The sequence below is a fragment of the Bradyrhizobium sp. genome, assembly GCF_047605465.1.
Lineage (GTDB): Bacteria > Pseudomonadota > Alphaproteobacteria > Rhizobiales > Xanthobacteraceae > Bradyrhizobium.
Genome location: NZ_JASGFS010000007.1, coordinates 1 through 57671, shown reverse-complemented (window position 1 = coordinate 57671; position 57671 = coordinate 1). Strand labels below are relative to the sequence as shown.

General features: G+C 64.1%; 50 protein-coding genes (1 of these 50 running past the window's edge). 25 read left to right on the top strand and 25 right to left on the bottom strand.

Features of this window, described 5'->3' with window-relative positions; genetic code table 11:
• Positions 1-1137 carry the 3' portion of a long-chain fatty acid--CoA ligase gene (locus tag QM712_RS09335; protein ID WP_415022794.1) on the top strand. Its footprint begins 795 nt before the window's first position, so 1137 of the gene's 1932 nt are visible here — the last part of the coding sequence; its start codon lies beyond the left edge, outside the window; its stop codon occupies positions 1135-1137.
• 71 nt (positions 1138-1208) lie between these two features.
• On the opposite strand, the gene QM712_RS09330 is transcribed toward QM712_RS09335, so the two are convergent.
• Positions 1209-1574: an endonuclease domain-containing protein gene (locus QM712_RS09330; protein ID WP_415022793.1), complete on the bottom strand. Its 366-nt coding sequence runs from the start codon at positions 1572-1574 to the stop codon at positions 1209-1211.
• Positions 1575-1657: 83 nt separating this feature from the next.
• Between QM712_RS09330 and QM712_RS09325 the strand changes: the two genes are divergently transcribed.
• The 4 genes from QM712_RS09325 (at position 1658) to QM712_RS09310 (ending at position 5957) form a co-directional block, all read left to right on the top strand.
• Positions 1658-2551, top strand: coding sequence for a branched-chain amino acid ABC transporter permease (locus QM712_RS09325; RefSeq protein ID WP_200473113.1), 894 nt, complete (start codon positions 1658-1660; stop codon positions 2549-2551).
• A gap of 3 nt (positions 2552-2554) precedes the next feature.
• Positions 2555-3628: a branched-chain amino acid ABC transporter permease gene (locus QM712_RS09320; RefSeq protein WP_415022792.1), complete on the top strand. Its 1074-nt coding sequence runs from the start codon at positions 2555-2557 to the stop codon at positions 3626-3628.
• A 43-nt stretch (positions 3629-3671) separates the two neighbouring features.
• On the top strand, positions 3672-4955 hold the full coding sequence (locus QM712_RS09315; protein ID WP_415022791.1) for an ABC transporter substrate-binding protein: 1284 nt from the start codon (positions 3672-3674) through the stop codon (positions 4953-4955).
• A gap of 162 nt (positions 4956-5117) precedes the next feature.
• A complete protein-coding gene (locus QM712_RS09310) occupies positions 5118-5957 on the top strand; it encodes an ABC transporter ATP-binding protein (protein WP_415022790.1) in 840 nt (279 codons plus the stop codon).
• Positions 5958-6021: 64 nt separating this feature from the next.
• Here the strand turns inward: QM712_RS09310 and QM712_RS09305 are convergent, their stop codons facing one another.
• The gene (locus tag QM712_RS09305; protein ID WP_415022789.1) at positions 6022-7173 is read right to left on the bottom strand and encodes an AGE family epimerase/isomerase; all 1152 of its coding nucleotides are present in this window, start codon (positions 7171-7173) and stop codon (positions 6022-6024) included.
• An 86-nt stretch (positions 7174-7259) separates the two neighbouring features.
• Here QM712_RS09305 and QM712_RS09300 point away from each other — a divergent pair, with 86 nt between their 5' ends.
• A complete protein-coding gene (locus QM712_RS09300) occupies positions 7260-8483 on the top strand; it encodes a phenylacetate--CoA ligase family protein (RefSeq protein ID WP_415022788.1) in 1224 nt (407 codons plus the stop codon).
• Between the two features lie 196 nt (positions 8484-8679).
• A complete protein-coding gene (locus QM712_RS09295; RefSeq protein ID WP_415022787.1) occupies positions 8680-10098 on the top strand; it encodes a DUF6056 family protein in 1419 nt (472 codons plus the stop codon).
• Between the two features lie 66 nt (positions 10099-10164).
• Here the strand turns inward: QM712_RS09295 and QM712_RS09290 are convergent, their stop codons facing one another.
• A complete protein-coding gene (locus QM712_RS09290; protein ID WP_415022786.1) occupies positions 10165-11799 on the bottom strand; it encodes a carbamoyltransferase in 1635 nt (544 codons plus the stop codon).
• Between the two features lie 145 nt (positions 11800-11944).
• Between QM712_RS09290 and QM712_RS09285 the strand changes: the two genes are divergently transcribed.
• Positions 11945-12466 carry a D-glycero-alpha-D-manno-heptose-1,7-bisphosphate 7-phosphatase gene (locus tag QM712_RS09285; RefSeq protein WP_415022785.1) on the top strand — a complete coding sequence of 174 codons (522 nt, stop codon included), beginning with the start codon at positions 11945-11947 and terminating at the stop codon, positions 12464-12466.
• Positions 12467-12510: 44 nt separating this feature from the next.
• Positions 12511-13761: a hypothetical protein gene (locus QM712_RS09280; RefSeq protein ID WP_415022784.1), complete on the top strand. Its 1251-nt coding sequence runs from the start codon at positions 12511-12513 to the stop codon at positions 13759-13761.
• Between the two features lie 56 nt (positions 13762-13817).
• On the opposite strand, the gene rfbA is transcribed toward QM712_RS09280, so the two are convergent.
• The 11 genes from rfbA to QM712_RS09225 all read right to left on the bottom strand — a co-directional run bounded on the left by rfbA (position 13818) and on the right by QM712_RS09225 (position 23469).
• The gene (gene rfbA, locus QM712_RS09275) at positions 13818-14684 is read right to left on the bottom strand and encodes a glucose-1-phosphate thymidylyltransferase RfbA (RefSeq protein WP_415022783.1); all 867 of its coding nucleotides are present in this window, start codon (positions 14682-14684) and stop codon (positions 13818-13820) included.
• A gap of 11 nt (positions 14685-14695) precedes the next feature.
• Positions 14696-15583 carry a dTDP-4-dehydrorhamnose reductase gene (gene rfbD / locus QM712_RS09270; protein ID WP_415022782.1) on the bottom strand — a complete coding sequence of 296 codons (888 nt, stop codon included), beginning with the start codon at positions 15581-15583 and terminating at the stop codon, positions 14696-14698.
• Positions 15580-16641 (bottom strand): dTDP-glucose 4,6-dehydratase, encoded by a 1062-nt coding sequence (gene rfbB / locus QM712_RS09265; RefSeq protein WP_415022781.1) that lies wholly within the window; start codon positions 16639-16641, stop codon positions 15580-15582. Before rfbB ends, rfbD begins: the two co-directional genes overlap by 4 nt.
• A gap of 15 nt (positions 16642-16656) precedes the next feature.
• On the bottom strand, positions 16657-17211 hold the full coding sequence (gene rfbC, locus QM712_RS09260; protein ID WP_415022780.1) for a dTDP-4-dehydrorhamnose 3,5-epimerase: 555 nt from the start codon (positions 17209-17211) through the stop codon (positions 16657-16659).
• A 58-nt stretch (positions 17212-17269) separates the two neighbouring features.
• Positions 17270-18211, bottom strand: a complete 942-nt coding sequence (locus tag QM712_RS09255; protein WP_415022779.1) for a glycosyltransferase — start codon at positions 18209-18211, stop codon at positions 17270-17272.
• 123 nt (positions 18212-18334) lie between these two features.
• Positions 18335-19216, bottom strand: a complete 882-nt coding sequence (locus QM712_RS09250) for a hypothetical protein (RefSeq protein ID WP_415022778.1) — start codon at positions 19214-19216, stop codon at positions 18335-18337.
• Entirely contained in the window at positions 19213-20346 is a 1134-nt protein-coding gene (locus QM712_RS09245; RefSeq protein ID WP_415022777.1) for a hypothetical protein, read from the bottom strand. Before QM712_RS09245 ends, QM712_RS09250 begins: the two co-directional genes overlap by 4 nt.
• 13 nt (positions 20347-20359) lie before the next feature.
• Positions 20360-21250 carry a glycosyltransferase family 2 protein gene (locus QM712_RS09240; protein ID WP_415022776.1) on the bottom strand — a complete coding sequence of 297 codons (891 nt, stop codon included), beginning with the start codon at positions 21248-21250 and terminating at the stop codon, positions 20360-20362.
• A 211-nt stretch (positions 21251-21461) separates the two neighbouring features.
• Entirely contained in the window at positions 21462-21872 is a 411-nt protein-coding gene (locus QM712_RS09235) for a sugar 3,4-ketoisomerase (RefSeq protein WP_415022775.1), read from the bottom strand.
• Entirely contained in the window at positions 21869-22351 is a 483-nt protein-coding gene (locus tag QM712_RS09230) for an acyltransferase (RefSeq protein WP_415022774.1), read from the bottom strand. Before QM712_RS09230 ends, QM712_RS09235 begins: the two co-directional genes overlap by 4 nt.
• Positions 22348-23469: a DegT/DnrJ/EryC1/StrS family aminotransferase gene (locus QM712_RS09225; RefSeq protein ID WP_415022773.1), complete on the bottom strand. Its 1122-nt coding sequence runs from the start codon at positions 23467-23469 to the stop codon at positions 22348-22350. Before QM712_RS09225 ends, QM712_RS09230 begins: the two co-directional genes overlap by 4 nt.
• A 627-nt stretch (positions 23470-24096) precedes the next feature.
• Between QM712_RS09225 and QM712_RS09220 the strand changes: the two genes are divergently transcribed.
• From QM712_RS09220 to QM712_RS09200, 5 genes are all read left to right on the top strand, one after another.
• The gene (locus QM712_RS09220) at positions 24097-25275 is read left to right on the top strand and encodes a CgeB family protein (RefSeq protein WP_415022772.1); all 1179 of its coding nucleotides are present in this window, start codon (positions 24097-24099) and stop codon (positions 25273-25275) included.
• Between the two features lie 126 nt (positions 25276-25401).
• Positions 25402-25848 carry a hypothetical protein gene (locus QM712_RS09215; protein ID WP_415022771.1) on the top strand — a complete coding sequence of 149 codons (447 nt, stop codon included), beginning with the start codon at positions 25402-25404 and terminating at the stop codon, positions 25846-25848.
• Positions 25845-26966: a DegT/DnrJ/EryC1/StrS family aminotransferase gene (locus QM712_RS09210; protein ID WP_415022770.1), complete on the top strand. Its 1122-nt coding sequence runs from the start codon at positions 25845-25847 to the stop codon at positions 26964-26966. Before QM712_RS09215 ends, QM712_RS09210 begins: the two co-directional genes overlap by 4 nt.
• Positions 26963-27730 carry a class I SAM-dependent DNA methyltransferase gene (locus QM712_RS09205; protein WP_415022769.1) on the top strand — a complete coding sequence of 256 codons (768 nt, stop codon included), beginning with the start codon at positions 26963-26965 and terminating at the stop codon, positions 27728-27730. Before QM712_RS09210 ends, QM712_RS09205 begins: the two co-directional genes overlap by 4 nt.
• A complete protein-coding gene (locus QM712_RS09200) occupies positions 27727-28935 on the top strand; it encodes a glycosyltransferase (protein ID WP_415022768.1) in 1209 nt (402 codons plus the stop codon). The genes QM712_RS09205 and QM712_RS09200 overlap by 4 nt, the downstream gene beginning before the upstream one ends.
• A 10-nt stretch (positions 28936-28945) precedes the next feature.
• Here the strand turns inward: QM712_RS09200 and QM712_RS09195 are convergent, their stop codons facing one another.
• Positions 28946-30526 (bottom strand): lipopolysaccharide biosynthesis protein, encoded by a 1581-nt coding sequence (locus QM712_RS09195; RefSeq protein ID WP_415022767.1) that lies wholly within the window; start codon positions 30524-30526, stop codon positions 28946-28948.
• Between the two features lie 281 nt (positions 30527-30807).
• On the opposite strand from QM712_RS09195, the gene QM712_RS09190 reads away from it, so the two are divergent.
• The 6 genes from QM712_RS09190 to QM712_RS09165 all read left to right on the top strand — a co-directional run bounded on the left by QM712_RS09190 (position 30808) and on the right by QM712_RS09165 (position 38203).
• Positions 30808-32001 carry a CaiB/BaiF CoA transferase family protein gene (locus QM712_RS09190; protein ID WP_415022766.1) on the top strand — a complete coding sequence of 398 codons (1194 nt, stop codon included), beginning with the start codon at positions 30808-30810 and terminating at the stop codon, positions 31999-32001.
• Between the two features lie 203 nt (positions 32002-32204).
• A complete protein-coding gene (rfbF, locus tag QM712_RS09185) occupies positions 32205-32975 on the top strand; it encodes a glucose-1-phosphate cytidylyltransferase (protein ID WP_415022765.1) in 771 nt (256 codons plus the stop codon).
• Positions 32972-34108, top strand: coding sequence for a CDP-glucose 4,6-dehydratase (gene rfbG / locus QM712_RS09180; RefSeq protein ID WP_415022764.1), 1137 nt, complete (start codon positions 32972-32974; stop codon positions 34106-34108). Before rfbF ends, rfbG begins: the two co-directional genes overlap by 4 nt.
• Entirely contained in the window at positions 34105-35463 is a 1359-nt protein-coding gene (gene rfbH, locus QM712_RS09175) for a lipopolysaccharide biosynthesis protein RfbH (protein ID WP_415022763.1), read from the top strand. The genes rfbG and rfbH overlap by 4 nt, the downstream gene beginning before the upstream one ends.
• Positions 35464-35479: 16 nt before the next feature.
• Positions 35480-37237, top strand: a complete 1758-nt coding sequence (locus QM712_RS09170) for a thiamine pyrophosphate-binding protein (RefSeq protein WP_415022762.1) — start codon at positions 35480-35482, stop codon at positions 37235-37237.
• A gap of 45 nt (positions 37238-37282) precedes the next feature.
• Positions 37283-38203: an NAD-dependent epimerase/dehydratase family protein gene (locus QM712_RS09165; RefSeq protein WP_415022761.1), complete on the top strand. Its 921-nt coding sequence runs from the start codon at positions 37283-37285 to the stop codon at positions 38201-38203.
• 3 nt (positions 38204-38206) lie between these two features.
• Here QM712_RS09165 and QM712_RS09160 read toward each other — a convergent pair whose 3' ends face one another.
• The 5 genes from QM712_RS09160 to QM712_RS09140 form a co-directional block, all read right to left on the bottom strand.
• Positions 38207-39160 (bottom strand): glycosyltransferase family 2 protein, encoded by a 954-nt coding sequence (locus QM712_RS09160; protein WP_415022760.1) that lies wholly within the window; start codon positions 39158-39160, stop codon positions 38207-38209.
• A 157-nt stretch (positions 39161-39317) separates the two neighbouring features.
• Positions 39318-40127: an LOG family protein gene (locus tag QM712_RS09155; protein WP_415022759.1), complete on the bottom strand. Its 810-nt coding sequence runs from the start codon at positions 40125-40127 to the stop codon at positions 39318-39320.
• 127 nt (positions 40128-40254) lie between these two features.
• A complete protein-coding gene (locus tag QM712_RS09150; protein ID WP_415022758.1) occupies positions 40255-41772 on the bottom strand; it encodes a tripartite tricarboxylate transporter permease in 1518 nt (505 codons plus the stop codon).
• Between the two features lie 10 nt (positions 41773-41782).
• Positions 41783-42325, bottom strand: coding sequence for a tripartite tricarboxylate transporter TctB family protein (locus tag QM712_RS09145; RefSeq protein WP_415022757.1), 543 nt, complete (start codon positions 42323-42325; stop codon positions 41783-41785).
• Positions 42326-42496: 171 nt separating this feature from the next.
• The gene (locus tag QM712_RS09140) at positions 42497-43471 is read right to left on the bottom strand and encodes a tripartite tricarboxylate transporter substrate binding protein (RefSeq protein WP_415022756.1); all 975 of its coding nucleotides are present in this window, start codon (positions 43469-43471) and stop codon (positions 42497-42499) included.
• 438 nt (positions 43472-43909) lie between these two features.
• On the opposite strand from QM712_RS09140, the gene QM712_RS09135 reads away from it, so the two are divergent.
• On the top strand, positions 43910-45385 hold the full coding sequence (locus QM712_RS09135; RefSeq protein WP_415022755.1) for a hypothetical protein: 1476 nt from the start codon (positions 43910-43912) through the stop codon (positions 45383-45385).
• A 37-nt stretch (positions 45386-45422) separates the two neighbouring features.
• Positions 45423-45779, top strand: a complete 357-nt coding sequence (locus QM712_RS09130; protein ID WP_415022754.1) for a hypothetical protein — start codon at positions 45423-45425, stop codon at positions 45777-45779.
• Between the two features lie 57 nt (positions 45780-45836).
• Here the strand turns inward: QM712_RS09130 and QM712_RS09125 are convergent, their stop codons facing one another.
• Positions 45837-46634 carry an enoyl-CoA hydratase/isomerase family protein gene (locus tag QM712_RS09125; RefSeq protein WP_415022753.1) on the bottom strand — a complete coding sequence of 266 codons (798 nt, stop codon included), beginning with the start codon at positions 46632-46634 and terminating at the stop codon, positions 45837-45839.
• A gap of 96 nt (positions 46635-46730) precedes the next feature.
• Complete coding sequence (locus QM712_RS09120) at positions 46731-47930, bottom strand: pyridoxal-phosphate-dependent aminotransferase family protein (RefSeq protein WP_415022752.1); 1200 nt, start codon at positions 47928-47930, stop codon at positions 46731-46733.
• A 216-nt stretch (positions 47931-48146) separates the two neighbouring features.
• On the opposite strand from QM712_RS09120, the gene QM712_RS09115 reads away from it, so the two are divergent.
• Positions 48147-51158: an FAD-binding and (Fe-S)-binding domain-containing protein gene (locus QM712_RS09115; RefSeq protein ID WP_415022751.1), complete on the top strand. Its 3012-nt coding sequence runs from the start codon at positions 48147-48149 to the stop codon at positions 51156-51158.
• Positions 51151-51579, top strand: a complete 429-nt coding sequence (locus QM712_RS09110; protein ID WP_415022750.1) for a GlcG/HbpS family heme-binding protein — start codon at positions 51151-51153, stop codon at positions 51577-51579. Before QM712_RS09115 ends, QM712_RS09110 begins: the two co-directional genes overlap by 8 nt.
• Before the next feature lie 884 nt (positions 51580-52463).
• Here QM712_RS09110 and QM712_RS09105 read toward each other — a convergent pair.
• A complete protein-coding gene (locus QM712_RS09105; RefSeq protein WP_415022749.1) occupies positions 52464-53246 on the bottom strand; it encodes an enoyl-CoA hydratase/isomerase family protein in 783 nt (260 codons plus the stop codon).
• 163 nt (positions 53247-53409) lie between these two features.
• Between QM712_RS09105 and QM712_RS09100 the strand changes: the two genes are divergently transcribed.
• Positions 53410-54804 carry a caspase family protein gene (locus QM712_RS09100; RefSeq protein ID WP_415022748.1) on the top strand — a complete coding sequence of 465 codons (1395 nt, stop codon included), beginning with the start codon at positions 53410-53412 and terminating at the stop codon, positions 54802-54804.
• Here the strand turns inward: QM712_RS09100 and QM712_RS09095 are convergent.
• Positions 54801-56891: a molybdopterin-containing oxidoreductase family protein gene (locus tag QM712_RS09095; RefSeq protein ID WP_415022747.1), complete on the bottom strand. Its 2091-nt coding sequence runs from the start codon at positions 56889-56891 to the stop codon at positions 54801-54803. The two genes, QM712_RS09100 and QM712_RS09095, sit on opposite strands and share 4 nt — an antisense overlap.
• A gap of 150 nt (positions 56892-57041) precedes the next feature.
• Positions 57042-57671: SDR family NAD(P)-dependent oxidoreductase (locus tag QM712_RS09090; protein WP_415022746.1), on the bottom strand; the 630-nt coding region annotated here is incomplete at its 5' end.

Below are 57671 nucleotides of genomic sequence, written 5' to 3'. Positions count from 1 at the left end.
ACGATGATGAACGATCTGCGCGAGATCGCGCCGACCTTCGTGCTGTTCGCGCCACGCGTCTGGGAATCGATCGCCGCCGACGTCCGCGCCAAGGTGATGGATGCCACGCCTTTCAAACAGCACCTGTTCGAGACCGGCATGAAGAGCGGCCTCGCCGCGCTCGCGCAGGGCCGCCGTTCGGGCTTTGCCGATGCGATCCTGTTCCGCGCGCTGCGTGACCGTCTCGGCTTCACCCGCCTGCGCTCGGCCGCGACCGGCGGAGCGGCGCTCGGCCCGGACACGTTCAAGTTCTTTCAGGCCATGGGCGTGCCGCTGCGCACGCTCTACGGCCAGACCGAACTGCTGGGGGCCTACACGCTGCATCCCGAGGGCAAGGTCGATCCCGATACCACCGGCGTGCCGATGGCCGAGAGCGTCGAGATCCGCATCGACAATGCCGACGTCCACGGCGTCGGCGAGATCGTGGTGCGGCATCCCAACATGTTTCTCGGCTATTACAAAAATCCCGAGGCCAGCGTCGCCGACATCAAGGACGGCTGGATGCTGTCGGGCGACGCCGGCTATTTCAACGCGAACCGCCAGCTCGTCGTCATCGACCGCATCAAGGACTTGGCCGAGACCTCGCGCGGCGAGCGCTTCTCGCCGCAATTCATCGAGAACAAGCTGAAGTTCTCGCCCTATATCGCCGAGGCCGTGGTGCTGGGAGCCGGCCGCGACGCGCTCGCGGCGATGATTTGCATCCGCTACTCCATCATCTCGAAATGGGCGGAGAAGAACCGTCTCTCATTCACCACCTACAGCGACCTCGCCTCGCGCCCCGAGGTTTACGCGCTGCTCCGGAAAGAGGTCGAGACGGTCAACGCCACGCTGCCCTCGGCCCAGCGCATCTCGCGCTTCCTGCTGCTCTACAAGGAACTGGACGCCGACGACGGCGAACTGACGCGGACCCGGAAGGTGCGGCGCAGCGTCATCAACGAGAAATACGAAGGCATCATCGACGCGATCTACCGCGGCGACGCCGACATCCCCGTCGACACCGTGATCCGCTTCCAGGACGGCACCACCCAGCGCGTCCGCACGACGCTGCGCGTGGTGGACCTCGGCGGACATGGTCCCATGGCGGAGGCGGCGGAGTGACACAGGTGCCCGTCATGGCGCAGGCTGTCACCCTTCGCCTCTCCCCGCGTGCGGGGAGAGGCCGGAGCGCGTCAGCGATCCGGGTGAGGGGGAGTCTCCGCGAGTGCGGCGACAATTGCTTCCAGGACGCCGGCCAGATTGCTCGACACTTCGTTGTTCCAGAAGCGCAGGATTCGATAGTTGCGATCGGCAAGCCATTTGTCGCGCGCGGCGTCCCGCGGATTGTCGGCATGCTGTCCACCGTCCACCTCAATGATGAGGCGGGATTCGCGGCAGACGAAGTCAACGATGTACGGCCCGATTGGATCCTGCCGGACAAATTTGTGGCCGTTCAGCCTGCGCGCACGCAGGCGATACCAGAGCGTCCCTTCCGCATCGGTCAGTGCGGTGCGCAATCGTCTGGCGCGTTCGGTCTTGGATTCATCGGCACCTCGCATGCGGAAACTCCCCCTCACCCGCCGCGCTCCAGCGCGCGTCGGCCTCTCCCCGCAAGCGGGGAGAGGCGAAAGGCCCATGATAGATGAACACCGCCTTCCTCATCCAGCTTCTGGTCAACGGTCTCGTGGTCGGCACGCTCTATGGCGTGGTCGCGATGTCGTTCGTGCTGATCTACAAGGCGACGCAGGTCGTCAATTTCGCGCAAGGTGAATTGCTGCTGGTCGGCGCCTGGGTGTGCTGGGCACTGCTGGCGAAATACCAGGTGCCGTTCTGGATCGGCATGCCGATGACGCTGGTGTTCATGTTCGTGTTCGGTATCGCGATCCAGGTCCTGATCCTGCGGCCGATGATCGGCGAACCCATCATCTCGGTGATCATGGTGACCATCGGCCTCTCCACCGTGCTGCAGGCCACGCTGAAATGGATGTTCGGTGTCAATCCGCAGCCGTTCCCGCGCGTGTTCGAGAGCCAGTCGGTGGGACTTTTCGGCCTGCAGATCCAGACCGTCTACGTCATGAGCCTCGTCGTCTCGGTCGCGATGATGATCGGCATGGCCTGGTTCTTCCGCGCCTCGAAATACGGCCTCGCGATGCGTGCGACCGCGTTCAACCAGCAGGTGGCGCAGTCGCTCGGCATCTCCGTCAAGAGCGTGTTCGCGATGGCCTGGGCGATCTCCGCGACGGTATCCGCCGTCGCGGGCGTGGTGGTCGCGGTCGTGAACGGCGTGTCCTCGGGGCTCGCCGCCTACGGCATCAAGGTGTTTCCGGCGGCGATCCTCGGCGGACTCGATTCCGTCGGTGGCGCCGTCCTCGGCGGCATCATCATCGGGCTGCTGGAAAACATCGCCCAATATGTCGACAGCCAGTACCTGCACTGGGGCAATCTCTACGAGATCGCGCCGTTCTACGTCCTCATCATCGTGCTCATGATCAAGCCTTACGGCCTGTTCGGCACACACGACATCGAGCGGATCTGACCCATGGCTGGCCCTGCCCTCATCCCCGCTGGTGATTTCCGGACCTCGTACGCGGCTGACACCACGATCTTCCCGACCACGACCAGCCGCAACTTCGCGATCGCGGGGATATTGCTGCTCTGCCTGGCGCCACAATTCCTGGGCGGATACTGGCTCAGCATCCTGATCCAGATCGGCATCTTCTCGATCGCCGCGCTCGGGCTGAACATCCTGGTCGGCTTCACCGGACAGATCTCGATCGGGCACGCCGCCTTCTTCCTGCTCGGCGCCTTCACCTCGGCCTACATCTCCAACAACGCGCCGATCCCGGTGTTCTTCGCCATCCCGCTGGCCGGCATTGTCACCGCGCTGGTCGGACTGATCTTCGGCATCCCGGCCGCGCGGCTGAAGGGTCTCTACCTCGTCATCGCGACGCTCGCCGCGCAATACATCCTGCTCGACTTCTTTTCCCGAGCCGAATGGTTCTCCGGCGGCTCGGTACCGGCAAGCGCCGAGCCGTTCTCGATCTTCGGTTACACGCTGCGCGGCGACAAACAATATTTCTACGTCGTGCTGGCTTATGTGCTGTTCAGCTACATCCTCGTCACCAACCTGATGCGCACGCGCGACGGCCGCGCGCTGGTCGCGATCCGCGACCATTATCTCTCCGCGGAGATCATGGGCATCAACCTCACCAAGTATCGCACGCTGTCTTTCGGCCTTGCCGCCTTCTTCGCCGGCATCGCGGGCGCGCTCTACGCGCACTACCAGCTCGTGGTGTCCCAGGAGGGTTTCGGCATCGAGCGGTCGATCCTGTTCCTCGCCATGATCATCATCGGCGGCACCGGATCGATCATGGGCACGCTGATGGGCACCGCCTTCGTGGTCCTGCTGCCGGAATCGATGGAGTTCATCAGCATCTATCTGAAGGGGGGCGCGATCGACAAGGCGCTGGCGCTCAACAACAACATCACCTTCCTGCGCGAGATCGCGATCGGGGTGATCATCATCGCATTCCTGATGTTCGAGCCGGACGGGCTCGCGCATCGCTGGCGGCAGATCAAGGCCTACTGGAAACTCTACCCGTTCTCGCACTGAATACGGCCGACTTCACTTTAACGATAACAGGAGGAAACAACCGATGAAGACAACGTCCCTTTTGAGCACCGCCTCGCTCGCGCTGGCGCTCGCCGCTTTCTCGGCCGGCGCGCAGGCGCAGATCGCGATCGGGCATCTCGCCGATTATTCCGGCGGCACCTCGGACGTCGGCACCCCATACGGCCAGGCCGTTGCCGACACCTTTGCCTGGATCAACAAGAACGGCGGCGTCGGCGGCAAGCAGCTCAATGTCGAAACCAACGACTACGGCTACCAGGTCCCGCGCGCGATCGCGCTGTACAAGAAGTGGTCGGCGCCGGACTCCAAGGTCGCTGCGATCATGGGCTGGGGCACCGCCGATACCGAAGCGCTGACCGGCTTCCTCGCCCAGGACAAGATTCCCGATCTCTCCGGCTCCTACGCCGCCGCCCTCACCGACCCCGAAGGCGTCAGCGGCAAGGCCAAGCCCGCACCCTACAATTTCTTCTATGGCCCGAGCTATTCGGACTCTCTCCGCGCCATGCTGATCTGGGCCGCCGAGGACTGGAAGGCCAAGGGCAAGCCCGGCAAGCCGAAGTTCGTCCACATGGGCGCCAACCATCCCTATCCGAACGCGCCGAAGGCCGCGGGCGAAGCCATGGCGCAGGAGCTCGGCTTCGAGGTGTTGCCGCCTCTGGTATTCGCGCTCGCGCCGGGTGACTACAGCGCGCAGTGCCTGAGCCTGAAATCGTCGGGCGCCAACTACGCCTATCTCGGCAACACCGCCGCCTCCAACATCTCGGTGATGAAGGCCTGCAAGACCGCCGGCGTCGAGGTCCAGTTCCTCGGCAACGTCTGGGGCATGGACGAGAACGCCGCCAAGACCGCGGGCGATGCCGCCGACGGCGTGATCTTCCCGCTCCGCACCGCGGTGAGCTGGGGCGGCGATGCGCCCGGCATGAAGACCGTGATCGAGATCTCCAAGATTTCCGATCCCACCGGCAAGGTCTACCGCCCCGTGCATTACGTCGCCGGCGTCTGCTCGGCGCTCTACATGAAGGAAGCGCTCGACTGGGCCGTCAAGAACGGCGGCGCCACCGGCGACAACGTCGTGAAGGGCTTCTACCAGAAGAAGGACTGGGTGCCGGCCGGAATGGAAGGCGTCTGCGCGCCCTCGACCTGGACCGACAAGGATCACCGCGGCACGCTGAAGGTCGAGCTCTATCGCACCAAGATCTCGGGCGCGACCGACGGCGATCTCAACGACCTCATGGCCAAGGGCACGATCAAGCTCGAGAAGGTCAAGACGGTCGAGCTGCCGCGCAAGCCTGAACTGCTGGGCTGGTGAGCCTTCACCTTCCCCACGCGCAACGGTCATCCCCCGCCTTGTGCGCAATTGCGCACTGGAGCGGGGGATCCAGTACGCCGCGATCTCTCGGGGACCGTCAGGCGCCTTTGGAATACTGGGTCACCCACCCGCGCGGGTGACGACAGCGGAGAATGAAGACGCATGTCCCAAACCATTGAAGCAACCCGCCCGACTCCCACCGCTGTCCCGGCGGCCGCCCTCCTCACCGTGCGCAACATCGAGGTCGTCTATGACGACGTCATCCTGGTGCTGCGCGGCCTCAGCCTCGACGTGCCCAAGGGCGCGATCGTCGCGCTGCTGGGGGCCAACGGCGCCGGCAAATCGACGACGCTGAAGGCGATCTCGGGGCTGCTCAAGACCGAGGACGGCGAAGTCACCCGCGGCGAGATTTTGTTCGAGGGCGAGCGCATCAACGGCATCGATCCAGACAAGATCGTGCGCCGGGGCATCTTCCAGGTGATGGAAGGCAGGCGCATCGTCGCCGACATGACCTCGCTCGAGAACCTCAAGCTCGGCGCGTTCACACGAAGGGATCGCGAGGTCGATGCCGATCTCGACATGGTCTTCAACTATTTCCCGCGCCTGAAGGAACGCACCGGCCTTGCCGGCTACCTCTCGGGCGGCGAGCAGCAGATGCTCGCGATCGGCCGCGCGCTGATGGCGCGCCCGAAGATGATCCTGATGGACGAGCCGTCGATGGGGCTGTCGCCGCTGCTGGTAAAGGAAGTGTTCTCGATCATCCAGAAGATCAACCGCGATCTCGGCGTCACCATCCTGCTGGTCGAGCAGAATGCGCGCGCCGCGCTGTCGGTCGCGAGCCACGGCTACATCATGGAACAGGGCAAGGTCGTTCTCGACGGCACCGCGGACGAATTGCGCGACAACGAGGACGTCAAGGAATTCTACCTCGGCGGTGCCGGCGACCAGCGCAAGAGCTTCAAGAACCTTAAGAGCTTCAAGCGGCGCAAGCGCTGGCTCTAGAGACGGCGTTTTCGAGCGAAGGGAGACCGGTTCGCGTGACGAAAACGCGTCAGACAAATGAGCCTTATTCCAGCACCTGCTCCGCTTCCGTGACTGCGCAGAGAACATGATAGAACGACGACGCAGGAATGGTATCGACCAGCGACTTGCCGTCGCGATCGAACTGGTCGTACCAGCCGCCCCGCACGGGATGGCTGAGGTAATGGCGTTCGAGTCGCGCCAGCGCCGCGCGCGCCTCATCCGCCGCCCCCGCTTCGCCGGACTCGGCCTGTGCGATCCACGCTTTCGCCATCTCGGTCTGCGGCCACAGCCGCCGCGTGCCGCGCCGGACGTTGCCCTCCGCATCGCCCTCGTCAACGAGACAACCGGTGGCTTCGTCGCGATAGCGCAGAGCGGTGGCCAGAAGCTCGGCACGGCGTTGCCCGGTCGGGCATCCCGTGATGCGTTCGAATCCCTTCAAGAGCCAGACCCATTCCGCCTGATGGCCGGGTTCGACGCTGACGGGCTCGATCTTGGACCAGTCTTCCTCGAAATACTCCGTCAGGATCCGCTTCTGCTTGTCGTAGAGATTGGCGAGGAACAACGCGAAGAACTCGCCGGCGCGGTTCTGGAACGACAGATCGCGGGTCGCGTCGAAACACGCGATCATCGCCTCGAACAGATGCATGTGCGGATTCTGCCGGCGCGGCAGCGAGACCGGCAGACATTCGTGCACGCCGCCGTGCGGCGAGCGCAGGGAGCCGTCCAGGAACGCCAGCAGCGCGTCGATTTCCGCGCGCACCTGCGCGTCCTGATCAAGCGAGTAGACGGCGGCAAGCGCAAACAGGATGAAAGCGTGATCATAGGCATCGCGCCGGGCATCCAGCACGGCGCCCTCCGGCGTCAGCCGGTGCACATAGCCTGGCCGGCCGTCCGGAGCCTTGGCTCTGGCGAGCAGGTGCTCCAGCCCCTTCAGCGCGACGGCGCGGCCGTCGGGGTACCAGCCCATCTGCGCGGCCTTCGCATAGCACCAAATCTGGCGCGCCTGCACGAAGACACGGCGCGGCGCGGTCGTGTCCGCCGTGCCGTCCAGGCCCAGCCGGTCGACAAAGCCGCCCGCGGCCGAATCCCATCCGGGGCCCGACCACAGCGGCAGCGCCTCCTCGATCATGCGGAGCTTCAGGCGCGCGACCACATCGGCCGTCTCGCCCGCCGCAATGATCCGTTTCTCTGCCACACCAAGCTCTCCAGGCCGCCGCAACTGCCGTCTGATAACCATGCAAGCGGCGGCGCGCAACGGATGCCAACCCGGAAAGACCCGCCATGACCGCCCATTACGACGCGCGCGAGACGCGCGAACCGGCCGCGCGCGAGGCCGAGCTGTTCTCCCGCCTGCCGGACGTGCTGCGCGCCGCGATGGCCGCACCATCCTATGCCGAGCGTTTCAAGGGCCTGGATCCCGCCTCGGTGACCTCCAGAGCCGCGCTGGCGCGCCTGCCGGTGCTGCGCAAAGCGGAACTGCCGGCCCTGCACAAGGCTTCCATGCCCTTCGGCGGCTTCGTCGCGGCGGCGCCGGGATCGTTTGCCCGGCTGTTCACCTCCCCCGGGCCGATCTTCGAGCCCGAAGGCCGTCAGGCGGACCCCTGGCGCGGCGCGCGGGCGCTGTTCGCGGCCGGGTTCCGCCCGAACGACATCGTACTCAACACCTTCAGCTACCACCTCACCCCCGGCGGTTTCATCTTTGATGCCTCGGCGCGCGCGCTCGGCTGTGCGGTGATCCCGGCAGGCCCCGGCAATATCGAGCAACAATTCGAACTGATCGAGGCCTACCGGCCGGTCGGCTACAGCGGCACGCCCGACTTCCTAAAGATCCTGCTCGATGCTTCGGCAAGCGCGGGCCGCGACGTCTCCTCGATCAAGCGCGCGCTGGTCTCAGGCGCGGCATTCCCGCCCTCCCTCCAGGCCGAGATCAAGGCACGCGGCATCGAGGCCTATCAGGCGTTCGGCACCGCCGATCTCGGCCTGATCGCCTTCGAGACGACTGCGCGAGAGGGCATGGTCGTGAACGAGGACCTGATCCTGGAGATCGTCAAGCCCGGCACCGGCGATCCCGTCGCGCCCGGCGACGTCGGCGAGATCGTGGTGACTTCACTCGACGCGCATCATCCCTGGATCCGGCTGGCGCTCGGCGATCTCACCGCTGCGTTGCCGGATTCGAGCCCCTGCGGGCGCACCAACATGCGCATCAAGGGCTGGATGGGCCGTGCCGACCAGACCACCAAGGTCAAGGGCATGTTCGTCCGTCCCGAGCAGATCGCCGAGATCGGCAATCGCCACCCCGCGCTCGGCCGCCTTCGTCTGGTCGTCACGCGCCAGGGCGAGACCGACGCGATGACCCTGAAGGCGGAGACCGCGACCGCGAGCGAGGCCTTGCGCGACGAGATCGCGGCGAGCCTGCGCGCCGTGACCAAGCTCGGCGGCACGGTGGAGCTGGTCGGCCCCGGCGCCCTGGCGAACGACGGCAAGGTGATCGCGGACGAGAGGTGACCGACAGCCGTCCGGTCGGCCACAGGTCGGATGCCCGGCCACTGGAAGCATGCCGCTATCGACGCTAGAAGCTCAGCAGGCGGATCCGGCAGGAGGTCCGCCATGCAAGGCTGTCGCAATGAAATCGCTGGACGACACTTCGAAGATCGGGATTTCGCGACAAGAGCAGGCGCCTCATTCGATCAAGAGACCTCACATGGTCCCTGCGGTCCGAGCGGCCTGGCTGCTCGCCTGTCTGCCCGCAATCGTCTTCCTGCTCGTCCTGCTCGCGCTGACGTCCTATGCGGCTCCCGAACATGACGATTTCTGCTTCGCGTCCCTGAACGCAAGCAGCGGGTTCGTAGCCACCATCATCCAATTCTACAATGGTTTGACCGGCCGGATCGTCCCGCTTTTCCTGCTTCAATTGCCCGGCGCGATTTCGACGGCCGGTGGCATGAGCCTATTGTCGGCCTACTCCATCACGCTGGCCATCATTGCGGCCGTCTCCTTTGCCGCGATGTATTTGACCGTATCCGCGGCCTTTCCTCGGGTCGGCGGATTGCCCCTGGCTTTTCTCGGCCTGACCTTCGTCGCCAGTATCCTCGGCGCCTCGCCCAGCGTACGCGATCAGCTCTACTGGCTTCCCGCGGTCGTCTGCTACGTTCCCCCGGCACTCGCGACCATTTTCATCCTCGGAAGATGTGTCTACGCGGTCCGGGACGGAACCAGCTTTTCAGGCGCCGCCGCGTGTCTCATGGCGGCAGCCGGCTTCGCGGCATCCCTATGTAACGAGTTCACGGGTGTCTGGCTGCTCCTGATCATCGCGTGCTCGCTTCTTCTCCGTCGCGTCCGCGGCCAACCGCTTCAGTTCGGACATCATTTGCTGATCGCCATCGCCATTCTGGCGGGATGGGTGATCATCGTGCTGGCTCCCGGCAACAGCCTGCGCATGGCGGCGCAACCGAACGGTGCCGGCCATATCGGCCGGGCCTTCTATGAAGCGTTTCGCTTCTCGCTCGTCGGCCTCGGCCGCTTCCTGCGGGAACCCGCGATCCTTGGGTGGCTCATCGCGACGGGCTTGATCACCTTGGCCGCGTCGCCGCGCCCGGATCCGGCCCGCGCCGACGACAGGAAATTCGCCCTCGGAATCACGGCGCTTGCCCTGTTCTGCTGCTACTTCGAATACTTCGCGCACGAATATTCCACGGGGATGCGGATCATCGAACGGGCGCAGAACCAGGCCTTGATCCTTCTCCTGTTCAGCACGACGTTGACCGTTGCGTTCCTGACCGAGACATTTCGCGCGAACCTGCGATCGCGCTACGATGCGCTTGCGGCTCTGGAATTCAACTCTCTCGCACTCCCGTCCCTGCTTGGCCTGATGACGGTGGTATCGCTCGCGTTCAGCTCGACGGGATCTTTGCTACGCCGGGAGAGGAGCGAGCTCTACGATTATCATCAGGAAAGCGTCCAACGGCACATCCTCCTGGCGACGAGCAAGGAGCAGACAGTCGCGGTTCCCAAGCACCGCGTGTTGCCGTCGCTCCTGATGAGCGCCGACGTCACGGCCAACACGGAATGCATTGCCCGATACTACGGAAAGTCCACGATCATCCCGGTTGAACCGAGATGAGGCACGCTACGCGGCCGCCAGGAAAAACACAGGGCCAGTGACGAATGGGTTCCGCGCCGTCTCGCGTTACGACTTCGATAGCCTGTAGTTTCCGAGATAGAGCACGTCGAGCCCCGAACAGAAGTACGTATGCAGCGCCTCGAGCGGTGCATTCACGGTCGGCTGCTCGTTGATGTTCAGGCTGGTGTTGATGAGCACCGGGAGCGTGGTCGCCTCGGCGAACTCCGCGATCAGGCGGCTGTAGAGGGGATTACTTTCCTCACGCACGCTCTGGATGCGCGCGGTGTTGTCGACATGAACGACCGCGGGCATCGTCTCCGCGACCTTCTCGTTGACCGGAAATGTCACCACCATGAAAGGCGCTTCGAAAGTGTTTTCGAAGTACTCGGACTGGCGCTCGTACAGGACCGACGGACAGAACGGGCGAAACTCTTCGCGATACTTGATCGAGAGATTGATACGATCTTTCATGCTCGCCTGGCGCGGATCGGCCAGGATCGACCGGTTGCCGAGGGCGCGTGGACCGTACTCCATCCGCCCCTGGAACCAGCCCACGGTCTTCTGATCCACGAGATCGGTGACGCAGCGGGCGACGGGGTCATCCAGCACCTCGAACCGCGCACCGATCTTGTCCAGCGTCTCCCGGATGGTGTCGTTCGAATATTCCGGGCCCCAATAGGCGTGGGTCAGCGGCGAGATCGCGTGCCCCGCCTCCGCGCATTTGAGCATCGCAGCCCCGAGCGCCACACCCGCGTCGTGGGGCACAGGCGGAACGTAGAGCCGTTTCACCGACGGCTCCGCCGCGATCTCCATGTTCATCTTGCAATTCAATCCGACGCCGCCGGCAATGCAAACGTCACCGCAACCGCTCTGGGCGATCGCGGAGCGGATCACCTCGGTGGCCACGATCTCGAGCTGCTTCTGCCCGCTCGCCGCGATGTTGGTGAACCGCTCGCTGAGCGGCTCACCGCGCAGCCGCCGCGGCCCCAGGATCTCTTCCATCTTCTCGGTGAAGATGCGCTCCTGTCGCGTCGAGAAATCGCTGGTGAATATCTCCGCGTCGCGCCTGCGCTTGTCGAGTTCGGGATCGAGCTCGTAGCTGATGCCGTTCGGACGCAACAGCTTGGCGAATTTGTCGAGATATTCGGGACTGCCGTAGGAGGACAGTCCCATGACCTTGTACTCGTCATTGGTCATCTGGTAGCCGAGATACTGCGTGAGCATCCCGTAATAGAGACCGAGGCTGTTGTGACGGCCGAACCGCGTCAACACACGGAAGTCGTTGCCGCGGGCGTGCGCGACGAGGCCTGAGCTGGAGTCGCCGGAGAAATCGAAACAAGCGACCGTCGCTTCCGAGAAGCCGGACCCGTAGAACGAACTCGCAGCATGGCAAATATGATGATCGTACAGCTCGATCTTCGGGCTATGGCCGAACTGGTACTTGAAATACTCGGTGAGGCGCTGCCCGTAATTCGTGTAGGTCTTCAGCGGCGAGCAGATCCAGTCGACATCACGCATCGTGATGCCTGCCTGCTTCAGGCAGAAGCCGATCGCGCCGCGCGGCAACTCACCGCGGGCATGCTTCGCCAGCGTGAAACGCTCCTCCTCGGCTGCGGCGATCAATTCGCCATCGCGCAGCAGCACGGCCGCACCGTCATGGTGCCCATGCTTGATACCAGAGCTGATCCCGATCACATACATCTATGCCACCCTCTCGGCGGCATCTATAGAAACTAACATCAATGCAATCAAGGGAGTAGCGCGGCCCGGCGCGGCTTGGTAACGGTGCTCTCGCACGGCGAGGGAACACGGCGCCGTCGTTCCGACCGGAAGCATGGAGACTGCGTTGAACAGGCCAGCCGTTTTCTTCGATCGCGACGGCGTGCTCAACGAAGATACCGGTTACGTCTTCGAGATCAGCGGACTGAAATGGATCGAGGGCGCGCCGCAAGCCGTCAAGGCGGTCAACGACGCCGGCTATTTCGCATTCGTCGTCACCAACCAGTCGGGGGTCGCCAGGGGCCTCTATGACGAGAGCCATGTCGACACGCTCCACGCCTGGATGGCCGGTGAACTCGCCAAGAGCGACGCTCACATTGACGCCTTCGAATATTGCCCCTACCACCCGGACGCCGTCGTGGAACGGTATCGCCAGACCAGCCCACGGCGCAAACCCGCACCGGGGATGATCACCGACCTCCTCGCACGCTATCCCGTCGAGATAGACCGCAGTTTCCTGATCGGTGACAGATCCAGCGACCTGGAGGCGGCCTCGGCCGCCGGCATCCGCGGATTCCTGTTCCCGGGCGGCAATCTCAAGACGTTCGTCCGGGACCTTTTGTCGGCGGAAAGAAGCAGCGCGCCATGATCACGAACGGACAGCAACAGCCTCTCCTCGCTGGACGAGCAGGGATGATTTGTCTTCTGGGCCTGCTCGCGGCGCTTTGCTGCCTGTCTCTGGTCGAGGTCTCGAAGCGTCTCGACTACATCCCTTTTCATCAGGAACGCCTCATGGAGGCGGTTGCCGTCGTCGCAGCCTTCTCATGCGTGGCCATCGCGCTGCTTTCAGCCGCGAAGTTCAGCTTCGGCTATGTGACCTCGCTCAGCCTCTTCTCCATGGTCGCGGGCTTTCTCTGGATCAACACCTTCTCGAAATTCCCCTACGACCACCAGCTCGCGCGTTTCTCCGCCGTCGCGTCCTTTCTGGTCTTCCTGGCGGTGACGATCGTCACACCCAATCGGTCCAAACTTCGATTTGAATTGTCGGAACGCACCTTGAGGAGAATCGTGCTTGGCATCGAGATTCTCGCGCTCATCACGCTTCTGGCCGCATCGCGGTATAATTTTCGGCTGGTGTCGCTCGCGCATATCTACGACTTTCGGCAGGACATCGATTTCCCTGCGCCGGTACGCTACGCGATCGGCATCTGGTTGAGTGCCCTGCTGCCATTCGCCTTCGCCTGCCATCTGGAGCGTCGGGAAACCAAGCGGGCCGCGCTCGTGCTCGTCCTGATGCTTGCGTTCTACCCCATCACATTGAGCAAGTTTGCGCTGTTCTCTCCGGCGTTCCTGCTCTGGCTTCTCCTTCTCGTCACGTTCTTCGAAGCCAGGGTCGCCTCGATCCTCTCCCTTCTCATACCTCTCGTGGCCGGCCTCGTGCTGATCAGCGTGGCTCCGCCGGGACACACCGGACTGACCGAGTCGATCTTCAAGCTGATCAACATCCGGATGTTCGCGATCCAATCGAGCGCATTGGACGTCTACAATTCATTCTTTTCGACCCACCCTCACACTTATTTCTGCCAGATATCGTTCCTCAAACCCCTGATGGCCTGTCCGTACGCCGAGCCGCTGTCGGTGGTGATGCAGAACACCTACTCGATGGGCTACATGAACTCGTCGTTGTTCTCGACCGAGGGCGTGGCGTCCGTTGGCCTGTTGCTCGCTCCGATCTCGGCGCTGGCGTGTAGCCTCGTTCTCCTGCTCGCCAATTACGCCTCGTCCGGCCTGCCGCCCCGGTTCATTCTATTGTCGAGCGGGTTGATGCCGCAGATCCTGACCAACACGCCACTGACGACAACGCTGCTGACGCACGGACTGGTCATCCTGATCGTATTGTGGTGCGTGACGCCGCGTCTGATCGGCGAGCCCCGGCCGAGTTAACCGAGCTTCGCCGGTTTAGTCGATCAAGAGCGCATTTTCGCGCCGATCACATCGCCTCAGACATTCGCCAGGTTGCGCAGGTAGGACGCGTAGTCGCCCTTGCCCATGTCGGACGCCAGGCGCTCGAGTTGCGCCCGGTCGATGTAACCCTGATTGAACGCAACTTCCTCGGGGCAAGCGATGCGGAAGCCCTGCCTCTTCTCGACCGTCGCAACGAATTCCGCAGCATCGAGCAGGCTTTCGGGTGTTCCCGCATCCAGCCAGGCGAAGCCGCGCCCCAATCGCTCGACATGCAATTGGTCACGCGCGAGATAGAGTCCGTTGAGGTCGGTGATCTCCAGTTCTCCGCGCGCCGAGGGCTTGATGCTCGAGGCCAGGCTCGCCACCTGCTCGTCGTAGAAATAGAGGCCCGTGACCGCAAAATTCGATTTGGGTTTCTGCGGCTTCTCCTCGATCGAACGCGCCTTGCCCCCTTCGCCGAATTCGACCACGCCGTAGCGGTTCGGATCGGCCACCTGATAGGCGAAGATGGTCGCACCATTCGTCCGGCCCGTGGCATTGGCGAGCAATTGATGGAGCCCCTGCCCGAAGAAGATGTTGTCACCGAGGATCAGGGCCGAGCGCTGCCCCTCGACAAAATCGGCGCCGATGATGAAGGCTTGGGCAAGACCGCCCGGCGTCGGCTGTTCCGCGTAGGAAAGCGACAGGCCCCATCGGTTGCCGTCACCGAGGAGAGCTTTGAACTGCGGCAAATCGTGCGGCGTCGAGATGATCAGGATCTCGCGGATCCCTGCGAGCATCAGGGTCGTTAGCGGGTAGTAGATCATCGGCTTGTCGTAGACCGGCAACAACTGCTTGGAGGTCACGAGGGTCATTGGATACAGCCGCGTACCGCTGCCGCCGGCAAGGATGATTCCTCTCAAGGTGAGCCTCCCTACTCCTGTGAGATACGATCGAGGCAGTCGTCCAGCGACGCCGCAAGAGCCGGTAGCCGGATGTCGAAAACCGATTGCAGACGCGTGGTCGACAGACGTGAATTTGCCGGACGAATGGCGCGCGCCGAATATTCGGCCGAGGAGACCGGAACGATCTCGCTCGATCCCGCGCCGCCCGATGTGGACCTCTTCGCGATCAGCCGTGCGAAGTCGTACCAGGTGAGCGCGTCGGGACCGGCGATATTCGTGACGCCCGCATAGTCGGATCGCCAGCCGGCCTGGCTCAAGCGGCGCGCCAGCGCGATTGTCGCCCCGGCAATATCGGGTGCGTAGGTTGGACAGCCGGTCTGGTCGTTGACGATCCTGAGGCACTGTCCCTCCACCAGCTTGCGCCGGATGGTCCGCACGAAATTGGACCCGAACGGAGCATACACCCATGACGTCCGCAGCACGATGTTTCGGGTATTCGCCGACATCACGGCCAATTCTCCCTCCAGCTTCGAACGTCCGTAGACGCCTTGCGGGTTCGGGGAGTCCTGTTCGTCGTAAGGGGTAGGTTTCCTGCCGTCGAAGACATAGTCGGTCGAGAAATGGATCACCGGGGCATGCTGGCTTGCCGCAGCGGCGGCGACTTCACCTGCGCCGTCGCGGTTGATCGCGAAAGCCAGATCGGTCTCGTCTTCGGCCTTGTCGACGGCAGTATAGGCGGCCGTGTTGACGACGATGTCCGGGCGGAACTGGGCAATGGCCGCGGCCAGCGCTCCGGGCCGCAACAGGTCTGCATCGGGACGTCCGACGGATTGGAGAACGATATCGTTCTCGCCGGCTGCGGCTTCGCGCAACGATCGGGCGACCTGACCTTCGCGACCAACGACCAGCAGTCTCATGAGCCGTCTTGTCCGATCAGACCCAGACGCTTGCCGCTATAGACGCCTTCCCGCAATGGGCGCCACCAGTCGGCACGATCCATGTACCAGCGCACCGTCTTCTCGATACCCGTTTCGAACGTCTCGTGGGCGCGCCAGCCGAGTTCGCCTTCGAGCTTGGTTGCGTCGATCGCGTAGCGGAGATCGTGACCGGGACGGTCTGTCACGAACGAGATCAACTCATGATGCGACGTGGCGGTCGGGCGCATGGCGTCGAGCAAGGTGCAGATCTGCCGCACCACGTCGAGATTGGTCTTTTCGTTGCGTCCGCCGACATTGTAGGTCTGACCCGGCCGGCCCTTCGCCAGAATCGTCGCGAGTGCCTGCGCGTGATCCCCGACATACAGCCAGTCGCGAACGTTCAGACCATTGCCGTAGACCGGAAGCGCCTTGCCCTCCAGCGCATTCAGGATCATCAACGGGATCAGCTTCTCGGGAAACTGGTAGGGTCCGTAATTGTTCGAGCAGTTCGAGACGATCACCGGCAGCCCGTAAGTGCGGTGCCAGGCCTTCGCGAGATGATCCGATCCGGCCTTGCTGGCCGAATAGGGAGAACTCGGATCATAGGACGTCGTCTCGGTGAAGGCACCCTCCGGGCCCAGGGATCCGTAGACCTCGTCGGTCGAGACATGCACGAACCGAAACGACTGGGCGATGCTCGCGGGGCTGCGCTCGTGATAGCGGCGCGACACGTCGAGAAGGGTGAACGTCCCAAGCAGGTTCGTTCGCACGAACACGTCCGACTGAGCGATCGAGCGGTCGACATGAGTCTCGGCGGCGAGGTGAACGACCGCACCGGGCTCGTACTTCCTGAAAACGGATTCGACCGTGTCCCGATCGCAGATATCGCCCTTTTCGAAGACGTATCGCGGATCGCTCGAGACGGGAGCGAGCGAGGCGAGATTGCCCGCGTAGCTCAAATTGTCCAGAACGACGACGTCGAGCCCGAGACTGGAAATGAAGTGACGGCTAACCTCGGATCCGATGAACCCGGCCCCTCCAGTCACAAGAACCCGCATGATCGTCCTATGGTTTTAGCTGGAGCGCTGTGCCGGTTCGCCCAGACGGGGAAGATTGCGATCCTTGTCCGACAAGATGGCTTTCGTCGGGGAGATGCGCCAATCGATTTGAAGCGCGGGATCGTCCCACGCGATCCCGCGTTCATGACCCGGTGAATAATAGTCGGTCGTCTTATAAATGACCTCGCAATTATCGTCCAGCGTGACGTAGCCGTGCGCGAAACCGGGCGGCACCCACAGCTGCTGCCAATTGGCCTCGGAGAGCTCGACGGCAACGTGCTTTGCGTAAGTCGGAGACCCTTCGCGAACATCCACCGCGACGTCGAGGATGGCACCCCTCGAACACCTCACGAGCTTTCCCTGCGCGCGCGGCGCGAGCTGGTAGTGCAGGCCGCGCACGACGCCTCTGCTGTTGGAAACGGCGTGATTGTCCTGCACGAAGGCCGCATCGACGCCATGAGCGGCGAAAATATCCGCCCGAAAGGTTTCGGAGAACGAACCGCGGGCATCAACATGCCGCAGCGGTGTCACCAGCAACACGTCGGGAATGCTCAGGCGTTCGATTTTCATGGTGTCATCCGGCAAGGTTGATCGCGTTCGGTCCTTACAGGGCCCGATCTCAAGCCCGTCAAATCCGACCAAATATCGCCGCGACGTATAGCGCGAGATTCTCGATGGCCGTCTGCCGATAGACCCCCGATCGCCAAAGTAGCCACAATCGGACAGGCAGCCAAGCGGTTCGTGCCCGCGCGAACAGATCGAGGGTCGCGACGTTTCCCGGAAGCAGCTCCCCGCGGACCCGGTTCAACAGCGTGAGATTGATCTCATTCCATCCGGCCATCTGCCCCGACAACAGCCCGAGCGCCCTCGACAGGCGCGCCTGCAGACCGACGTTCTTCCCGAACACGTTTTCTCCGTGCTGCCGGTAGGCAAGGCTCGGCCTCGTGTCGTAGTGCACGAGCCCTCCGACGCCGGTGATGATCTGATACGTCCACCAATCGTGCGCGACCATCGCCGCGTCCGGCGGCGTCGTCTGAAGCGCCCGCTGTGCGGCCCGGTTGAAGATCATCGTGTTGCCGCCACCGAGATTCTGGACGAGCGCATTGGCGAATCCCGATGCACGCCTGAACTCCCGGGAGTAGCCCATGGGTGCTCCCTGCCGGGTGACGAGCTGGGTGCGCGTGCAGAACAGAGCCGGCCTGTCTTCGGGCACCTGCTCGAACCACACCACGGCGTCCGCAAGCTTGTGGTCGAACCAGATGTCGTCCTGGTCGCTGTAGCCCATCAGTTCGCCCGAGACCTCCGGGCTGCGGACCAGGGAGACGAAATTCTGCCAGAAGCCCTTCTGCGGACCGCGCAGGACGACCACCCGCTGCGATACGGATTTCGCGAACTCGTCGACCAGCGCAAGCGTCTCGTCACTCGATCCGTCATCGGAGACGACGAGCTCCCAATTCGCGTAGGTCTGCGCGCGATAGGATTCGAGCTGATGGCGAATGAACTCGGCGCCATTCCTGGCCGCGAGCAGGATCGTTACCTTGGGATGCTTGGACAATTGACTGACGCTCACGTACCGGTTGTCTGGAGTTCATTCGCCCCAGGTGCCGAAATCAGGCGCGTCTGGGTACCAAATCACCGGGATGCTTTCCATGCCCTTGTGTCCCGCCGGCCCGAACCGCTCGCAGCCGCAGACCTAGGCGAACAACCGCTGGGATCGCATCCTGACGAGGTAGTCGCGTATCAGGCCGACCACCAGTCCGGCCGACAGCCCCATGACGAGACCGAACGCGATGATGAGGCTCTTGCGAACGAACATGATCCTCACCGTCGAAACCTCGCCGATCATCTCGGTGGAGAGCGACTGACGCTGATTGCGTTGAACCAGAAGAAACCTCTGGCGATCGAGCTCCCTCATCTCCCTGGCGTTTCTCTCCATGGCTGACGTGAGCGTCGCCAAGGCCATGGCGCCGTCCTCGCCCCCCGGCCTGTTGGCGGACGAGAATGCCTTCTGCAGGTTCGACTGCGTGTCCCGCAAATCGGCAAGCTCCTGGGTATATTGCTGCGCCAGCAGGTCGGCACCAGAGCGCGCTTCTCGCATGAGCTCTCCCTGCATCGACGACAGGTGCTCGAAGAGAGCCGTAACGATGGTTCGCGCTTCGTCCGGGCTCGAAGCACGCGCCCTGACACGGATCAACTCGGTCGCGGGCACCAGATCAACGCTCGATCCTTCGTACAGCGTTTCCAGAGTTTCGCCATCCGGCGAAATGCCTTTGCTCTTCAGCGCATCGCGCAGGAAGGATCTCGCGCGTATTCGTTCCAGAACGTTATGCAACGGCTCGACCGGCCGGGCCGCGCCACTCAGAACGTCATAGACCTGGCCGGCCCGGATCCTCACCTCGGCCTCCCATCTCGGCCCGGCGAGACTCAGCGCAGCAATCGCCATCACGGCGACGATGGCGAACGTGATGACCACCCACCGCCCCTGACGCACGAAGGCAGAGACGAGTTCTTCCGGCACGAAGCCGTCACGGCCTGCGGGCCTCCTGTCCGGTACCGACGCGTTGCTGTCCATCATCTCTGGTCCATGCCCTTCAAACGCCCGGGAAGAAAATGCGCAATGATCGGAATCGCCAGACAGATCGCCACGAATCCAAAGTTCGTCCAGGTAAACGCCTGAGGAGCGAATGGAGACATCACGGACACGTAGGAAATGCGAAGAAAAACAAGAACGCGCCAAACCGCGATTTCGTTCTGCAACAGCACGATACTCCACAGCAACATGCCATAAAGCGCAAAAATGCTCAGCATCGCACCGCTCCAGCCGAACGCCATCAGGAACGGGAAGAATTCCGTGCCGACATTGATGGTCGCCTTGTCCAGCGGTATCTCCGACCCGAGCGTGACCGTGGAACCGCTGAATGGGACGAGTTGGGCGATGAGAATGCTCGTGTTGTGGTAGTCCTTGGCCATGATGGAAGAGAAATTGTAGACGCCGGCGCTGACATACAGCAGCAGCCACTTCACACCCTGGGGAGAGTTCCGGAACACGCCGCTCAACGGCAAGCCCTGATTATCCAGGGTTCCCGAACGAATGGCCCCCAACAGCGAGAAGAGCGCCAACGCACCGATCAGGAACGGCACGATGACCTTCCACGACAGCAGCGGCGACTTCTGCTGCCGGAGAACCAGCGTCAGCACCAGCGAGAACAGCGCCGCAAACAGGCGATTCCGGTCGATAACGAGAATCGGGAAGATCAGGCCGATCGCGATCAGCGCAATGCGCACCGTCCAGCTCCGGAAACAGAGCAGCGCGAGAGGCGGCAAAATCCAGCTCAAATTCGAAATGTGGCGCACATGATTCCGACCGCCATCGAACGTCGCATACAACGAGGGATCGACGATCAGCGGAATGGGGAAAGCGGTCAGATCGACCACGCAGAATGCGGCCACCAGGCAGCAGAGCGCCGCCGCAACGGCTCCCTGGCGCGTCTGCGAGAAATCCATGCCCTGAAAGGACGCCGGTTCAGGCAGGCGAATCCCGAGGAAGACGTCGAACACGACGATCGCGGCCACCGCGGTCGCGAAAAACAGCACGCCTCCGAGCACGGCGACGGAAGGCTCGAAACTCACGACCATCCCCGCCACGGCGACGACCATCGGCAGCGCCAGATAGGTGGATGGGTATCTCAGCAACGTCAGCAGCATGACGCGTTTTCAGCTATCTGAATGCGACCGAATATTTCAGACCGACAAACTTCAGCATATCGAAAGCCACATGCAGGTAGCGCCGCCGCAGGAAACTGATCTTCGCGGATGCGAGGCTCTCTTCGGATCGCAGCAAAGTCGAATACGGGACTCCAAACAACTGGCTGCAACGGCGGGCCGTCTTCACCATGTCCTGGAGGTTGCGTATCCGTTTCTCGACATTTCTGGTGCGGCTGGCGTTAGCGCCATGCAGCCGATAGGCGCCGACCGGCATGTCGATGAAGCCGAGCCCCTTCGTGGCGAGCAGGCGCAGGTAGATGTCCCAGTCTTCGACGGACAGTTCTTCGTTCCAGCCGCCCAGTGCTTCGAACGCGCTCTTGCGGATCATCAGGACCGGCCCTCCGACCGACCACCGGCAGATGATCTGCCGTCCCAGCGAGGCAGGCTCCAGATATTTGGACCTGTCGGCCCCATAAACGTCCGAGAGCAGGCTGTCGTGGACCTGACGATCCTCGCCGTCCACGACGACCGCATCTCCGAAAACCGCGCTTCGGGAACGGTCCTCCTGCAGGTAGGCGACTTGAGCGGAGATCCCGGCCGGCAGCAGGAAGTCGTCGCTCGCCACGACCCGCAGGAATTCGCCGTTCGCGAGCCTGCCCATCTCGTTGAGTGTTCGGGACACGCCCCGGTTCTCCCGGCGGCGAAACTTGACGTCGAGACTGCCCGAGTTACGGCTCATCCAGTCGGAAATGACGTCGGCCGTGCCGTCCGTCGAACCGTCGTCGATGACGACCAGCTCTTTTCGCGGATAAGCGTCTTCCAGGACGCTATCCAGACATCGCCGCACGTAGCCCTCGTGATTGTACGCCGGCACCAGAACTGAGACGAGGGGCACCTCGGTCATACGTCACCCGTTTGAAGCATTTGCCTTCCCGCACGCACCCGATCCGTCGAAAAGGCCACCGGAACGTATCGCCTCACAAACCATCCGACACGAGCGAAACGGCAAGCGCAACTGGCAACGACGCTGGACATCACACCCAAGACCGAACCGATGCGTCAGGACCGAAACCAGGACATTGACCGCGCAAGCGCTGTCGCTTTGGCCCAAATCGTCACGACCGGCGCACCTGCGCGAGATAGGTGTTGTAGTCGCGATAGTAGTCGTCCTCGTCGTACAGATTTGAGGCAAGGACCATGCAGACCGAGCCCGACGAGAAATTGTCCAGCTCGCGCCAGATCATCGGAGTTATCAGCAGGCCGTAATAGGATCGATTGAGATGGAAGACGCGTTTCTGGTGTCCATCATCGATGCGCACATCGAAGCTGCCGGCCATGGCCACGATCAACTGCGTGAGGGCCTTGTGCGCATGCCCTCCGCGCTCTGATCCGCCCGGAACATCGTAGAGGTAATAGACCCGCTTGATGTCGAACGGGACGTGCCGATTCGACTCGATGAAAGTCAGGTTTCCGCGTGGATCGCTGATCTTCGGCAGGTCGACGATCTTGCAGCGCTCGACGCTCACGTTTCCAGCCCCGGCTTGATCTTCGAAATCACTCGCGCGGGATTTCCGGCCACGACAGTCTCCTGCTCGACATCTCTTACGACGACCGCGCCTGCGCCGACCATCGCATTCCTCCCTATTCTGACGCCGGGGAGCACGACGGCACCGGCGCCGATGGACGCGCCGCTTTCGATGAACGTCTTCTCGAGGCGCGCGTCTCGATTCCGGCTGCGGGGAAAGCGATCGTTCGAGAACGTCACGTTGGGGCCAATGAAGACGTCATCCTCGACGACCATTCCATCCCAAAGCTGCACGCCGCACTTCAGCGTGACTCGGTCCCCGACGCTCACGTCGTTCTCGATGAAGCAATGGGAGCATATGTTGCAATCCTCCCCTATCCTCGCCTCGGGAAGAATGACGACGAATTGCCATATCCGGGACCGGTCCCCGATCCATTTGCTCTGAACATCGGACAAGGGATGGATGAAAGCAGATGTCATGATCTCGCCGCCGAGCGCTTGCCGATCGCGGAAACTGCATCAACCAGATGCTTGCTGACGTAATCGATCTGACCGAGATCGAGATGCGGCCCGATCGGCAGGCTCAGCACTTTGGCGCTCAACGACGATGCTCCGGCACAGGCGGCAACAAGCCCCTCGTAAGCCTTCGAGTCCGCAGGGCTGATGGGATAGTGAATCAAGGTTGCGATATCCATCCTGGCCAGATGTTCGACGACCCTGTTTCTCTCAGCCACCTGGACGACGAACAGATGCCAGACCGGCTGTGCGGAATCGACGACGCTGGGAAGCACGAGCGGCGCATCCGCCAGAAGCTCCATGTAGCGAGCCGCTTGAGCACGCCGGACTTCGTTCATCCCATCCAGGGCTCTCAGCTTCACCCGCAAATAGGCCGCCTGAAGCTCATCCAGCCTCGTGTTGAACCCGATTTCGTCGTGATGGTATTTTCGCGAAGATCCGTAGTTGGAGAGCTCGCGCGTGCGCTTCGCGAGGACGGGATCGTTCGTGACGATCGCGCCGCCATCACCGAGGGCTCCTAGATTCTTCCCCGGATAGAAGCTGAACCCGGCCGCATCCGCCAGCGCCCCGGCACGGCGGTTCCGGTAAGTGGCACCATGGGCCTGGGCCGCGTCCTCGATGACCTTGATCGAGTACTTTCGGCCGATCTGGTTGATGGCTTCCATCTCTGCGGGCTGACCGTAAAGATGGACGGCGATGATGGCCCGGGTCCGCGAGGTGATTTTCGCTTCGATCTGAGAGACGTCGATGTTGCAGGTGTCGAGCCGCGGCTCGACCGGAACGGGCGTCGCGCCCACATGCGTCACCGCGAGCCAGGTCGCGATAAACGTATTTGAGGGAACGATCACCTCATCGCCGGCACCGATGTCGTAACCTCTCAGGATGAGGTGAAGGGCATCGAGTCCGTTTCCCACTCCGACGGCATGGGCCGCTTCACAGTAGGTGGCAAACTCCTGCTCGAACGCTTCCAACTCGGGGCCGCGGATATACCATCCCGACGCCAAGACCCGATCCTGCGCAACAGCGAGCTCGGCCCGGAGCTGATTGTTGATTGCCTGCAGGTCTAGGAATGGGACCTTCATCCAAAGCTCTCCTCGTGGGCCTGCTGGACCAAGCAAATCCCTGCGCGGCATCGGATACGACGGAGTTGCTGACCGTTCTGCCGCTCCTCGGCATCCGGCTCCGACCGACCATCCGCGCCCGTGCTGCCCGGGTGTATATACTGCAAACCCCTGTGGGGAACGACCAATATGATTGGGAGACCGCCGGGGTCAACCAGCCAGCCCGGGCCCGGCCGTCGCCCACGAGACTGGTTGTTGAAGCCGGACCGGAAACCTAGAATTGATTCTGGTCAAAAATGCGCTCTGCCGATCTGCACTCTCGCGATCGTCGATCCATTTCGGTCGCCACCAGCTCGCAATCGCGGATCGTATACGGATCGGCCCATCGCCAGTCCGCAAGCCGCCAAACGACGGGAACGCGGGCGCCGATCGCGGCTCGGAGCATCGGATTGGTGCTATTCAATTCCGCCGGGTCTTGCCCCCGCAAGGGAAACTTTCTATCCACGATACGGCATTTTCAGGTGAACCTCGCAGAGCGGATCATACCCTTTCCGGGTGGTCGAACGTGCTGTGCTTGAACCATGCTCGGGGCTGGAAGACACCGTCCGGTCCGAGACACGCCATTTTCTCCCGGTGCAACACGGCCCGATGCGCATCCTGATCCTCAACGCCGACTATCCGCGCTTTCTCTCGTGGCTCTATCGGCGTCAGCCAGGCCTGGAGAACGAGCCTTACGCGGCGCAGATGGCGGCGCGCAACGCCAGCCTGTTCGGCGTTGCCGATTTCTACTCGCGCAATTTCGCCCGTCTCGGACACCTCGCCGCCGACATCCATATCAATAATCCATGGATGCGAGCGGCGTGGGCGCGCGAGCACGGAATCACCATTTCAGAGCCGGCACCGCCCGGCGCGCCGGCCGCGCGGGACGCCATTCCCGGCTGGCTGCAGCGCGCCGTCGCCCCCTTCAAGCCGGTATTGCGGCCGCTCGCGCGCAAGGTCGGCCTCAGCCCGCGCCTCGATGCCGAAGCCGAAAACATCCTGCTGGCGCAGATCGAGGATTTCAAACCGGACCTCGTGCTGAATCAGGACCTTTTCCATATCGACACGCGCCTGGCGCGCCGGATCAAGGCGATCGGCCGGCCGATCCTGATCGGTCAGATCGGCATCATCCCGTCGCGCGGTGAGGACTGGTCGGTCTACGATCTCCTGATCTCGCAAATCGCCGCGGTGGTGCACTTTTTCCGTGGGCACGGTGCGCGCGCAGAAGTGGTCCACCTGGCGTTCGAGCCGGACAATTTGAACGTTCTGCCGCCGGCACCGCCGCAGAACATCGATGTGTCCTTTGTCGGCGCGATCTCAGCCGATCACCAGCAGCGTGTCGCGCAGCTGGAAGCGGTGGCGCGGCGCCACGATCTCAAGCTCTTCGGCAGCGGCCTGCACACGCTCCCCGCCTCCTCGCCCCTGCACCGCTGTTACCAGGGCGAAGTATGGGGCGTGGAAATGTATCAGGCGCTGAGATCCTCCCGTATCACCCTGAACTCGCACATCGACGTCGCCGGCCCCGAAGCAGGCAACGCGCGTCTGTTCGAAGCCACCGGCGTCGGCACCTTCCTGCTGACCGATTTCAAGGACAATCTTCACACCCTGTTCGAACCCGACCGCGAGGTGGTGGCCTGGCGTTCGGCCGACGAATGCCTGGCCTTGGTCGATCGGTATCTCAGGGACGATCAGGCGCGGAACGCGATCGCAAAGGCGGGGCAGGCCCGAACGCTCGCGACCCACACCTTCCAGCGCCGCGTCGCCGACCTCATGCAATTCGTCGGCTAGATCAGGTGCCGGTTACTCCCGCCGTCCCCTCCCGAGCCGCCCTTGACGGCCCCGGCCAAAATGGCCAAAGTGCCGCGTTGGGACGCTATGTCACTCTAATCACAGCGCTTTTTGTCGAGGACTTGGATGGAACACGTCGAACATGTTCGATTCGGCGACCAGCTTTATGCGATCATCGTGCGCGCCTCGTTTCGCGAGCCGGGCATCCACTTCTTTTCGTCCCCGGAGCTGTCGCAGCAACTCGCCTTCATGAGCCATCCGCCGGGCAAGGCCATCGAGCCTCATCGCCACAACAAGGTGACGCGAGAGGTGCACTACACCCAGGAGGTTCTGCTGATCCAGAAGGGCAAGCTCCAGGTCGACTTCTACACGGTGGAGGAGGATTACCTCGAGAGCCGCGTGCTCGGCGCCGGCGACATCATCCTGCTGTGCAGCGGTGCCCACGGCTTCCACGTGCTCGAACCGCTCGAGATGTTCGAGATCAAGCAGGGTCCTTATTCCGGCGAGAACGACAAGACGCGGTTCGCCGAAGTCGCGCCGTCCGAAATCCGGATCAAGGGCCCGGGCCTGTGACCGCCCCGTTCATTCCCGTCAACACTCCGCTGCTTGACGGCAACGAGGCCGCGTACCTCGCCGAGTGCGTCCGCACCGGCTGGATCTCGTCGGAAGGGCCGTTCATCAAGCGCTTCGAGCAGGCGATGGCCGAGACCGCCGGGCGGCGCCACGGCATCGCGGTCACCAACGGCTCGGTCGCGCTCGACATCGCCGTTCATGCGCTCGGGATCGAGGCGGGCTCGGAGGTCATCATCCCGACCTTCACGATCATCAGCTGCGCCGCGGCCGTGGTGAGGGCCGGCCTCGTGCCCGTGGCCGTGGACTGCGACCCGGCGACCTGGAACATGACGGTCGAAGGCGTGGAAGCCGCGATCACCCCGCGCACGCGCGCAATCATGCTGGTTCACATCTACGGCCTGCCGGTCGATCTCGATCCGATCCTCGCGCTCGCCCGCAAGCATGACCTCAAGGTCATCGAGGATGCGGCCGAGATGCACGGCCAGACCTATCGGGGCGCGCCCTGCGGCAGCTTCGGCGATGTCTCGACCTTTAGCTTCTACCCCAACAAGCACGTCACCACCGGTGAAGGCGGCATGATCCTCACCGACGACGACGCGCTCGCCGAACGCCTGCAAGGCCTGCGCAATCTCTGCTTCCAGCCGCAGCAGCGCTTCATTCACGAAGAGCTCGGCTGGAATGCGCGCCTCACCAATCTGCAGGCCGCGCTCGGCGTCGCCCAGGTCGAGCGGCTGCCGCGTACGGTCGAGATCAAGCGCAGGATCGGGCGGCTCTATGACGAGCATCTGGGAGATGTGGGCGGCATCAGCCGTCCGGTCGCCCGGACCAACTATGCCGACAACATCTACTGGGTCTACGGCATCGTGCTGAACGACGACGCGCCGTTCGACGCCAAGGAGGCGATGAAGCGCCTTGCCGCCAAGGGCATCGGAACGCGACCGTTCTTCTGGTGCATGCACGAACAGCCGGTGCTGCGGCGGATGGGCCTGATGCGAGACGAGTCCCATCCGAACGCGGAACGCATCGCGCGCCGCGGCTTCTACCTGCCCAGCGGACTTGCCCTGACCGACGACGAGATCGCCCGCTCCGCAGCGATGCTGAAGGAGATCCTGGCGTGACGGTGTTCGCGGACTACGCCCCCTGGTACGACCTGCTTTACCGGGACAAGGACTACGCGGCGGAGACGGCGTTCGTCGAAGGCCGCCTGCGCGATCACGGCGTCGCCTCCGGCAGGATGCTCGATCTCGGCTGCGGGACCGGACTGCACGCGCTCGCCTTCGCACGCAAGGGCTGGAGCGTTGCCGGCATCGATCTGAGCCACGAGATGATCGCGAGCGCGAAGGCGCGCGCGGACCAGGCCGGGCTTTCGATTCCGTTTCGGCAGGGTGATGCCTGCGAAGCCGGTGCCGAACGCGATTTCGACGCGGTGGTGTCGCTGTTCCATGTCGCGAGCTACCAGACCAGCCGCGACCGGCTGGCGAAGATGTTCCGCACCGCGCATGCCGCGCTGAAGCCGGGCGGAGTGTTCTTCTTCGACTACTGGTATGGCGGCGCCGTGCTGGCGCAGGGCGTCGAGACCCGGGTCAAGGTGATCGAACAGAAGCCGCTGCGCCTCACCCGCATTGCCCAATCCGACCACGACGAGCAGCAGGCGACGGTCACGGTGAACTACACGCTGTTCTGCGAGGACACGGATCGCGCCACGATCCGGCGCGTCGATGAGGCGCACCACATGCGCTACTGGTTTCCGTTCGAGATCGACGCCGCGCTGCAGGCGAACGGTTTCCAGCCCGCTCATCACGCCGCATGGCTGACGCAGGATGCTCCGAGCACCAAGAGCTGGGCGGCCTACGCGATCGCCAGAAAGAACGTCACGCCGTGAGACCGCTGCGCCTCGCCGTCATGCTTGAACAGGCGCTCGAGGTCGGCGGCGGCTTCCAGCAGCCGCTCAACGACCTGCTCTGGCTGCGTGAATGGGCGGCCAAGTCCGGCAACGAGATCGTGGTCTACTCGCCCTATGCGCAGACGCTGGAGATCCTCAAGGAGTTCGGCATCGCGGCACGCCTGCGCAAATTCGGCGCCATCGACTATGTCTTCCTGTTCCTGAAATATTGCGGACCGTTCGATCTCGTCCAGATCGCGCTGAAGCTGAAGTCGCCGTTCGAGCGCGCCCTGATCCGCGACGGCATCGACGTCGTGCACTTCACCTCGACCTCGAAGCGGCATCTGCTGCTGTACGAGCTGCCGTTCAACATCACGATCTTCGACGGCTGTCATCGCGATGCGCCCGAGTTTCCGGAGGTCCGGACCTTCGGCGAATTCGAGCGCCGGGAGATCCTGTTCGGGCTGGCGAGCACCAAGGCGGCGGTCGTGATCGTCAACGCGCCCGAGCTGATCGACGATCTCTCGCGGCGCTATGCCATGGAACGAGAACGCGCGGTCTGCATTCCGTTCTCGCCGTCGACCTATGTCAGCCAGTCCGCGTCCGACGCCGACGACGACGCGGCGGTGCTGACCAAGTACCGTCTCGAACCGGGCTACCTGTTCTACCCGGCGCAGTTCTGGCCGCACAAGAACCACATGACGCTGCTTGCGGCGCTCGCACGGCTGCGCGAACGAGGCATCACCGAAAGGCTGGTGCTGTGCGGTTCGGATCGCGGCGGCCGCAACAAGATCGACGCGGCGATCCGGAGCTACGGATTGTCCGACCAGATCTCGATCATCGGCTTCGTCGAATCGGCCGAACTCGGCGCGCTCTATCGCGGCGCCGCGGCGCTGGTGATGCCGAGCTATTTCGGTCCGACCAACCTTCCGCCGCTGGAGGCCTGGGCGGTGGGCACGCCGGTGATCTATCCCGAGGCCTTCAAGGCACAGGCCGGCGACGCCGCGATCCTGTTCGACTATGACGATCCGCGCTCGCTTGCGGACGCGATTGTCGGTCTGCGCGCGGATGGCGCGCGGGAGCGGCTGAGCAAGGCCGGTCACCTCCGGCTCGGGCAATTCGCGCAGGAGACCGAGGCCGGCCGGCAGCAATTCGCCCGCCATCTGGAACGGCTGAAACACCGGCTGGCGCTGACGGCGCGCTGATATCCGCCGCCTAGGCCGGGATCAATGCGCGCAGGCGCTCGCGCAGCGCCGCATTCAGAAGCGGGCTTGCGAGCGCGCCGGCCACGATCACCCAGATCGCGCATTCAGCGACGAAGTGTACGGCTCCGCTGCCCGGAACGAGCGCGCCGATGACCGTCCCGATCAGCCAGCCCGCGCCGATGATGCAGACCGCCGTCAACGTCAGGAAAGCGACGTGCCTGAACGGATGATGCAGGGTCTGCCGCATGATGGCGAGCGCGAGCAGACCGAACTGGATCAAGATATCGCTCGCGACCATGGCGAGCGCGGCGCCCAGCGGTCCGAGCCGCAGGATCAGGACGACGGAGAGCGCGAGGAAGACGACGAGCTGAAGTCCCTTGGTGCGGATCAGGAGATCGCCCCGGTTGCTGTGATTGGCAAAGGCCAGCGCCAGCAGCGAGGGCGCGACCGCGGCCGAACCGAGCAGCAGCGTCATCGCAAGCGGCCCATCATAGGGAATGCTGCCATGTGTCCACAAGGTGAAGAAATCAGGCCAGAACGGCAACAGGCCCGCGACGATCACGCAGCCGACCAGCGTCACGAACACCGAGCCATGGGCGTAGAGATGCCGCAGCCGCTCCTTGTCGCCGATCGCATAATCGTGGCCGAGCTCGGCGGCGAGCGGAAGCGTCACCTGAAGGCAGAGCCCGCGCACGAGGCTTGCGATCACGCGCGTCAGCCCCCATTGCGCCACCGCGATACGATCGGTGACGAGTGCGGAGACGAGCAGAACCGGAACGTTCACGAGCGCGAGCTCGGTGATGTTGGCGACCGCAAAAGGCAGCGCGCGGCCGAACTGGCCGATGCTCCAGCGCAGGGATGACGGCGCGAATGACGGCTTGGCGGCGCCGCGCAGGAATGGAAACAGCCGCGGCGCATCGAACGCGACGACGAAGATCGCGAACAGGAGCTGCATCGACACGAAGGCGATCGCGACCGCGAGCAGGCTGCCGAACAGTGCCAGCGCCACCAGCTGGGCGATCTGGCCGAGCAGCAATGCGGCGTTCTGCAGCCAGACGGTCCGCCCGTAGCGGCCCCGCACCCTGTAGAGCCCGGAGGGGACGTTGGCGGGCAAGGCCAGCAGCATGCCCAGCGTCATCACCGCCATCGCCGCATCGAAGGTCGGCGTCGCATGGAAGCCGAGCACCGCCGACGGCGGCGCGAGGACCATCACTGCGCACAGCAGGACTCCCAGCCCCGCGACGATGGCGAAATAGATCCGCAGCATGCCCCGATAGAAGCTGGCGGTGCGCCCGTCGCAATCGGTGCAGGACTTGAATGCGAGAAACCGGTTGATCGCGCGAAGCTGCAATCCGGCATCCGCCACGACGACGAGGCTGCCCGCCGCATAGATCGCGAGCCAGGCGGCGAGCATGTCGCCGGTCCAGACATGCAGGAAGGCCGGGATCAGCAGGAGCTGCTGGGTCAGCCCCAGCACCACCTGGACCAGATTGGCCGACCAGCCCCGAACGAGCCGCCGGGCACGGCCGACGCCGCCGGGGCCGCTGGAACCGTCGGCCTTGCCAGACGCTTCGATGTGCGTGTCGGTCAAGCCGCATCCTTCCCGGCAGGCGATCCGCCCGGCCCCGATCGCCTCTCGATTCCCGCTGAAGGCCGCGTCTTAAGGCCGTTGGGCACGTTAGGCAAGCAATGGCGGCCTTCCGGCCGCGAAGGCGTGATCCGGACCGAGGCACTGGCGAAATCGCCCCTTCGCAGCGCCGGGCGATTGGATCAGGCTCGCATTTCTGCAAGCGGCATCCGCCCCTGCGCAGGCTTGCCGCATGCTCTTTCAGCACTATGGTAGGCCCCTATCCTGTCCCGGAGCCCCGCAAGATGTCCTTTCCGCATGCCTCGGAAGCCCTGTCGCGCTTTACCGTGCTCGATCTGACCCGCGTCCGGTCCGGGCCCACCTGTGTGCGGCAACTCGCCGACTGGGGCGCCAATGTCATCAAGGTCGACGCGCTGACCGAGGATGCCGGCGGCGAGCAGCCGGGCGGACCGCGGCGGGGTTCCGACTTCCAGAATTTGCACCGCAACAAGCGGGCGATGACGCTCAATCTGAAAAACGAGCGCGGGCTCGCCGTCTTCAAGCGTCTGGTCGCCAAGGCCGACGTCGTGGTCGAGAATTTCCGCCCCGACGTGAAGAAGAAGCTCGGCATCGACTATGACAGCCTGCGCGCGATCAACCCGGGCATCGTCTACGGCAGCATCTCCGGCTTCGGCCAGGACGGCCCCTATCACAAGCGGCCGGGCTTCGATCAGATTGCCCAGGGCATGGGCGGGCTGATGTCGATCACCGGTGCGCCGGGCGAAGGCCCGATGCGGGTCGGCATTCCCGTCGCCGATCTCACGGCGGGCCTGTTCTGTGCCATCGGCATCCTCACCGCGCTGCTGGAACGCGACGTCTCCGGCCAGGGCCAATGGGTGCAGACCTCCCTGTTGCAGGCACAGATCTTCATGCTCGACTTCCAGGCCGCACGCTGGCTGATGGAGAAGGAAGTCGCCAAGCAGGCCGGCAACAACCATCCGACCAGCATCCCGACCGGCGTCTTCAAGACCTCTGACGGGTACATCAACATCGCCACCACCGGCGGACGGATCTGGGAGCGCTGCGCGCAGGCCCTCGGCGCACCGGAGCTCTACAGCCATCCCGACTATGCGACCGCGCCTGCCCGCTCGAAGAACCGCGACGCGCTCAATGCCGAGATCGAGAAACGCACCGTGACGAAGTCCACCGAGACCTGGGTCCGGGAGCTCAACGATGCCGGCGTGCCCTGCGGACCGATCTATGCGATCGACCAGATGTTCGACGACGCGCAGGTCCGCCATCTCGGCATCGCGCAGGACGTGCCGAACGACGAGAATCGCCACATTCGCCTCGTCGGCCAGCCCGTCACTCTGTCGCGCACGCCGAGCAGGATGGTGGCGCGGCCGCCGGAATTCGGCGAGCAGACCGCCGAGGTCCTCGCCGAATTCGGTTTCAGCGCCGCCGAGATCGCGAAACTACGGGACGAGAAGGTTGTATAACGCTCCATGCTCTCTTCTTGAGCCGGCTTTGGCGTGATATTGGGCCTCTATCTGCCTGTAATTGCAGTTCAATCCTTGACTGTGTGAATCCCGGAACCTGAGGTCGAAACTCTCGCCGTGAGGGGTTTTCCAGGTGCGACGGCTTCGTATAGAAGCAGTCCAAGATATCCAAGGGAGCGTGTCTCCCCGTTCGGAGCGAGTGAATGAAAGTCGTCATCCTGGCCGGAGGCCTGGGCACCCGAATTGCCGAGGAAACCAGCACGCGCCCGAAGCCCATGGTCGAGATCGGCGGACGGCCGATCCTCTGGCACATCATGAAGATCTACAGCCATTACGGCTTCCATGATTTCGTGATCTGCCTTGGCTACAAGGGCTATTTGATCAAGGAGTACTTCGCCAACTACTTCCTTCACATGTCCGACGTCACGTTCCATCTCGCCGAAAACCGGATGGAGGTTCACCGCGAGGCTGCCGAGCCGTGGCGGGTCACGCTCGTCGATACCGGCGAGGAGACCCAGACCGGCGGCCGGCTGAAACGCGTGCTGCCCTACGTCGCCGACGAGCCGTTCTTCGCGCTGACCTATGGCGATGGCGTCGCCAACATCGACCTCAAGGCCCAGGTCGCCTTCCATCGGGAACATGGCCGCAACGCGACCGTTTCGGTGGTACGCCCGGCACGGCGGTTCGGCGCGGTCGCCATCGAAGGCAACAAGGTCGTCGACTTCGAAGAGAAGCCGCACAATGACGGTGGCTGGATCAACGGCGGGTTCTTCCTGCTGTCGCCGTCCGTCGGCGATCTCATCGCGGGCGACAAGACGGTGTGGGAACGCGAGCCGATGGAGCAGCTGGCGCGCAACGACCAGCTCCGTGCCTTCGTGCATCACGGCTTCTGGCATCCGATGGATACGCTGCGCGATCGCAACTACCTCGAGGACGAGTGGGCGAACAACCGCGCCCAATGGAGGGTCTGGTGACGGATCCGTCGTTCTGGCGCGGCAAGAAGGTCTTTCTGACCGGCCACACCGGCTTCAAGGGCGCGTGGGCTTCGCTGCTGCTGCGCCGCTTCGGCGCCAGCGTCTACGGCTATGCCTTGCCGCCGGATCATCCTTCGTCGCTGTTCGTGACGGCGCGGGTCGCCGACGACATCGAGCAATGCCTCGCCGACATTCGGGATCTCGGCAAGCTGCGGTCGGCGCTCGCGGAAGCCCAGCCGGACGTGATCATTCACATGGCCGCGCAGGCCCTGGTGCGGCCGTCCTACGCCGAACCGGTGGAGACCTTCGCCACCAATGTCATGGGCACGGTGCATGTGCTGGAGGCCGCGCGGCATCTGCCGTCCGTGAAGGCCGTTCTGATCGTCACCAGCGACAAGTGCTATGAGAACAACGGCGACCAGACCGCCTTCCGCGAGGGCGATCGCCTCGGCGGCAACGATCCCTACAGCAACAGCAAGGCCTGCGCGGAACTGGTGACCCATTCCTATCGGCGCAGCTTCTTTGCCGAGAACGGTGCCGCCCGCATTGCGAGCGCACGGGCAGGCAACGTGTTCGGCGGCGGCGACTGGTCGCGCGATCGCCTCGTGCCCGATGCCATGCAGGCGTTTCGCGACGGCCAGCCGCTGCGCATCCGCAATCCGAATTCGGTGCGGCCATGGCAGCATGCGCTCGATCCGGTCCTGGGCTATCTCACCCTCGTCGAGAAGCTGGCCGGCGATGCGAGCTTTGCCGACGGCTGGAACTTCGGACCGAATGCCGAGAGCGAGCAGCCCGTGCGGAACGTCGTGGAGCACCTCCAGCAACTCTGGGGCGACGGTGCACGCTGGATCAGCGATGACGGGCCGCATCCGCATGAAGCCGCTTTCCTGAGGCTCGATTGCGAGCGCGCCCGCACGCGCCTGAACTGGACGCCGCGGCTCGACCTCGTGCAGGGGCTCGGCCTCACGGTCGACTGGTACAAGGCGCATCAGCGCGGTCAGGACATGCGCCAGACCTCGCTCGAACAGCTCGAACTCGTGCTCGGTGGTGCCGCCGCGAGCGGCACACCGCAGCCGGCATCTGAATCATCACGCGGCCAGGCGGCCGCCGTCAACGCAAAGTCATTCTCATGAAATCGTCGTCAGCACCCGCGCAGGCGGGTCAACGAAGCCCTGAAGAGATCAGGGCATCCATCATGGAGCTGGTGGAGGAATATTCCGCCCTCGCCCATGCCTCGAAGCCGTTCGTCGCGGGTCAGTCGTCCGTGCCGGTATCGGGACGCGTGTTCGATGCGAGCGACGTCAAGTCGCTCGTCGATTCGGCGCTGGATTTCTGGCTGACCACCGGCCGCTTCAACGACGAGTTCCAGCAGAAGCTCGCCAAGCGCGTCGGCGCCCGTTACGCCATGACCGTCAACTCGGGCTCGTCGGCTAATCTCGTCGCCTTCTCGGCGCTGACTTCGCCCCTGCTCCGCGACCGTCAGGTTCCGGCCGGCAGCGAGGTGATCACCGCCGCGACCGGTTTTCCGACCACCGTCAATCCCGCGATGACGCAGGGCATGGTGCCGGTATTCGTCGACGTCGACATTCCCACCTACAACATCATTCCGGAGCTCGTCGAAGAAGCGATCACGCCGAACACCCGCGCGATCATGGTGGCGCACACGCTCGGCAATCCATTCGACGTCGGCAAGATCGCCGACATCGCCAAGCGGCACAAACTCTGGCTGATCGAGGATTGCTGCGACGCGTTGGGCGCGACGTTCGCGGGACGCCATGTCGGCACGTTCGGCGACATCGGCACGCTCAGCTTCTATCCGGCTCACCACATCACGATGGGCGAAGGCGGCGCGGTCTTCACGAGCCATCCCGCGCTCCGCCGCGCGATGGAGACATTCCGCGACTGGGGCCGCGACTGCTATTGCGAGCCCGGCAAGGACAACACCTGTCAGCGCCGCTTCGACTGGCAGCTCGGCGAGCTGCCCCATGGCTACGATCACAAATACATCTACAGCCATCTCGGCTTCAACCTGAAGATCACCGACATGCAGGCGGCGGTCGGCGTCTCCCAGCTCGATCATCTCGAGGGCTTCATCGCCGCTCGTCGGCGGAATTTCGATCTGCTGAAGAGCGGATTGAAGCCGCTCGAGGAGTTCTTCGTTCTACCCGAGCCGACGCCGAACAGCGACCCGTCATGGTTCGGCTTCGTGCTGACGGTTCGCGAAGACGCGCCGTTCAAGCGGGACGCCATCGTGCGTCATCTGAACGAGCGCGGGATCGGCACCCGCCTCCTGTTCGGCGGCAACCTGGTGCGACAGCCCTACATGACCGGACGGAATTTCCGCGTGCACGGCTCGCTTGCCAACAGCGACCGGATCATGAACCAGACTTTCTGGATCGGCGTCTATCCGGGTCTCGGCGACGAGCACATCGGTTACGTGCTCCAGGTGATCAGCGATTTCTGCGCCGCCCAGAGCCGCGGCGCCTAGTGCGGGGAATGACGCGATGAACGGAGCCCAGTACATTGCGGAGTTTCTCGCGCGGGTCGGCAGCGACCGGGTGTTTCTCCTGACGGGAGGCGCCTGCGCGTTCATGATCGACGCGGTCGCGCAACATCCGAAGCTCAGCTACACCTGCTTCCAGCACGAGCAGGGCGCCGCGATGGCCGCGGATGCGCTGTGGCGCGTCAACCGCAAGGTCGGCGTCACCCTCGCCACGTCAGGCCCGGGCGCGACCAATCTCATTACCGGCATCGCCACCTCCCATTTCGATTCCGTCCCGTCCCTGCACATCACCGGTCAGGTCAACCAGCGCGAGAGCAGCGCCTTCCACGGCGCCAATGTGCGCCAGGCTGGTTTCCAGGAAACCAGGATCGTGGAGATGGTCAAGCCGATCACCAAATACGCGGTGATGGTCAAGAGCGCGGCCGAACTGCGCGAAGAGCTGGCCAAGGCCTATTCGATCGCGACCTCCGGACGGATGGGCCCGGTGCTGATCGATGTGCCCATGGACGTCCAGCAGGCCGAGATGGGAGAAGAACTGCTCCTTCCGTCCAAGATCTCCGAGGCGACCGAAGAGCCGGCAAAGGTGGTGTCGGATCTCGCACGGACGCTGGCCGGAGCGAAGCGCCCGGTTGTCCTCTGGGGCGCGGGCGTCGGGCTCGCCGGCATCGAGCAAGAGGTCTCGGACTGGTTGAAGCGGAGCGGCCTGCCGTTCGTCTCGAGCTGGGCCGGCCTCAGCTATTTCGATCATGACCACCCCGGCTTCCTCGGTCAGATCGGCGTCTACGGCAACCGCGGCGCCAACTTCGTGCTGCAGAACGCGGATGCCGTGCTGGTGCTCGGCAGTCGTCTCGACAACCGCCAGCGCTCCGGCAACACCAAGCAGTTCGCAACGGGCGCGACCGTCCATGTCGTCGACGTCGACAAGGAGGAACTCGCCAAATATCGCAATGACGGGTACCGCGTCAGCCATCTCGATTTCGCCGAGCTGCCGGAAGTGTTGCGTCAACTCGATGTCGCGCCGCTGAGCAACGAGTGGAGCGATTACGTCGCCGAGATGAAGCAGAGCTACTACCACAAGGAGATCAGCACTTCCGCGGCGCGCTTGAACTCGCTGTCTCCCTACGACGTGATCCGGCGGATCAACGAGATCATCGCGGACGACGCGATCGTCATCGGCGACACCGGCGCCGCGGTCTGCTGGCTCTACCAGGCCTTCCAGGTGAAACGGCACACGCTGTTCAATCCGGGCGGCAACTCGCCGATGGGCTATGCGCTGCCGGCTGCGATCGGAGCCAAGATCGATCGTCCGGACCGGCAGGTCATCTCCTACAACGGAGACGGCGGCTTTCACGTCAACATCCAGGAACTCCAGACTGTCCGGCACAACAATCTCGATATCGCGATCATCGTGATGAACAATGGATCGTACGGGATCATCAAGCAGTTCCAGGACAGCTACATGCAGAGCCGCTACACCGCCTCGCGCGACGGCTTAAGCTTTCCGGATTTCGGCGCGCTCGCGGCCGCCTATGGACTGCGCTACGCCCGCATCGAGCATCTGGAGCAGATCGATCCGGCCTTGTTCACGGGAGGGCCGATCGTGATCGACGTGATACTCAGCGAGCACACGCTGATCGAACCCAAGCTCGAGATGGGACGCCCCATCAACGATCAGTTTCCCTATCTCAACGAGAGCGAATACGCGGCGGGCAACCGCTTCGTGGACTATCCCAGGCCGGCTTCCCTGCGAACCACCTAGGATGGATCCGGCGAAGGGGCACTCCAGAACATCGGCGGTATCTTGATGCGCATCTTCGTGACGGGCGCTACCGGCTTCCTGGGATCGTACGTCGCAGAGAACCTCCTCGCGCAGGGACACGACGTCGCCGTGCTGCTGCGACCCGGCACCAGGCCCTGGCGTCTCGCGGCGATCCTGGATCGCCTCGACATCATCGAGGGCGCGTTCGACGAGCCCGCCACGATCGGAACGGCGCTCCGTTCCTTCGCGCCCGATGCCGTCGTCCACATGGCATGGCGCGGCGTCGACAACCGCGAGCGAAACAGCGCCGACCAGGCCCGCAACATCGTCGACGCCGTGGAGCTGGCCGACCTCTCGGCCGACGCCGGCGCGACGATCTTCATCGGCGCGGGATCGCAGGCTGAATACGGCCCTTACGATCGCGCGATCAGCGAAAGCGACGTGCCGCGCCCGACCACGCTCTACGGCATCGCCAAGCTCGCAAGCGGCCTCATGACCGAACGGCGCTGCGCCGAGCGCAAGCTGCGTTTCGTCTGGCTGCGCATATTCTCGACCTACGGTCCGAAGGATGGCGAGTCCTGGCTGATTCCGAGCTTGATCCGAACCCTGCGTGCCAACGGGCATATGAAATTGACCGCGTGCGAACAGCGCTGGGGCTTCCTTCACGCCCGCGATGCGGCCGCCGCCGTCAGCCTGGCGCTCGCGAACCCGGCTGCGCACGGAACCTACAATCTGGGCAGTCCCGACGCGCCGCAACTTCGCGACACCGTGAGGCGGGTGCATGACCTCGTCGGGGCCGGCGAGCTCGGCATCGGTGAGGTGCCGTATCGACCGGATCAGGTCATGGTGCTGGCGGCGGACATGAGGCGGCTCGAAGCTTTGGGCTGGCGTCCCGCGATCGGTCTCGACGAAGGATTGCGGGAAACGGTCGCCTGGTACGAGACGGCGGAACGCGCCGCGAAGTGAGCCCTAGGCGGACGGACCGTCGAAATTCACGCGTTCGCGCTCGAACACCACGGGCTTTTCCCGGACCTGGCCATAGATCGCCAGGATATATTCGCCGATCATGCCCATGAAGAAGAGCTGCACGCCACCGAAGAAGAACATCGCAACAATCAGCGTCAGGATTCCCGGCTCGGCAAGGCGCCGGTAGAGGACGAGGCCGAGCAGGAGGTTGATGACGGCGTAGGCGATGCTCGCGAAGGACAGCACGAAGCCCGCATAGAGGCCGAACCGCAGCGGCGCCGACGTGAACGACACCAGCCCGTTCAGACCCTGGTCGATGAGCGCCGCGGCGCGATTCTTCGACAGTCCCTTCTTCCGGGCACGCCAGGTGTAGGGAACGCCGATGGCGCGACCGCCGCACTCGAAGGTCATCATCCGCATGAACGGATATCCGTCACGGACACGCCGCATCCGTTCGACCACGTTGCGGTCGACGAGCTGGAAATCGCCGACGCCCGGCGGCACCTTGATCTCGGAGAATCGCGTGAGCAGGCGGTAATAGGCGTTGCGGATGCTGCGCATCATCCGGCCCTCCTCGCGAACCGCGCGGATGCCGTAGACGATCTCGTAGCCGGTCTCCCACAGCTTGACGAATTCCGGGATCAGCTCCGGCGGGTCCTGCAGGTCCGCCGGCATGAACAGCAGGACGGCATCGCCGGTCGCAGCCATGACCCCGTTGAACGTGTTGCGGAGCGGACCGAAATTGCGCGCATTGACGATTATCTTGACGCCGGGATCGCCGGCAGCGATCTCCCGGAGAATCTCGACCGTACGATCCTCCGAGGCGTTGTCGCAGAAAATGTGCTCGCAACGATAGCCCTGCAGATGCTCGTCGAAGACGCGGCGGACGGCCTCGTAGCAATCGCGGATACTCGCCTCTTCGTTGTAGCACGGCGTAACGATACTTATTGTCTTCACTGCGAGATCCTGGGGGTCCGCGCGGCAGGCTCCGACCCGCCAAATGGCGACTTCGACCCACTCACAACATCAGATTTGCGGCCGACTAGAGCACCGCGAAAGCACGTTTGCAAGCGCTGCGGACGCCCGGCTCATCGTCGGCCGTGATCGGCCAAGCCTACGCTGTGGCTCGCAAGCCGCGACGCTTCAGGGAAGCCCAGCCGTCCTCGGCGGTCTCCGCGAATTCGAACAGCCCGAGATCGGATGCGGAAATCATTCCTTCCTCCAGGAGAGCGTCGAAGTTGATGATCTTTCGCCAATAGCTCTCCCCGAACAGCACGATCGGTGCCGGCGGCGCCTTCTGGGTCTGCTGCAATGTCAGCACCTCGAACATCTCGTCCAGAGTCCCGAATCCGCCGGGGAAAATCGCCAGCGCGTTTGCGCGCATGGCCAGGTGCATCTTGCGCATTGCGAAGTAGTGGAAGCGGAAGCTGAGCTCCGGCGTGATGTAGGGGTTGGGCGCCTGTTCGTGCGGCAGGGTAATGTTGAAGCCGATCGTTGGCGCGCCGACGTCGGACGCGCCCCGGTTAGCCGCCTCCATGATACCCGGGCCTCCGCCGGTGGCGATAACATTGTCGCGCCACCTGTTCTTCGGATCGAAGGCGCCGCCGCGCTCCGAAGCGATGCGGCCGAATTCGCGCGCGACCCGGTAGTATTCGGATTGCTGCTGCAGCTTCTGCGCTCGCGCCTTCTCCTCGTCGGTGTGCGCCGCCGCAAGTGCAGCCGCAGCCGTCTCCGGCGACGGCACGCGCGCATTGCCGAAGACGATGATGGTCGAACGTATCCCCCAGTCCCTCAGCGCGAGTTCGGCCTTGCCGTATTCGAGGGCGAAGCGGATCGGTCGCATTTCGTCGCGCAGCAGAAACTCGGTGTCCTCGATCGCAAGGAGGGAGCTGCGTGAACCATGAGGCGTCGTCTGGTCGTTCATGTCGGTTTCGTCCTTCCGCCTGTACGAGACAGGGAACGCCACCGGGCAGGCCGGCGGCGATCGTCATCATCGAATCTCTTATCAGAAGATGGCTCGGCGCGGGTTACCCGAAGCGAGCAATTTCCGGTCAGCGTGTCGTCGGCTTCATCCGCCGCGCCAAACCCGCACGGGCGAGCAGGCCGTCGATCATCGGCCAGAACAGCAGCACGATCGCAAGCGTCGTGATCGAACCGACCAGGCCGTTCGACCAGAACACCTTGAGGTCGCCGCCGGAGCCGATCATGGACAGGCGGAAGGCGTCCTCGGCACGGTTGCCGAGCACGAGAGCGAGCGTGAACGGCGCGAGCGGAATGCCGATCTTCTTGAAGACGTAGCCGACGACGCCGAAACCCAGCATCAGCCAGATGTCGAACATCGCGTTCTGGATCGCATAGGCGCCGATCGCGCAGGACACCACGATCATCGGCGCCACTGCTGCGAACGGCACGCGCAGGATCGAGGCGAAGATCGGCACCGTGGTCAGCACCAGCACGAGGCCGACGACATTGCCGAGATACATCGAGGCGATCAGGCCCCAGACGAAATCCTTGTGCTCGACGAACAGCAACGGGCCGGGATTGAGCCCCCACACCATCAAGCCGCCGAGCAGGATCGCGGCCGTACCGGAGCCGGGAATGCCCAGCGCGAGCATCGGCAGCAGCGCCGAGGTGCCGGACGCATGCGCCGCCGTTTCCGGTGCGAACACGCCCTCGATGCGTCCCTTGCCGAAAGTCTCGGGATCCTTGGCGAAGCGCTTCGCCAGGTTGTAGCCCATGAAGGACGCCGCGATCGCGCCGCCCGGCGTGATGCCCAGCCAGCAGCCGATGAAGGACGAGCGCAGCAGCGTCACCCAGTATTTCGGCAGGTCCTTCCAGACCGCTAGAACGACACGCAGGGAGATGCTGGCCGCATGGCCGCGCAGGGCCAGGCGCTCCTCCATCGTCAGCAGGATCTCGCTGATCCCGAACAGTCCGATGACAGCAACCAGGAAGTTGATGCCGCGGAGCAGTTCCGCCGAGCCGAAAGTCATGCGCAGCTGGCCTGACACCGTGTCCATGCCGACGCCGGCGAGCAGAAGGCCGAGCGACATCGAGATGACCGTCTTGTGCTTGGCCTCCCGGCCGAGACCGACGAAGGAGCAGAAGGTCAGGAGATAGACCGCGAAGAACTCCGGCGGCCCGAACTTCAGGGCGAAGGACGAGATCATCGGCGCGAGGAAGGTGATCAGGAGCACCGCGATCAGCGAACCGATGAAGGACGACGTGAACGCCGCGGTCAGCGCCTCCGCGGCCCTGCCCTGCTGGGCCATCGGATAGCCGTCGAAAGTGGTCGCGACCGACCAGGCTTCGCCGGGAATGTTGAACAGGATCGAGGTGATCGCACCGCCGAACAGCGCGCCCCAGTAGATGCAGGACAGCATCACGATCGCCGAGGTCGGATCCATCGTGAAGGTCAGCGGCAGGAGGATGGCGACCCCGTTGGGACCGCCGAGGCCGGGAAGCACGCCAACGAAGATGCCGAGCACCAGCCCGACCATCATCAGGACGAGCGTCTTCCAGGTGAGGAGGACGACGAAGCCGTGAGCAAGGAGACCAAACGCTTCCATCGCGTACCGCCTAGTAGCCGAAGGCCGCTTCGAGCGGCCCCTTCGGCATGATGACGTCGAAGGCGATGTCGAAGGTGACGAACATGACCGCCGTGAACAGGAACGCGGTGAGCAGCGACTTCCACAGCGCGATCTTGCCGATGAAACGCATGAAGCCGGCAATCAGGAGAAAGCTCGCGACATAGAGGCCGAGGAACTGCGTCACCACGCAGAACAGCAGCGTCGGCACGAACACCGCCATCACGCGCCTTGCCTGCGCGCGCGTGACGAAGGTCGCCGACGCCGTGCGGTGCGCGAAGAGCGCCGCGATCAGGCCGTAGAGGCTGCCGCAGCCGAGGATGATGGAGAGATAGAACGGAAAATAGCCGGGCTCCGGCCCGGTCGAATCCCAGGACGCGCCGCTGCGCCAATTGTCGTAGCCAAGCGTCGCGGCCAGCGCGAGCAACAGGAGGCAGACCACGATCTCGACCGTGCCGGAACTGACGACGGCGGGCGAGCCATCGTCGGGGGCAGTCGGATCATCGACGACGATTTCGAGATCGGTTTGGGACATGCTTGAACAATGCTGTGGCGGATCCCCTCTCCCCGTGCGCGGGGAAAGGGTCAGGGTGAGCGGGAATATTCACAGTGGGCGGTGAGGCCTGGACCCGGGGAGAGCCCCCTCACCCAGATTGCATCGGCGATGCAATCCGCCCCTCCCCGCGAACGGGGCGAGGTGAAGACGTTACTTCGCGACGAAGCCGGCTTCCGTCATCAGCGACTTGTTGATGGCGTCGTCCTCCTCGAGGAATTGCACCATGTCCTTGCCGGTGAGGAAGATCGGCTTCAACGCCTGCTTCTCCATGTAGTCCTTGTACTCGGCGGTCTGGGTGACCTTGTGAAACAGCTCGACATAGAACGCCTGCTGCTCCGGCGTGACCTTGCCGGGCAGGAACATCGCGCGCAGCATCAGATACTGCACGTCGACGCCCTCCTCCTTGCAGGTCGGGATGTCGGCCCAAGACTGCGTGTCCGTCACCTTGGCAGTATAGGAAATGCGCTCCTTGTCGAACACGCAGAGCGGGCGCACCTGGCCGGCCCGCCAGACCTCGAGATTTTCGGAGGGGTTGTTGACGTTGGATTCGGTGTGGTTGCCGACCAGTTGCGTCGCCGCTTCGCCACCGGACTTGTACGGCAGATAGGAGAATTTCGCGCCGGTCTTCTGCTCCAGGAACACGGTCAGCACGTGGTCTTCGCGCTTGGAGCCGGTGCCGCCCATCTTGAACGGCGCGCTCGCCGCCTTCGCCGCGGCGATGAAGTCCTTCACGGACTTGGGACCAGCGCTGTTGTCCCACAGCACGAACTGGTCGAGCGCGATCACCGAGACCGGCGTCAATTCGCGCCAGTTGAAAGGAATCTTCGCCGACAGCGGCAGCATGTAGATCAGCGAATACGCGATCAGCACCTTGTTCGGGTCGCCCTCGCTCGACTTCATGTACATCAGCGCTTCGGCCCCCGAGGCACCGCCCTTGAGCGAGACGACCATCGGCTGCTTCATCAGATTGTTCTTCTGGATCGCGGCCTGCATCATGCGCGCCATCTGGTCGGAGGCGCCACCCGCGCCCGCAGCCACCACGATCTCGACGGGCTTTGCCGGCTCCCAGCCGGCGACAGCCGGCGCACTGCAAAGCGCGGCCGCAAGCGCAATTGCGGCCCTCATTCCATGTCGCACGCGCGTCCTCCCTCTGTTCTTTTATTTGGATTGGCAATTCGCGAGGCAAAAGCGAATTGCATTGTGCGGGCGAACGCCGGCCAGTCAAGCTGCCCAGCGCCGCACCGCTTATGACTTTGGAATGAGATCGATTGCAAGTGGGCTGGTTGCAATCGCTCGCTTCGAGACACCCCGGATGACCGCACAATGCCGCGGATCGATGCGCCCATATCCAATCGTTCCGTCGCCGCAATCCGATCGGGGCCGCCCCCCACGCGCGGGCCGAGAAATGCCTCGTGGCGGGTGCCTTGTTATGGGTCACCGATTGTGAGACATGCTCCGAACGGCCGTCGGCAGACCATCGGCGGCCGGACCATCCCACCGAGAAGAACAGGCGAAATGCACAGCCACATTTCGAAATCGAGCACGTCGGCGACGACAATCTGCATGGTCGCCATCGTCCTCGTCCTGGGCGTCGGCAATATCCTGTTCGGCGAGACCGTTCCGGCCGGGGGAGGATTCGGATGGGACGGCGTCACCTATGCCGAGATGGTGCGCAGGCTCGGCGCGATGATCAGCGACGGGGAACTCAGCCGATATTATTCGCAGCGGATACTTCCCTCGCTCATCGTGAAGGCCATGCTCGCGCTGACGGGGGCCGAGTTCTCCAATCAGAACATCATCCGCGGTTTCGAAATTCTCAATCTGCTCTCGTTCGTCCTGGGTGTCGTCATCTGGAACCGAATGGCGGATTTGCTCTCGCTCGGGCAGAGCGGACGCTGGCTCGGGTTCGCGAGCCTGTTCCTGAACTACTTTGCGACCAAGAATCTCATGTACTACGCCGTGCTGACCGATGGCCTTGCGCTGCTGGTGAGCCTGCTCATGCTTTTGCTGTTTCTGGAGCGGCGACCATTGCTGCTCCTCGCCGTGACGATCGCGGGATCGTTCGTGTGGCAACTGACGGGCTTCTACGGCGCCGTCATGCTGATCTCCCTGAACCTGAGACTGCCGGATGACGCGAGCGTGCGGCTGCCATCGACGGCTGCCGACTGGACGCCGCGCGACCGCCACATGCGTGCCTTCCTCATGTTCGTCGCGGCCGCAGCGGCGGCGGTCTCGATCGTCGTCCTGTTGCAGCTTGTTGCTGCACGCAAGACCGGCTCCGTGACACACGAGCTGGGCATCTTTCTCACCGGTGCCCCGTCCATGATCGTCGTCGTGCTCGCCCTCTGGATCTTGATCGGCCCGATCCTGCTGAGCCGGCGCGCTCCCCTGGCGATGCTCGCCGATGTGCCTCTGCGCCTCTATCTTCTTGCTGGGGCCGCGCTCCTGATCCCGCAGATCGCATTCACGCTCCTGTCGAATCCGAACGTCTCGAATCCCAGCGGCATGCTCTACGTCTTGCAGCTGGTCGTGTTTCCCATGACCGGCCGCGGCAAGTTCCTGATGCCGTTCCTCTCCGCGACACTGCTCTGGGGACCCGCCGTCCTGCTCGTGATGCTCAGATGGAAAGACGTGAGCGCCGAACTGCACAAGATCGGCCTCGGGCCGGTCTTCGTCGTCGCCATCACCTTGCCGCTGGTGCTGGTCACGGAATCCCGCTTCATGCTCGGAGGCTGGCCATGCCTGGTGCTGGGGCTGGCGCTGGCCCTGGAGCGGTCCGGGATCTCAAAGCCCCTGCTGTATCTCTTTGCCGCCCTGACGATCCTGAACGGGCAGATCTGGCTCAAGTTCAACATCGCCCCATGGGTCGGCAACGACTATGCGGACCTGACGGAATTCCCGAAGCAGATGTACTTCCTCCACTACGGACCGTGGATGGGCTGGCCGGCCTATCTCGTGCAGCTCCCCCTGGTTCTGGCCGCCGCGTGGCTGTTGTGGATTGCAATGCGTCAAGGGAACACCAATCTAGGCAAGGACTAGATCGCCCTTGTCAGGGATTTTGGAGCCGTCGGTCCCCGTGAAGCGTTATCTGCCTGCACTCTGCCTCTTGTTGTCGGCCTGTTCGTCGGTGTGGCCGGACACGTCGGGCCCCATCCCGCCTGCCGTTCAATTGCAGGGACCGCCGACGCAGGAGGCGCTCCAGAAGGGTCTCCATGACGCCGTGACGGAAACCAAGATGATTGCTCCGGTCGAGGTCTCCGCGCTGCGACAGACCGCGCATGGTCCGGGCGGATATTTCCTCTGCCTGAGGGAAGCAGCGCCCTCCACCAAGACCGTCATCTACTCGGTCTTCTTCGACGACATCTACAAGGGCTCCAGGCAATCGGTGATCCTGGACCATTGCGAGCAGGAGCAATACGCGCGGGTGAACTGAACGCGCGAAAGCGCGCCGCAACGGCCATCGCGGCGCCGCAGGCGTGAGTGGCGGAGACTACTTGCCCTTCCAGTTCGGCGTGCGCTTGTTGAGGAAGGCATCCATGCCTTCGCGGAAATCCTCGCTCATATAGGCCTTGAGGATCAGGTCCTCGCCCTCCTCGCGCGACAGCGTGCGGCGGATGCGGCGCACGGCCTCCTTGGTCGCCTCCAGCGTCAGCGGGGCGTGGCTGGCGACCAGTCTCGCGGTCTCCTCTGCGCGGCGATGCAGCGTTTCGACGTCGGGCACGATCTCGCTGAGCAGTCCGAGCGCGAGTGCCTCGGGCGCCTCCACCAGGCGCGCCTTGAAGATCATGTCCTTGGTGCGGGCGGGTCCGACCAGCGAGACGAGACGGCTGATGTTCGACATCGACAGGCAATTGCCGAGCGTACGCGCGATCGGAAAGCCGATGCGGGCCGCCTCGGTGCCGATGCGGATGTCGCAGCACGCCGCGATCCCCGCGCCGCCGCCGGTGCAGGCCCCGGCGATCGCCGCGATCACGGGCACGCGGCACTGCTCGAGCGTGCCGAGTACGCGATCGATCCGCGCCTCGTAGTCGAGCGCGTCCTGCGCGGTCTTGAAGGCGCGGAATTGCGAGATGTCGGTGCCGGAGGCAAACGCCTTCTCACCCGCGCCGGTCAGGATCAGTGCCTTGATCGAACGGTCGGCGTTGATCTCGAGGCAGATCTCCGCCATGCGTTCGTACATGGCGAAGGTCAGCGCATTGCGCGCCTGCGGGCGGTTGAAGGTGATCCACGCGATGCCGTCCTGGACGGAGTAGAGCAGGTCTTCGCTGGTCGTCGTCGGTGCGTTCATCGCGCGCTCATTTCTCGAGTTGGATGGATCAGGCCGCCTGCATCTTCAAGCGGCTTGGGCCTTTAAGCGACTTTGATCCTTAGGCGACTTGGACCGCTAAGCGACTTGGGCCTTGGTCATCGGCACCACGTCGCGTCCCTTCAGGACGTCCATGGCCGCCAGCACGCCGCCGCTCCGATGCGGGATCTTGGCGAGATCGAGGCCCATCTCGACGCCGGCGAGCGTGCCCATCAGCATCAGGTCGTTGAAATGACCGATATGGCCGATGCGGAATACCTTGCCCTTGACCTTGTTCAGGCCGGTGCCGAGCGACATGTCGAAGGTCTCCAGCACCACCTTGCGGAAGGCGTCGGCGTCATGGCCGTCCGGCACGCGCACGCCGGTCAGCGCCGGCGAGTGTGCGGCAGGATCGGCGCACTGCGTCTCCAGGCCCCAGACCTTCACCGCCGCGCGCGTCGCCGCGCTGTGGCGCTTGTGCCTCGTCCAGACGTTCTCGAGCCCCTCTTCTTCCAGCATCTTGACCGCTTCGCGCAAGCCGTAGAGCAGGTTGGTCGCGGGCGTGTAGGGGAAGGTGCCGAGCTTGTTGAAGCTGATGACCTCCTGCCAGTCCCAATAGGAGCGCATGCCCGGATTGGCCTTGGCGGCCGCCAGAGCCTTCTCCGAGATCGCGTTGAAGCCGAGACCCGGCGGCAGCATCAGGCCCTTCTGCGAGCCCGCGACCGAGACGTCGATGCCCCAGGCGTCGTGCTCGTATTCCATCGAACCGAGACCGGAGATGGTGTCGACCATCAGCAGCGCCGGATGCTTGACGCGGTCGAGCAGCTTGCGCACCTCCAGCGGCGGCGTCACGCAGCCGGTCGAGGTCTCGTTGTGCACGACGCAGACTGCCTTGATCTTGTGCTGCTTGTCGGCGGACAGGCGCTGCTCGATCTCGGCGAGGTCGGCACCGTGGCGCCAGTCGCTCGGGATGAAGTCGACGTCCAGCTTGAACTTGTCGGCGATGCCGCGCCACAGCACGGCGAACTGGCCGGTCTCGCACATCAGCACCTTGTCGCCGGGCGAGAAGACGTTGACCATCGCCGCTTCCCAGGCGCCGGTGCCGGACGAGGGGAAGATGATCACGGGCTGCTTGGTGCGGAACACCCGCTGCATGGCGGCCAGAACGGCGAAACCAAGCTCGGCGAACTCCGGACCACGGTGGTCGAGCGTCGGCATGTCCATCGCCCGCAGCACCCGGTCGGGCACGTTGGTCGGTCCTGGAATCTGAAGAAAATGCCTTCCAGTGTGCACGGTCATGGGCGTCCTTCCCGGTCTTTGAGCCTGTCGTGTGCCTTGAACTTGGCCTTAGCCTGCCGGCCTGAATGAAGGCCCCGGCGAGCCGCTCGCATATCATTATTCGCCGGGCTTGTCCCTCGCCCGGCGGGGTCCGTCAATGCACAAGAAGCAGGGCTCGCCTTGCCAAGGGCCGTGACGGTAGGCAAGACGGTGCCAGCGAACAGGCGAGAGCGGATCATGGCGGCGGAAGTGGCCGGAAAAGCACGGGAATCGACCCCAAAGGACGGCCTCGAGGCACGTCTGGCTCGGGAAATCACCGGCGATGTCCTGTTCGACGCATTCAGCCGCGGGCGCTACGCCACCGATGCCTCGTTCTACCAGATCGTGCCCTATGGCGCGGTGGTGCCGCGCAGCATGGACGAGGCATTGCGGGCGCTGGCGATCGCCCGGGACGATGGACGCAAGGTCACGCCGCGCGGCGGGGGAACCTCGCAATGCGGCCAGACCGTCAATGACGGGCTCGTGGTCGATTTCTCGAAACACCTGAACCGCATCCTGTCGCTCGACGTCGAAGGCCGCACCTGCGTGGTCGAGCCCGGCATCGTGCTGGACGATCTCAATCGCCAGCTCAAGAAGCACGGCCTGTGGTTTCCGGTCGACGTCTCGACGGCCTCGCGCGCCACCATCGGTGGCATGGCCGGCAACAATTCCTGCGGCGGCCGCTCGCTGCGCTACGGCACCATGCGCGACAACACGCTGTCGATGGAGGCCGCGCTCGCCGACGGCACGCTGGGCCGCTTCGGCGAGGTGCCGCGCGATCTCTCCGACATCGACATCGGCAGCGAGGCGCGCGCGCTGTTCCGCGACATGCTCGATCTCGGCGCCCGCGAGGCCGACGAGATCGCCGCACGCTTTCCGCAGGTGCAGCGCCGCGTCGGCGGCTACAATCTCGATGCGCTCACGCCGCGCAACGCGCCGAACAACATGGCGCATCTGCTGGTCGGCTCCGAAGGCACCCTCGCCTTCACCACCAAGGTCGAGCTGAAGCTGTGGCCGGTGATCCGCAACAAGGCGCTCGGCGTCTGCCATTTCGGCAGCTTCTACGAGGCCATGGACGCGGCCCAGCATCTGGTCAAGCTCAAGCCGATCGCGGTCGAGCTGGTCGACCGCACCATGATCGCGCTCGGCCGAGACATCGCGATGTTCAGGCCGGTCATCTCCGCCGCGATCAAGGGCGACCCCGATGCCGTGCTGGTGGTCGAATTCGCCGAAGAGGACCAGGCGGACAATCTCACGCGCCTCAAGCAACTCGGCGAGCTCATGGCGGATCTCGGCTTCGGCTGGAGCAACGACAAGCGCAAATGGGGCGGCGTGGTCGAGATCGTCGAGCCGGCGCTGCAGAGCGGCATCGCCGACTTCCGCGCCGCCGGCCTCAACGTCATGATGTCGATGAAGCAGGAGGGCAAGCCGGTCTCGTTCGTCGAGGACTGCGCCGTGCCGCTGCCGCATCTCGCCGAGTACACCGCGCGGCTGAACGAGGTGTTTGCCCGGCACGGCACCAGCGGCACGATGTATGCACACGCCTCCGAGGGATGCCTGCACGTGCGGCCGGTGCTGAACCTCAAGCTGGAGAAGGACGTCAAGGCGATGCGCGCCATCGCGGAGGAAGCCTTCGCCATGGTGCGCGAATACAAGGGCTCGCATTCCGGCGAGCATGGCGACGGCCTGGTCCGTTCCGAATTCCACGAGACGATGTTCGGCGAGCGCCTCGTCGCCGACTTCCGCGAGATCAAGCAGCGCTTCGATCCTGACGGCATCCTCAACCCCGGCAAGATCGTCGATGCGCCGAAGATGGATGACCGGTCGCTGTTCCGCTACAAACCCGGCTATCGCGTCACCGAACTGAAAACCAGGCTCGATTGGTCCGCCTATCCCGGCGCCGGCGGCGGTTTCCAGGGCGCGGTCGAGATGTGCAACAACAACGGTGCCTGCCGCAAGCTCGAGGGCGGCGTGATGTGCCCGTCCTACCGCGCGACGCGCAACGAGAAGGATGTCACGCGCGGGCGCGCGAACACGTTGCGGCTCGCCATCTCCGGCCAGCTCGGCCCCGACGCGCTCACCTCGGACGAGATGATGGAGACGATGAAACTCTGCGTCTCCTGCAAGGCCTGCCGCCATGAGTGCCCGACCGGCGTCGACATGGCCAAGATGAAGATCGAGGTATTGGCCGCGCGCGCGGCCTCGCACGGCCTGACGCTGCGCGATCGCCTCGTCGGCTATCTCCCTCGCTACGCCGGCATCGCCTCGCGCCTGGCGCCGCTGGCGAACCTGCGCAACCACAGCCCGCTGCTGCGCAGGCTGTTGGAGCGCGTTGCCGGCATCAGTGCGCGCCGCGCCCTGCCCGCCTTCCGCAGCGATGTGTTCGTGCCGCCGGCGAATGGCGTCGGGCCGGAGACCGGCCGCGAGGTCGTTCTGTTCGCCGACACGTTCAACCGCACCTATGAGCGGGAGAACCTCGAAGCCGCGCTGCGCGTGCTCGCGGCCGGCGGCTATTGCGTGCATCTGCCGACGCCGCCGGACGGGCGGCGGCCGCTCTGCTGCGGCCGCACCTTCCTGTCGGCCGGTCTCGTCGACGAGGCTCGGGTCGAACTCGACCGGCTGGTGGCCGCCTTCGCGCCGTTCGCCGTGCGCGGCGTGCCGATCGTCGGCCTCGAGCCGAGTTGCCTCCTGACGCTGCGCGACGAGCTGGCCTCGCTGCGCCGGGACGGCGACGCTAGCGCCGTCGGCGCCCACGCGCTGACCTTCGAGGAATTCCTGGTGCGCGAGGCCGAGGCCGGACGGCTGCAATTGCCGCTCGGCGCCATCGGCGACAAGGCCGTCGTCCACGGCCATTGCCACCAGAAATCCTTCGGCGCCTTCAAGCCCGTCGAGAAGGTGCTGCGCCTGGTCCCCGACCTGAAGGTCGAGACCATCGAGTCGAGCTGCTGCGGCATGGCCGGTGCCTTCGGCTATGGCGCGGAGACCTATGACGCCTCGATCGAGATGGCCGAGTTGTCGCTGCTGCCGGCCATACGGCGTGCGGACCAGACGACGCTGATCGTCGCGGACGGCACCTCATGCCGGCATCAGATCCACGACGGCACGCAGCGCGAGGCGCTTCACGTCGCGCGCGTGCTGGCGATGAGCCTGGATCGCGCCAAGACTTCATCCACGCCCTTACCCGTTGCAAAGGAGCCCAGCCATGGCTGAACTGACCCTCGACCTCTCCCGAAAGATTCTCGACGCCGCCTTCGCGAAAGCCGCCGAGTTGAAGCTGAAGCCGCTCGTCGTCACCATTCTGGACGCGCGCGGCGTGCTCAAGCTCGCTGCGGCACAGGACGGCACCAGCCTGATGCGCGCCGAGATCGCGCATGGCAAGGCCTATGGTGCGCTCGCAATGGGCGTGGGCTCGCGCGCCCTGTTCCAGCGCGCGCAGGAGCAGGCTTATTTCATCGACGCCGCGAACACGATGGCCAGAGGCGCGCTGGTGCCGGTGCCCGGCGGCGTGCTGATCCAGGACGGCTCTACGCTTCTCGGCGCCGTCGGCGTCTCCGGTGACACCTCGGACAACGACGAGGCCTGCGCCGTGGCGGGCATCCAGGCCGCCGGGCTGAAGGCAAACGCGGGCTAGCCGGTTTCTCCCGGGCGCGCGCCGGATGGCGCGCCCCGGGACGGCAGCCGGCGCCTGTGTCGCCGCGGCGTCAAGTCTTCAACACGAAAATATTCTCATTTACCGAAATTCGGATTTGTCGTACATGTCGCCTATCCCGATCCGGGAAAGGGGCGGTCGTACGTCGTCACGAACGTGGATCGGGCTGCGGTGGACGCTGGCAGCGCCGTCGCGGATGCGAGGCACAGGGCGGGGCGATGGATTGAGCCGAACCCCGTGAGCGCTTCGCAAGCCGCGTTGTACGAACGGTGCTCGATGCCTGCGAGCCCCTTGGGCGAGAATGCCCCGGGGCGAAGCAGGAAGCCTGCGTACGGCGAAAACGCGTGGTCCTGGCCGTCGTTGCTACGGTCAAGCCTTGCGGAGATGCGGCAATCCCGACCGGGCAAGCTGCGTCGCCAATTCGCGAGGTGACGGAGGCAAGAAGGAACTCGTCTCCGGGGAGAGCGCGCATAAGCCGTCAGACCATTGCGCGGGGAAGGCCGGATGTCCCGGCTGCCCTGTCGTGCCTCCTGTGCATTGCGTGTGCAACGTCTTCGCACGGGAGTTCAACGGGTGCCAGCCGGCATCCGGCCTTCCCTGCGCCCTCTTTCCCGAGAGGGCGTCGAACGAAGAGCAAACCTCGGGCGAGACACGCTGCGAGAATGCGAAACTGCGTCTGCTGTTTGAGATGTGAATTGAAGAAGCGATGCGATCAGCCTGTGGCGCGCTCGCACGAGGCTTTCGGCGTCATCACCCGCGAAGGCGGACGATCGAGGATTTCAGCTACGGCGCGCGGATACAGATGGGCCGCGGTGTTTTGACTGCCCCGCCTTCGCGGGGCATGATGGCGACAGGCGTCGCTTCCCTCACCGCCCCGTCCAGGACGGCTTGCGCTTCTCCCCGAATGCCTTCAACCCCTCCTTGGCATCCTCGGTCATCGCAAGCAGCGCGATCTGGCTTTCCGTATAGGCGATGCTTTCGTCGAACGACATCGAGGCGATGGCACGCATGGCGTATTTGCCCCGGCGGATCGCCGTCGGCGACTTGTCGACGATGCGGCCGATCAGCCAGTCGACCTTGGCGTCGAGCTCGGCTGCCGGCACGACGTAGTTGAGCAGGCCCGCCGCCTGCGCGGCCTTGGCATCGAACGGTTCGCCCGTCAGCGCCCATTCGTTGACGAGGCGCGGCGGCGCGATGTTCTGCAACAGGCTCAGCACCTGCATGGGAAATACGCCGACTTTCACCTCCGGCAGGCCGAAGATGACGTGATCGGCCGCGACCGCCATGTCGGTCATGCACAACAGGCCCATGCCGCCGGCCATGCAGACGCCGCCGACACGCGCAATTGCCGGTTTCGTCGCGTTCTGTGACAAACGTAACAGATCGGCATAGTCGACATTTGGTTTAGAGAAATCCATCGCGAACGCAGCGCCGGAATTCTGCAGGTCGGCGCCGGCGCAGAACGCCTTGTCCCCCGCGCCGGTGAGCACGATGACGCGGACGTCCTTGTCGTCATGCGCCTCGCGATAGCCTCTTGCGATGCCGGCGATCACGTCGCCGTTCAGCGCGTTACGCTTTTCCGGCCGGTTGATGGTGATCCAGAATGCCTGCCCACGCTTCTCGGTGATGACGCTTGTGGTATCGGTCATGGCACGCTCGCTTTCTTGCTTCTGGTCGCCATTTGCGGCAGGTCGGGCGGCGGGCGCAAGGGCAATCTGCGACGTTGCGTCACCGTAGCGTGTTGGCGCAACTTTGCTCGATAATTGAATGATGAGTTACGGCTGTTATCCCGACTGGAGATTTTGATCACCAATGAGCCATTTCATGCGTGTCGCCGTCGCGGCGTTGCTGATAGGATTGACGATCGCAGGCAGCGGCACGGGAAGCCGCGCCGCCGACGCCGCGAAAGTCGCGCTCGTGATCGGCAACGCGAAATACCCCGACAACGAATTCGTGCTCAACGAAGCCGCCAACGACGCGCAGGACGTCGCCGAGGAATTGAAGCGCGACGGCTTTGCCGTCGACAGGCAGACCAACCTCACGGGCGACGCCATGCGGCAGGCACTGGATCGCTTCTATGCCCGGATCGAGCGCGGCTCGGTCGCGCTGATCTTCTTCGACGGGTTCGGCATCCAGTCCAATCGGCAGACCTACCTGCTTCCGGTCGATGCGCAGATCTGGACCGAGCCGGACGTCTCCCGCGACGGATTCAACCTCGATGCCATTCTCGGCGAAATGAATGTACGCGGTGCAGCGATCAAGATCGCGCTGGTCGATGCGGGCCGCCGAAATCCGTTCGAACGGCGCTTTCGCCGCTATTCGGCGGGACTGGCGCCGGTGATCGCCCCGAGCAATTCGCTCGTCCTCTACTCCACCGCGCTCGGCGCGGTCGTGGGGAGCGGCAAGACCGACCGCAGCCTGTTCGTCACCGAACTGTTGCGCGAGATCCGCGCACCGAACATCAGCGCCGAACAGGCGTTGACCAACACCAAGAACGGTGTGGTCGGCGCGACCAACCGGGAACAGGTGCCCTGGCTGTCATCATCCCTGACGACCGAGTTCGCATTTGCGGGCACGATCGTTCGTCCGCCGGATGGCAACGGTCCCGACAAGACTCCCTCCAAGCCCGAATTGCAGAAGCCGGAGCAGCAAGCGGTCTGCAAGGCGGCGCAGCCGGACGCGGCGCCGAGCCCGAGCGAACTGGCAAGGGATCCCGTCATCAACGATCTCACCCGCAAGATCGGAGCCAATCCGAACGATGCCGTCTCGCGTTACAAGCGCGGCCAAGTCTACGCTATCAAGCGGGCCTATGCGCTCGCGATGCAGGATTTCGACGCGGTGATCCGTTCCGATCCGAAGGATGCGGAGGCCCTCAACAATCGCTGCTGGGCGCGCGCGGCAACGGGCGACCTGCAGGCCGCGCTCGCCGACTGCAACCTTGCGCTCCAGATCAATCCGGGATTGAGCGACGCGCTCGACAGTCGCGGGCTCGTCAACCTCAAGCTCGGCCGCACCGCCGACGCGATCAAGGATTACACCGGCGCGATCCAGCGCAATCCGCGGTCCTCGTCCTCGCTGTTCGGCCGCGGCATCGCCAGCCGCAGGAGCGGGAGCGACGGCAGCATGGACATCGATCTGGCGAAGTCGATGGACCCCAACATCGCAAAGGAGTTCGCGGGCTACGGCGTCGCGGAATGCGTGCCCTAGGCGGCAGGCGCCTTCCTGATCCAGACCTTGTTGTCGTGGAACGCGGCGCCGCCGATCGGCGCCACCGCCTCCGCGCCGGTCAGCATGTTGATGCCGCGGCCGCCGATGTGATCCTTGTTCGGATGAATGGACTCGGCGATCAGGACGCCGCGCCGCACGCCATCGAACAGCGTCGCGACCAGCGTGGTCTCTCCGCGCGTGTTGCCGAGCGTCACCGCATCACCCTCGGCGATGTCGAGTGCGGCGGCGTCCATCGGATGGATCATCACGCTCGCCTTGCCCTCGCGCGCCTGCGAGGACGGCGTCTCGTTGAATGTGGTGTTGAGGAATCTGCGCGACGGACTGGTCGCAAGCCGGAACGGATGGTCCTGATCCACCTGCTCGATCACGGCCCAATGGTCGGGCAGCGACGGCATCTTGTCGAACTCGCCCATCATCAGCCCGAACGGCGGATGCGCCCAGTCGGCCTTGAAATGGAATTTCTTGTCCGGATGAGCGAAGCCATCGAGATAATGCGCGGTGCGGAAATCCGGTTGCAGGTCGCGCCAGATGTCGGCTTCGAGAGCCGCGATGTCGCCGTGCCCGCTCAGCTTCAGCGTCGCGTCGATCAGTTCGCGCGGCGTCATCTCGAAACCCGGATGCCGGGCGCCGAGCCGGGGCGCCAATGCCTGCATCACCTGATGATTGGACCGGCATTCACCGGGCGCGTCGATCATCCTGGGCCCGACGGAGATGTGCTGATGTCCGCCGCCGTAATAGAGATCGTCGTGCTCCATGAACATCGTCGCCGGCAGCACGATGTCGGCCATCTGCGCCGTCTCGGTCATGAACTGCTCGTGCACCGCAACGAACAGGTCTTCGCGCGCAAACCCCTGACGCACCAGCGCCTGCTCCGGCGCAACCGTCATCGGGTTGGTGTTCTGGATCAGCATGGCCTTGACCGGGCCCTTGCCGTGCAGCGCCTCGGCGTCGCCGGTGAGGATGCGTCCGATCTGCGACTGATCGAGTGCGCGCGTCGTCCGGTCGATCGCGTCGTGTCCCTCGATGATGGATTCGTCGAAGTGCCACAGCGCGAAATTGTTGAAGAAGGCGCCGCCGCCCTCGTGCTGCCAGGCGCCGGTTACCGCTGGAATGCAGAGCGCCGCGTGCATCTGCGTCGCGCCGTTGCGCGAGCGGGTGAAGCCGTAGCCGAGGCGGAGAAAGGTCCGCTTGGTCTCGCCGACCGCCTTCGCGAAGGCCTCGATCTCGGAGACGGGCACGCCGCAGATGGCCGACGCCCATTCCGGCGTGCGCGGCTTCAGGTGCGCCTCGAGCTCGGCCGGGCAATCGGTGTATTTGTCCATGTAGGCGCGGTCGGCATAGCCGTCGCGAAACAGGACATGCATGACGCCGCAGGCAAACGCGCCGTCGGTGCCCGGCCGCAGGATGATCTTGATGTCAGCCTGCTTCATGGTTTCGTTGTCGTAGATATCGACCGCCGCGATCTTCGCGCCACGCTCCTTCCGCGCGCGCGCGGCATGCGTCATGACGTTGACCTGAGTGTTGACGGGATTGGTGCCCCAGATCACGACGAGGTCGGAGAGCGCCATCTCGCGCGGATCGACTCCCGCGATTTTGCCGGTGCCGATGGCGAAACCGACGCGCGCGACATTCGCGCAGATGGTCGAATAGAAGCGCGAATATTTCTTCACATGCGTGAGACGGTTGATGCCGTCCCGCATCACCAGCCCCATCGTGCCCGCGTAGTAGTACGGCCAGACCGACTCCGCACCGAACTCGCGCTCGGCGGCGTTGAAGCGATGCCCGATCTCGTCGAGCGCCTCGTCCCAGCCGATGCGCGCGTATTGCCCGGAGCCCTTCGGTCCGGTGCGGCGCATCGGATACATCAGCCGCTCGGGATGATGGATGCGCTCGGCATAGCGGGCGACCTTCGCGCAGACCACACCGGCCGTATAGGTTTGCCGCTTCGAACCGCGGACGCGGCCGATGCTGCGGCCTTCGACCACCTCGACATCGAGGGCGCAGGCCGACGGGCAATCATGCGGACAGGTCGAATGGCGGATTTCGATCTTGGCGTGCTGGTTCATAGACAAATTCGTAACACCAAAATACCAGCCCGCCGAGCGTATTTATCCGGCATTGCCCATGCAATTTGCTCAGGTTCTGCGCGCTCCCGGTTCCTGCCGCGTGCCCCGGATGCGGCAATGCCGCACCCGGACATCACGTTCGGACCGGTCCTATTTGTTCAACCGCGTGAGGCCGGTCGGCGGGCCGTCGACAGCGGTCCAGCCACCGTCGACGAACAGCGTGCTGCCGCTCACATAGCTCGCGGCATCCGACGCGAGATAGGCGACCGCGGTCGCGACCTCGTCGGCGCTGCTCCAGCGGTTGAACACGGTGTGGCCGGCATAGAGATCGTAGATGTCGGGGCGCTGCTTGAACGGGCCCGTCAGGGCGGTCTCTGCGATGCTCGGCGCAATGGCGTTGACGCGGACGCCCGAACGGCCGACCTCGGAAGCAAAGCCCTTCACGAGCAGGCCGATCGCGGCCTTGGTCGAGCCGTACACCGCAAGTCCGGGCTCGATGGTGACGGCGCGCACCGAGGAGCAGGCGATGATGCTGCCGCCCTTCTGCTCCACCATGATGCGACCGAACGCCTGGAAGAACCAGACGGTGCCCTTGACGTTGAGCGTGACCACGCGATCGAGATCCTCCTCGGTGTAGTCGAGGATGGTCTTGCGGATGTTGAGCCCGGGTGTCGTCACGGCGATGTCGATCCGCGGGAATTTCTGCATCACCGTCGTCGCCAGCGCGGCGACGTCGGCAGCGCTCGCGGCGTCGCAGGCGGCGGCTTCCGCCCAGCCGCC

Excerpts from the sequence above, each read along its gene's own strand:
- QM712_RS09145 (WP_415022757.1), bottom strand. The coding sequence starts at position 42,325 with ATGTCCCAAACCGATCTCGAAATCGTCGTCGATGATCCGACTGCCCCC.
- QM712_RS09295 (WP_415022787.1), top strand. The coding sequence starts at position 8,680 with ATGGTCCCTGCGGTCCGAGCGGCCTGGCTGCTCGCCTGTCTGCCCGCA.
- QM712_RS09150 (WP_415022758.1), bottom strand. The coding sequence starts at position 41,772 with ATGGAAGCGTTTGGTCTCCTTGCTCACGGCTTCGTCGTCCTCCTCACC.
- QM712_RS09170 (WP_415022762.1), top strand. The coding sequence starts at position 35,480 with ATGAACGGAGCCCAGTACATTGCGGAGTTTCTCGCGCGGGTCGGCAGC.
- QM712_RS09320 (WP_415022792.1), top strand. The coding sequence starts at position 2,555 with ATGGCTGGCCCTGCCCTCATCCCCGCTGGTGATTTCCGGACCTCGTAC.
- QM712_RS09105 (WP_415022749.1), bottom strand. The coding sequence starts at position 53,246 with ATGACCGATACCACAAGCGTCATCACCGAGAAGCGTGGGCAGGCATTC.
- QM712_RS09290 (WP_415022786.1), bottom strand. The coding sequence starts at position 11,799 with ATGTATGTGATCGGGATCAGCTCTGGTATCAAGCATGGGCACCATGAC.
- QM712_RS09310 (WP_415022790.1), top strand. The coding sequence starts at position 5,118 with ATGTCCCAAACCATTGAAGCAACCCGCCCGACTCCCACCGCTGTCCCG.
- rfbC (WP_415022780.1), bottom strand. The coding sequence starts at position 17,211 with ATGAAAATCGAACGCCTGAGCATTCCCGACGTGTTGCTGGTGACACCG.
- QM712_RS09100 (WP_415022748.1), top strand. The coding sequence starts at position 53,410 with ATGAGCCATTTCATGCGTGTCGCCGTCGCGGCGTTGCTGATAGGATTG.
- QM712_RS09330 (WP_415022793.1), bottom strand. The coding sequence starts at position 1,574 with ATGCGAGGTGCCGATGAATCCAAGACCGAACGCGCCAGACGATTGCGC.
- rfbH (WP_415022763.1), top strand. The coding sequence starts at position 34,105 with ATGAAATCGTCGTCAGCACCCGCGCAGGCGGGTCAACGAAGCCCTGAA.
- QM712_RS09165 (WP_415022761.1), top strand. The coding sequence starts at position 37,283 with ATGCGCATCTTCGTGACGGGCGCTACCGGCTTCCTGGGATCGTACGTC.
- QM712_RS09190 (WP_415022766.1), top strand. The coding sequence starts at position 30,808 with ATGTCCTTTCCGCATGCCTCGGAAGCCCTGTCGCGCTTTACCGTGCTC.
- QM712_RS09280 (WP_415022784.1), top strand. The coding sequence starts at position 12,511 with ATGATTTGTCTTCTGGGCCTGCTCGCGGCGCTTTGCTGCCTGTCTCTG.
- QM712_RS09250 (WP_415022778.1), bottom strand. The coding sequence starts at position 19,216 with ATGATGGACAGCAACGCGTCGGTACCGGACAGGAGGCCCGCAGGCCGT.
- QM712_RS09115 (WP_415022751.1), top strand. The coding sequence starts at position 48,147 with ATGGCGGCGGAAGTGGCCGGAAAAGCACGGGAATCGACCCCAAAGGAC.
- QM712_RS09155 (WP_415022759.1), bottom strand. The coding sequence starts at position 40,127 with ATGAACGACCAGACGACGCCTCATGGTTCACGCAGCTCCCTCCTTGCG.
- QM712_RS09315 (WP_415022791.1), top strand. The coding sequence starts at position 3,672 with ATGAAGACAACGTCCCTTTTGAGCACCGCCTCGCTCGCGCTGGCGCTC.
- QM712_RS09215 (WP_415022771.1), top strand. The coding sequence starts at position 25,402 with ATGGAACACGTCGAACATGTTCGATTCGGCGACCAGCTTTATGCGATC.
- rfbD (WP_415022782.1), bottom strand. The coding sequence starts at position 15,583 with ATGAGACTGCTGGTCGTTGGTCGCGAAGGTCAGGTCGCCCGATCGTTG.
- rfbF (WP_415022765.1), top strand. The coding sequence starts at position 32,205 with ATGAAAGTCGTCATCCTGGCCGGAGGCCTGGGCACCCGAATTGCCGAG.
- QM712_RS09325 (WP_200473113.1), top strand. The coding sequence starts at position 1,658 with ATGAACACCGCCTTCCTCATCCAGCTTCTGGTCAACGGTCTCGTGGTC.
- QM712_RS09220 (WP_415022772.1), top strand. The coding sequence starts at position 24,097 with ATGCGCATCCTGATCCTCAACGCCGACTATCCGCGCTTTCTCTCGTGG.
- QM712_RS09125 (WP_415022753.1), bottom strand. The coding sequence starts at position 46,634 with ATGAACGCACCGACGACGACCAGCGAAGACCTGCTCTACTCCGTCCAG.
- QM712_RS09120 (WP_415022752.1), bottom strand. The coding sequence starts at position 47,930 with ATGACCGTGCACACTGGAAGGCATTTTCTTCAGATTCCAGGACCGACC.
- QM712_RS09095 (WP_415022747.1), bottom strand. The coding sequence starts at position 56,891 with ATGAACCAGCACGCCAAGATCGAAATCCGCCATTCGACCTGTCCGCAT.
- QM712_RS09225 (WP_415022773.1), bottom strand. The coding sequence starts at position 23,469 with ATGAAGGTCCCATTCCTAGACCTGCAGGCAATCAACAATCAGCTCCGG.
- QM712_RS09300 (WP_415022788.1), top strand. The coding sequence starts at position 7,260 with ATGACCGCCCATTACGACGCGCGCGAGACGCGCGAACCGGCCGCGCGC.
- QM712_RS09135 (WP_415022755.1), top strand. The coding sequence starts at position 43,910 with ATGGTCGCCATCGTCCTCGTCCTGGGCGTCGGCAATATCCTGTTCGGC.
- QM712_RS09110 (WP_415022750.1), top strand. The coding sequence starts at position 51,151 with ATGGCTGAACTGACCCTCGACCTCTCCCGAAAGATTCTCGACGCCGCC.
- QM712_RS09240 (WP_415022776.1), bottom strand. The coding sequence starts at position 21,250 with ATGACCGAGGTGCCCCTCGTCTCAGTTCTGGTGCCGGCGTACAATCAC.
- QM712_RS09245 (WP_415022777.1), bottom strand. The coding sequence starts at position 20,346 with ATGCTGCTGACGTTGCTGAGATACCCATCCACCTATCTGGCGCTGCCG.
- rfbB (WP_415022781.1), bottom strand. The coding sequence starts at position 16,641 with ATGCGGGTTCTTGTGACTGGAGGGGCCGGGTTCATCGGATCCGAGGTT.
- QM712_RS09230 (WP_415022774.1), bottom strand. The coding sequence starts at position 22,351 with ATGACATCTGCTTTCATCCATCCCTTGTCCGATGTTCAGAGCAAATGG.
- QM712_RS09140 (WP_415022756.1), bottom strand. The coding sequence starts at position 43,471 with ATGAGGGCCGCAATTGCGCTTGCGGCCGCGCTTTGCAGTGCGCCGGCT.